General features: G+C 40.9%; 56 protein-coding genes and 3 pseudogenes (1 of these 59 cut by a window edge). 38 read left to right on the plus strand and 21 right to left on the minus strand.

Going from position 1 to position 57,671, the window contains the following annotated elements; genetic code table 11:
- Window positions 1-461: 461 nt before the first annotated feature.
- The 9 genes from QP775_RS04095 (at window position 462) to QP775_RS04135 (ending at window position 11,817) form a co-directional block, all read left to right on the plus strand.
- Window positions 462-2,570, plus strand: coding sequence for a serine hydrolase domain-containing protein (locus QP775_RS04095; protein ID WP_285103824.1), 2,109 nt, complete (start codon window positions 462-464; stop codon window positions 2,568-2,570).
- 171 nt (window positions 2,571-2,741) lie between these two features.
- Complete coding sequence (locus tag QP775_RS04100; protein ID WP_285105697.1) at window positions 2,742-3,425, plus strand: response regulator transcription factor; 684 nt, start codon at window positions 2,742-2,744, stop codon at window positions 3,423-3,425.
- A 12-nt stretch (window positions 3,426-3,437) separates the two neighbouring features.
- Window positions 3,438-4,460, plus strand: coding sequence for a sensor histidine kinase (locus QP775_RS04105; RefSeq protein WP_285103825.1), 1,023 nt, complete (start codon window positions 3,438-3,440; stop codon window positions 4,458-4,460).
- 91 nt (window positions 4,461-4,551) lie between these two features.
- Window positions 4,552-5,337, plus strand: coding sequence for an ABC transporter ATP-binding protein (locus QP775_RS04110; RefSeq protein ID WP_285103827.1), 786 nt, complete (start codon window positions 4,552-4,554; stop codon window positions 5,335-5,337).
- Window positions 5,321-7,237 (plus strand): FtsX-like permease family protein, encoded by a 1,917-nt coding sequence (locus QP775_RS04115; RefSeq protein ID WP_285103829.1) that lies wholly within the window; start codon window positions 5,321-5,323, stop codon window positions 7,235-7,237. The genes QP775_RS04110 and QP775_RS04115 overlap by 17 nt, the downstream gene beginning before the upstream one ends.
- Window positions 7,238-7,608: 371 nt before the next feature.
- Window positions 7,609-8,436 (plus strand): carbohydrate ABC transporter permease, encoded by an 828-nt coding sequence (locus QP775_RS04120; RefSeq protein ID WP_239331360.1) that lies wholly within the window; start codon window positions 7,609-7,611, stop codon window positions 8,434-8,436.
- Between the two features lie 57 nt (window positions 8,437-8,493).
- Window positions 8,494-9,312 carry a carbohydrate ABC transporter permease gene (locus QP775_RS04125; protein ID WP_275444728.1) on the plus strand — a complete coding sequence of 273 codons (819 nt, stop codon included), beginning with the start codon at window positions 8,494-8,496 and terminating at the stop codon, window positions 9,310-9,312.
- A 26-nt stretch (window positions 9,313-9,338) separates the two neighbouring features.
- Entirely contained in the window at window positions 9,339-10,472 is a 1,134-nt protein-coding gene (locus QP775_RS04130; protein WP_285103832.1) for an efflux RND transporter periplasmic adaptor subunit, read from the plus strand.
- Window positions 10,473-10,500: 28 nt separating this feature from the next.
- Entirely contained in the window at window positions 10,501-11,817 is a 1,317-nt protein-coding gene (locus QP775_RS04135) for an ABC transporter substrate-binding protein (RefSeq protein ID WP_285103834.1), read from the plus strand.
- Window positions 11,818-12,037: 220 nt separating this feature from the next.
- Here the strand turns inward: QP775_RS04135 and QP775_RS04140 are convergent, their stop codons facing one another.
- Window positions 12,038-12,841, minus strand: a complete 804-nt coding sequence (locus tag QP775_RS04140; RefSeq protein ID WP_285103835.1) for a hypothetical protein — start codon at window positions 12,839-12,841, stop codon at window positions 12,038-12,040.
- A gap of 160 nt (window positions 12,842-13,001) precedes the next feature.
- On the opposite strand from QP775_RS04140, the gene QP775_RS04145 reads away from it, so the two are divergent.
- The 4 genes from QP775_RS04145 to QP775_RS04160 all read left to right on the plus strand — a co-directional run bounded on the left by QP775_RS04145 (window position 13,002) and on the right by QP775_RS04160 (window position 16,917).
- The gene (locus tag QP775_RS04145; protein ID WP_239331362.1) at window positions 13,002-13,667 is read left to right on the plus strand and encodes a response regulator transcription factor; all 666 of its coding nucleotides are present in this window, start codon (window positions 13,002-13,004) and stop codon (window positions 13,665-13,667) included.
- The gene (locus QP775_RS04150; RefSeq protein ID WP_285103837.1) at window positions 13,660-15,108 is read left to right on the plus strand and encodes a sensor histidine kinase; all 1,449 of its coding nucleotides are present in this window, start codon (window positions 13,660-13,662) and stop codon (window positions 15,106-15,108) included. Before QP775_RS04145 ends, QP775_RS04150 begins: the two co-directional genes overlap by 8 nt.
- Window positions 15,109-15,402: 294 nt before the next feature.
- Window positions 15,403-16,053: a TetR/AcrR family transcriptional regulator gene (locus QP775_RS04155; RefSeq protein WP_285103839.1), complete on the plus strand. Its 651-nt coding sequence runs from the start codon at window positions 15,403-15,405 to the stop codon at window positions 16,051-16,053.
- 24 nt (window positions 16,054-16,077) lie between these two features.
- Window positions 16,078-16,917, plus strand: coding sequence for a CPBP family intramembrane glutamic endopeptidase (locus tag QP775_RS04160; protein ID WP_285103841.1), 840 nt, complete (start codon window positions 16,078-16,080; stop codon window positions 16,915-16,917).
- Between the two features lie 313 nt (window positions 16,918-17,230).
- On the opposite strand, the gene QP775_RS04165 is transcribed toward QP775_RS04160, so the two are convergent.
- The 3 genes from QP775_RS04165 to QP775_RS04175 all read right to left on the minus strand — a co-directional run bounded on the left by QP775_RS04165 (window position 17,231) and on the right by QP775_RS04175 (window position 20,596).
- Complete coding sequence (locus QP775_RS04165) at window positions 17,231-17,617, minus strand: hypothetical protein (protein WP_285103843.1); 387 nt, start codon at window positions 17,615-17,617, stop codon at window positions 17,231-17,233.
- 295 nt (window positions 17,618-17,912) lie between these two features.
- Window positions 17,913-19,448, minus strand: coding sequence for an alpha/beta hydrolase family protein (locus QP775_RS04170; RefSeq protein WP_285103845.1), 1,536 nt, complete (start codon window positions 19,446-19,448; stop codon window positions 17,913-17,915).
- 614 nt (window positions 19,449-20,062) lie between these two features.
- Complete coding sequence (locus QP775_RS04175; RefSeq protein WP_285103847.1) at window positions 20,063-20,596, minus strand: sugar O-acetyltransferase; 534 nt, start codon at window positions 20,594-20,596, stop codon at window positions 20,063-20,065.
- 665 nt (window positions 20,597-21,261) lie between these two features.
- Between QP775_RS04175 and QP775_RS04180 the strand changes: the two genes are divergently transcribed.
- From QP775_RS04180 to QP775_RS04215, 8 genes are all read left to right on the plus strand, one after another.
- Window positions 21,262-21,963, plus strand: a complete 702-nt coding sequence (locus QP775_RS04180; RefSeq protein ID WP_285103849.1) for an SMI1/KNR4 family protein — start codon at window positions 21,262-21,264, stop codon at window positions 21,961-21,963.
- A gap of 864 nt (window positions 21,964-22,827) precedes the next feature.
- The gene (locus QP775_RS04185) at window positions 22,828-23,397 is read left to right on the plus strand and encodes an RNA polymerase sigma factor (RefSeq protein ID WP_285103851.1); all 570 of its coding nucleotides are present in this window, start codon (window positions 22,828-22,830) and stop codon (window positions 23,395-23,397) included.
- Complete coding sequence (locus QP775_RS04190; RefSeq protein ID WP_285103853.1) at window positions 23,394-24,947, plus strand: DUF4179 domain-containing protein; 1,554 nt, start codon at window positions 23,394-23,396, stop codon at window positions 24,945-24,947. Before QP775_RS04185 ends, QP775_RS04190 begins: the two co-directional genes overlap by 4 nt.
- Before the next feature lie 32 nt (window positions 24,948-24,979).
- On the plus strand, window positions 24,980-25,174 hold the full coding sequence (locus QP775_RS04195; RefSeq protein ID WP_285103855.1) for a hypothetical protein: 195 nt from the start codon (window positions 24,980-24,982) through the stop codon (window positions 25,172-25,174).
- A 443-nt stretch (window positions 25,175-25,617) separates the two neighbouring features.
- A complete protein-coding gene (locus QP775_RS04200; protein ID WP_239331090.1) occupies window positions 25,618-26,787 on the plus strand; it encodes a serine hydrolase domain-containing protein in 1,170 nt (389 codons plus the stop codon).
- A gap of 299 nt (window positions 26,788-27,086) precedes the next feature.
- Window positions 27,087-27,431, plus strand: coding sequence for a PadR family transcriptional regulator (locus QP775_RS04205; RefSeq protein ID WP_239331093.1), 345 nt, complete (start codon window positions 27,087-27,089; stop codon window positions 27,429-27,431).
- Window positions 27,424-27,978 (plus strand): DUF1700 domain-containing protein, encoded by a 555-nt coding sequence (locus QP775_RS04210; protein ID WP_285103859.1) that lies wholly within the window; start codon window positions 27,424-27,426, stop codon window positions 27,976-27,978. Before QP775_RS04205 ends, QP775_RS04210 begins: the two co-directional genes overlap by 8 nt.
- A 381-nt stretch (window positions 27,979-28,359) precedes the next feature.
- Window positions 28,360-28,545: a spore coat protein gene (locus QP775_RS04215; RefSeq protein ID WP_343224471.1), complete on the plus strand. Its 186-nt coding sequence runs from the start codon at window positions 28,360-28,362 to the stop codon at window positions 28,543-28,545.
- 274 nt (window positions 28,546-28,819) lie between these two features.
- Here QP775_RS04215 and QP775_RS04220 read toward each other — a convergent pair whose 3' ends face one another.
- Window positions 28,820-29,674, minus strand: a complete 855-nt coding sequence (locus QP775_RS04220) for a P-loop NTPase family protein (RefSeq protein WP_285103861.1) — start codon at window positions 29,672-29,674, stop codon at window positions 28,820-28,822.
- A gap of 372 nt (window positions 29,675-30,046) precedes the next feature.
- On the opposite strand from QP775_RS04220, the gene QP775_RS04225 reads away from it, so the two are divergent.
- From QP775_RS04225 to QP775_RS04230, 3 genes are all read left to right on the plus strand, one after another.
- Window positions 30,047-30,250, plus strand: a complete 204-nt coding sequence (locus QP775_RS04225; protein WP_285103863.1) for a hypothetical protein — start codon at window positions 30,047-30,049, stop codon at window positions 30,248-30,250.
- 46 nt (window positions 30,251-30,296) lie between these two features.
- Entirely contained in the window at window positions 30,297-30,455 is a 159-nt protein-coding gene (locus QP775_RS25720; protein WP_350338957.1) for a hypothetical protein, read from the plus strand.
- Window positions 30,456-30,715: 260 nt separating this feature from the next.
- The gene (locus QP775_RS04230) at window positions 30,716-31,141 is read left to right on the plus strand and encodes a hypothetical protein (RefSeq protein WP_285103865.1); all 426 of its coding nucleotides are present in this window, start codon (window positions 30,716-30,718) and stop codon (window positions 31,139-31,141) included.
- A gap of 111 nt (window positions 31,142-31,252) precedes the next feature.
- Here QP775_RS04230 and QP775_RS04235 read toward each other — a convergent pair.
- Both QP775_RS04235 and QP775_RS25725 read right to left on the minus strand, forming a co-directional pair.
- Window positions 31,253-31,871, minus strand: a pseudogene (locus QP775_RS04235) (TRC40/GET3/ArsA family transport-energizing ATPase); the annotation flags it as partial.
- 18 nt (window positions 31,872-31,889) lie between these two features.
- Window positions 31,890-32,147 carry an arsenic metallochaperone ArsD family protein gene (locus QP775_RS25725; RefSeq protein ID WP_350338963.1) on the minus strand — a complete coding sequence of 86 codons (258 nt, stop codon included), beginning with the start codon at window positions 32,145-32,147 and terminating at the stop codon, window positions 31,890-31,892.
- 164 nt (window positions 32,148-32,311) lie between these two features.
- Here QP775_RS25725 and QP775_RS25730 point away from each other — a divergent pair, with 164 nt between their 5' ends.
- From QP775_RS25730 to QP775_RS04255, 5 genes are all read left to right on the plus strand, one after another.
- Window positions 32,312-32,380, plus strand: coding sequence for an arsenic metallochaperone ArsD family protein (locus QP775_RS25730; protein WP_350338964.1), 69 nt, complete (start codon window positions 32,312-32,314; stop codon window positions 32,378-32,380).
- A gap of 32 nt (window positions 32,381-32,412) precedes the next feature.
- Entirely contained in the window at window positions 32,413-32,733 is a 321-nt protein-coding gene (locus QP775_RS04240; RefSeq protein WP_285103867.1) for an ArsR/SmtB family transcription factor, read from the plus strand.
- A gap of 13 nt (window positions 32,734-32,746) precedes the next feature.
- Window positions 32,747-33,799 carry an ACR3 family arsenite efflux transporter gene (gene arsB, locus QP775_RS04245; protein ID WP_483311986.1) on the plus strand — a complete coding sequence of 351 codons (1,053 nt, stop codon included), beginning with the start codon at window positions 32,747-32,749 and terminating at the stop codon, window positions 33,797-33,799.
- An 18-nt stretch (window positions 33,800-33,817) separates the two neighbouring features.
- Window positions 33,818-34,240 carry an arsenate reductase (thioredoxin) gene (gene arsC / locus QP775_RS04250; RefSeq protein WP_285103871.1) on the plus strand — a complete coding sequence of 141 codons (423 nt, stop codon included), beginning with the start codon at window positions 33,818-33,820 and terminating at the stop codon, window positions 34,238-34,240.
- A gap of 708 nt (window positions 34,241-34,948) precedes the next feature.
- Window positions 34,949-35,083, plus strand: a complete 135-nt coding sequence (locus QP775_RS04255) for a hypothetical protein (RefSeq protein WP_285103873.1) — start codon at window positions 34,949-34,951, stop codon at window positions 35,081-35,083.
- Between the two features lie 246 nt (window positions 35,084-35,329).
- Here QP775_RS04255 and QP775_RS04260 read toward each other — a convergent pair whose 3' ends face one another.
- Window positions 35,330-35,674, minus strand: a complete 345-nt coding sequence (locus QP775_RS04260) for a hypothetical protein (protein WP_239331108.1) — start codon at window positions 35,672-35,674, stop codon at window positions 35,330-35,332.
- A gap of 410 nt (window positions 35,675-36,084) precedes the next feature.
- On the opposite strand from QP775_RS04260, the gene QP775_RS04265 reads away from it, so the two are divergent.
- Complete coding sequence (locus QP775_RS04265; RefSeq protein ID WP_285103876.1) at window positions 36,085-37,743, plus strand: ribonuclease J; 1,659 nt, start codon at window positions 36,085-36,087, stop codon at window positions 37,741-37,743.
- A 326-nt stretch (window positions 37,744-38,069) separates the two neighbouring features.
- Here the strand turns inward: QP775_RS04265 and QP775_RS04270 are convergent, their stop codons facing one another.
- From QP775_RS04270 to QP775_RS04280, 3 genes and pseudogenes are all read right to left on the minus strand, one after another.
- Complete coding sequence (locus QP775_RS04270) at window positions 38,070-38,573, minus strand: DUF3231 family protein (RefSeq protein ID WP_285103878.1); 504 nt, start codon at window positions 38,571-38,573, stop codon at window positions 38,070-38,072.
- A gap of 272 nt (window positions 38,574-38,845) precedes the next feature.
- Window positions 38,846-39,101, minus strand: a pseudogene (locus tag QP775_RS04275) (MBL fold metallo-hydrolase); the annotation flags it as partial.
- A gap of 30 nt (window positions 39,102-39,131) precedes the next feature.
- On the minus strand, window positions 39,132-39,602 hold the full coding sequence (locus QP775_RS04280) for a GNAT family N-acetyltransferase (RefSeq protein ID WP_239331110.1): 471 nt from the start codon (window positions 39,600-39,602) through the stop codon (window positions 39,132-39,134).
- 574 nt (window positions 39,603-40,176) lie between these two features.
- Here QP775_RS04280 and QP775_RS04285 point away from each other — a divergent pair.
- Together QP775_RS04285 and QP775_RS04290 are read left to right on the plus strand one after the other, a co-directional pair.
- Complete coding sequence (locus tag QP775_RS04285) at window positions 40,177-40,716, plus strand: cupin domain-containing protein (protein WP_285103880.1); 540 nt, start codon at window positions 40,177-40,179, stop codon at window positions 40,714-40,716.
- A 527-nt stretch (window positions 40,717-41,243) separates the two neighbouring features.
- Window positions 41,244-42,419, plus strand: a complete 1,176-nt coding sequence (locus tag QP775_RS04290) for a cation:proton antiporter (protein WP_285103882.1) — start codon at window positions 41,244-41,246, stop codon at window positions 42,417-42,419.
- Between the two features lie 591 nt (window positions 42,420-43,010).
- Here the strand turns inward: QP775_RS04290 and QP775_RS25735 are convergent.
- Window positions 43,011-43,151, minus strand: coding sequence for an IS3 family transposase (locus QP775_RS25735; RefSeq protein ID WP_350338965.1), 141 nt, complete (start codon window positions 43,149-43,151; stop codon window positions 43,011-43,013).
- 116 nt (window positions 43,152-43,267) lie between these two features.
- Between QP775_RS25735 and QP775_RS04295 the strand changes: the two genes are divergently transcribed.
- Entirely contained in the window at window positions 43,268-43,462 is a 195-nt protein-coding gene (locus tag QP775_RS04295) for a hypothetical protein (protein ID WP_239331116.1), read from the plus strand.
- A gap of 548 nt (window positions 43,463-44,010) precedes the next feature.
- On the opposite strand, the gene QP775_RS04300 is transcribed toward QP775_RS04295, so the two are convergent.
- The 4 genes and pseudogenes from QP775_RS04300 to QP775_RS04315 form a co-directional block, all read right to left on the minus strand.
- Complete coding sequence (locus QP775_RS04300) at window positions 44,011-44,643, minus strand: type 1 glutamine amidotransferase family protein (protein ID WP_285103885.1); 633 nt, start codon at window positions 44,641-44,643, stop codon at window positions 44,011-44,013.
- 323 nt (window positions 44,644-44,966) lie between these two features.
- Window positions 44,967-46,184: a serine hydrolase domain-containing protein gene (locus QP775_RS04305; RefSeq protein WP_285103887.1), complete on the minus strand. Its 1,218-nt coding sequence runs from the start codon at window positions 46,182-46,184 to the stop codon at window positions 44,967-44,969.
- Window positions 46,185-46,234: 50 nt separating this feature from the next.
- A complete protein-coding gene (locus QP775_RS04310) occupies window positions 46,235-46,672 on the minus strand; it encodes a MarR family winged helix-turn-helix transcriptional regulator (RefSeq protein WP_239331124.1) in 438 nt (145 codons plus the stop codon).
- Between the two features lie 1,122 nt (window positions 46,673-47,794).
- Window positions 47,795-50,290: pseudogene (locus QP775_RS04315) on the minus strand (Tn3 family transposase); the annotation flags it as partial.
- Window positions 50,291-50,622: 332 nt separating this feature from the next.
- Here QP775_RS04315 and QP775_RS04320 point away from each other — a divergent pair.
- Both QP775_RS04320 and QP775_RS04325 read left to right on the plus strand, forming a co-directional pair.
- Entirely contained in the window at window positions 50,623-51,309 is a 687-nt protein-coding gene (locus QP775_RS04320; protein WP_285103891.1) for an ArsR/SmtB family transcription factor, read from the plus strand.
- A gap of 90 nt (window positions 51,310-51,399) precedes the next feature.
- A complete protein-coding gene (locus tag QP775_RS04325) occupies window positions 51,400-52,005 on the plus strand; it encodes a flavin reductase family protein (RefSeq protein WP_285103893.1) in 606 nt (201 codons plus the stop codon).
- A 589-nt stretch (window positions 52,006-52,594) separates the two neighbouring features.
- Here QP775_RS04325 and QP775_RS04330 read toward each other — a convergent pair.
- On the minus strand, window positions 52,595-52,762 hold the full coding sequence (locus QP775_RS04330) for a hypothetical protein (protein WP_239331132.1): 168 nt from the start codon (window positions 52,760-52,762) through the stop codon (window positions 52,595-52,597).
- Window positions 52,763-53,064: 302 nt separating this feature from the next.
- Here QP775_RS04330 and QP775_RS04335 point away from each other — a divergent pair, with 302 nt between their 5' ends.
- Both QP775_RS04335 and QP775_RS04340 read left to right on the plus strand, forming a co-directional pair.
- Window positions 53,065-53,274: a hypothetical protein gene (locus QP775_RS04335; RefSeq protein WP_285103896.1), complete on the plus strand. Its 210-nt coding sequence runs from the start codon at window positions 53,065-53,067 to the stop codon at window positions 53,272-53,274.
- Between the two features lie 14 nt (window positions 53,275-53,288).
- Window positions 53,289-54,023 (plus strand): adenosine deaminase, encoded by a 735-nt coding sequence (locus QP775_RS04340; RefSeq protein WP_285103898.1) that lies wholly within the window; start codon window positions 53,289-53,291, stop codon window positions 54,021-54,023.
- A 151-nt stretch (window positions 54,024-54,174) separates the two neighbouring features.
- Here QP775_RS04340 and QP775_RS04345 read toward each other — a convergent pair whose 3' ends face one another.
- The 4 genes from QP775_RS04345 to QP775_RS04360 all read right to left on the minus strand — a co-directional run bounded on the left by QP775_RS04345 (window position 54,175) and on the right by QP775_RS04360 (window position 56,830).
- A complete protein-coding gene (locus QP775_RS04345; RefSeq protein ID WP_285103900.1) occupies window positions 54,175-54,333 on the minus strand; it encodes a hypothetical protein in 159 nt (52 codons plus the stop codon).
- Between the two features lie 165 nt (window positions 54,334-54,498).
- A complete protein-coding gene (locus QP775_RS04350; RefSeq protein WP_285103902.1) occupies window positions 54,499-54,870 on the minus strand; it encodes a hypothetical protein in 372 nt (123 codons plus the stop codon).
- 276 nt (window positions 54,871-55,146) lie between these two features.
- Window positions 55,147-55,728 (minus strand): TetR/AcrR family transcriptional regulator, encoded by a 582-nt coding sequence (locus QP775_RS04355; RefSeq protein ID WP_285103904.1) that lies wholly within the window; start codon window positions 55,726-55,728, stop codon window positions 55,147-55,149.
- A 91-nt stretch (window positions 55,729-55,819) separates the two neighbouring features.
- A complete protein-coding gene (locus tag QP775_RS04360) occupies window positions 55,820-56,830 on the minus strand; it encodes a fumarylacetoacetate hydrolase family protein (protein ID WP_285103905.1) in 1,011 nt (336 codons plus the stop codon).
- 146 nt (window positions 56,831-56,976) lie between these two features.
- On the opposite strand from QP775_RS04360, the gene QP775_RS04365 reads away from it, so the two are divergent.
- A protein-coding gene (locus tag QP775_RS04365) for an MBL fold metallo-hydrolase (RefSeq protein ID WP_239331145.1) crosses the window boundary here: on the plus strand, window positions 56,977-57,671 show its 5' portion. The gene runs 331 nt beyond the window's last position; the window shows 695 of its 1,026 coding nt (coding positions 1-695); the start codon lies at window positions 56,977-56,979; its stop codon lies off the right edge, out of view.

Raw genomic sequence — 57,671 nt, forward strand, 5'->3', positions numbered from 1 at the left:
AGCGGTTTTTTGGCGAACTGCAGATGCTGGATGCATTGGCAAATAGGAGAGGATTTATAGTTCAGTCGTCCTTGCGTAATCATGAAGATTACTGCCTTCCTTTTCTAGCTGGTGAACATATATTTTATAATGTATAGCTTATTTGCAACGAATAAAGGACTCACTAACAGCAGACTTATTCATATAGAATATCACCAAAACCGTAATTGGGATTGGTGATTTTTTTATTGTCTACTATGATTTCAAGAATATCGAATGTGATAAGAATGTCACATTTCCGATTCTGCTTGTCATCTCAATCGAGCGACGGTGGCTAATGTAAAACAATAAAATAAGGGTGCAAGAACTTCCAGTCAATATAAAATGTTCCGACACATCCCAGTTAACTAGCAGCTACAGCTCTTGCATGATGTTGTTGGTTGCCAGGTCCAAATTTTAGAAAAGTAAGGAGAGGATTTAAGTTGAAGAAGCGTCGAAATCAAATCCCACGCGTACTTAGCATACTGACCACTGTACTGGTGATCAGCCTCGCTGCAGAAACAAGCGTGTACGCTCAGAAGCAGCCACAAGCGAATCGAACTGACACCGTCAAACGGATGGCCTCCATTGTCCATAATGCCCTCCCACAAACAGACTACGTGCCCTTGATGGATTATACGAGTGGGCCAGTTGATGCCAGCGAGGTAGAGGCGTTTTTGGACGCTTTTTTTGCCAAGGATGCCATCAAGCAAAAAGCAGGGACAATTACTGTATCCGTTGTACAAGACGGTAAGGTGCTTGTATCCAAGGGCTATGGTATGACTGACAAAACGTCGAAAACGCCTGTAGACGCAAGTCGATCAACCTTTCGAATCGCTTCTGTCTCCAAAGTGTTCACGGCAGCCGCCATTATGCAGCTCGTTGAACAAGGAAAGATTTCACTTCAAGACAATATTGAAAAGTATCTGGATGGTTACAAAGTCACCAATCCATTCCGTACACCCGTCACGATCGAGAACCTGCTAACGCATACGACCGGATTTGAAGTGCGCGAACCTGCAGATGCCAGCTATTTGACCGATGCTTCTCAGAAGCCGATTTCACTAAAAGAAAGTATCTTCATGCAGTTCCCGCCGGTAGTTCGCAAGCCCGGAACGTCATACATGTATGATAATTTCGCCTCAAGGCTGCAAGGATACATCGTGCAGCAGGTAAGTGGGGAGCCCTTTGGGAGCTATATGCAAAAGCATCTGTTTGAACCGCTTGGCATGACTTCAAGCAGCTTTCGGCTAACGAAAGATCTGGCTGGACGCATGGTAACATCTTACGATATGGCGAATAACGCCATTCCAGCGTATGATTTGTCGCCGAGCGAGTGGCCTGAGGGCAGTATGATATCGACAGCCTCTGATATGGCGTTGTTTATGAGAGCATTCCTTAACGATGGCCAGGCCGTTGATGGTACTGTGATCCTGTCGCCTCCATCTGTGAAGGCGATGTCGGCGTACCACATCGCCATCCACCCGGAGATGCCAGATATGACATACGGCTTTGAGTCGTCTGTAGATCTGTCCAGTACAAACGGCGAAGATGTGATCTCCAAAGGTGGCGATATTCTTGGCTTCAGCTCGTTACTGTGGCTGCTACCTGACCGCAAAACAGGTGTCTTCGTCTCTTACAATACGAATCAAGAAGTACGAAAAGATTTATTTGCCGCCTTTATGGATCATTATTATGCTGATCGTAAACCCTCATTTGGACCGATCGGCTTTCAACCGCATTCCAAAGCCACACTTGCCAAATTCGAGGGCTTGTATTCCGATTTGAGGATTAAATTAATGACCAAAGTTGAAGTTACAGGCGATGGTACGCTCCTGGTAAGTGATCCTTACAGCCATAATAATAAGCTGAAGCAGGTGGATAATCTACTGTTTGTGGATGAGCAGGGGAAGCCGCTCGCGTTCAAAATGGATGCAGACGGTCGCATTGTTTATCTCAAATATGCGAATCAATTCAGCTACGCTGCTAAAATCGCGGAGAACCAGCAAGGTTTCCCGGACGTATCGGCTGATCATCCCTATAACAGTTACATTCATGGCTTGAAATCGCTCGGTTTCTTAACAGATGATCTGTCTAAGCCGTTTCATCCTATGCAGCCCATTACTCGAGGAGCCTTCATTCATGCTTTTAACGCAATATGGAATATTTCTGAGTCCACCAACCCGTCTTCATTTAAGGATATTGAACACTCTCCCTATCGAAAAGATATTCATGCCGCTGCAGAGGCAGGCCTGTTGAATGGGACAAGCGATGACTTGTTCGAACCAGACCGTCCGATTCGCCGAGAGGAAGCAGCCGCTATTGTTTTTCGCATACTGGCGGGATCGGAAATTCGAGAGCCGAATGCTACGGCTGCGTTAGCGCCTGGAACGTCAAAATGGGCTGTCGATGCAGTCAGCTCTGTTTTGAAATGGAAGCTGCATGGCCCGGAGGTGACCGAAACGAATGGCACAATCGACTACGGCTCGCAGCGAGATCTGAACAAACAAGAATTGGCAGCGCTGCTGTTTACGATGCTGCTTCCGAATTAGGGAGGAAACGTTGGTGAGAGGGGCGTAGTTGCCTCTCTTTTTTGTTAGGATTACTGTCGAAATGTTCTTTTTCAAAAATTTAAATTGGAATGATATGATAATAGAAAGCTGCGGATGATTATCATTATAGGATTTAAATGGCGACAATCGCAGGAGGGGATGATGACCGTGATGGATTTAAACATTTTGATTATAGAAGACGATGCTGCTATTTTCCGTTCCTTAAAGGAGAAGTTGGAGCAATGGTCGTTTCACGTCATGGGACCGGAGCGGTATGACGATGTAATGCACACTTTTATTAGCCAGCAGCCACAACTGGTCATCATTGATATCCAACTCCCGATGTACGATGGTTTTCATTGGTGTCGTGAGATTCGGGCGATTTCGAAAGTACCGATTCTATTTCTATCGTCGCGTGATCATCCGTTAGATATGATAATGGCGATGAATATGGGAGCCGACGATTATATCCAGAAGCCGTTTCATATGGATGTGCTATTAGCCCAGATTCAAGCGATTCTTCGCCGGACTTATGCTTATGGGGAGGAAACGATCGATCTGATCGAATGGAACGGCTCCATAATTGATTTGAATCGAGGGCTAATCCGCAAAAATGGACAGGACGTGGTGTTAACGAAGAATGAGTTCTTTATCCTTGTATTGCTGGTTAAGGCTAAGGATACCGTTATATCTCGCGATGATCTAATCCGCAAGCTGTGGGATGATGAACGTTTCGTCAATGACAATACGTTAACTGCAAATATTACTCGGCTGCGCCAAAAGTTAACAGTGTTCCAGTTGGAGGAAGCCATTGTCACGAAGAAAGGGCTTGGCTATATGGCGGCAACGTTATAAGGGGGGAGTGACTTGTTACTCCGTTATTTGGCTGATAGGACGAGCTGGATTTTTTTCTACCTGCTTTCCTTGTTATTCGTGGATTTGCTAATTTGGATCGACCCTGGTATTTCGATCAGAACTGAATCAATACTGTATTTAAACTCGCTGCTCATTTTGTCTATGATCTTATTTGTAGGTTGGCGCTTTGGAAAAGAAATGAAATATGCGCGCGTGCTGTCGAATCTAGCTGAACAGATAGATGAAGACTGGCTTGAGATGATGCCGCCTCCTAGCTTTTATCACGAAGAAGCCACAAATCAGCTTTTACAGACAGCGGGTTACTGGTATTCACGTAAACTTTCAGAAAGCCATGCTGCCCAAGCTATGGAAAAGGATTATATTACCGCCTGGGTACATGAAGTGAAAGCCCCGCTGACCGCCATGAAACTTACAATAGATACCAATAGGGGCAATCCGGAACTACGTAAAGTTGAATCAGAATGGCTGCGGATTCATCTGCTCATTGACCAACAGCTGTACATTTCACGTTTGTCATCGCTAGAGTCGGATTATATGGTGGAACAAATCGGGATTCAGCAGCTTGCGGTCAAGGAAATACGCGAGTTGGCCCCCTGGTGTGTGGAGAAAAATATAGCCATCGAGATTGAAGGAGAGGAGGCTTTGGTTACGACAGACCGCAAATGGTGCCGCTTCATCATTCGGCAAGTGCTGACCAATGCGGTAAAGTACAGCTACGCAGACGGAACAATATTACTCACGACTACAGTCACGCCTGATGGACATGTCCGATTAGCAATCAAGGATGAAGGGCAGGGTATTGCCGCCCATGACTTGCCTCGTATTTTTGATAAAGGATTTACCGGGGAAAACGGAAGATTGCAAAATGCGGCAACCGGACTGGGGCTCTATTTAGCACAGACTGTCGCACTCAAAATCGGGATTGGATTAACGGTGCAATCGGAGACGCACGTAGGAACAAAGATTGGGATGACTTTTTCTACAAATCGTGAGTTCGAACCGGTACGGACATAACAGTCTTAGAATGAGACAATTAAGTCTGCCAATGTGTTTAAATGACTTTTTCTCTTAAATAAATGTTGGAGCAGAGCGGGAGGCTGAGAAGATGATTCAAAGCAATATGAAAAAAACCGTGCTGCATGCGCAACAACTCCGTAAATCCTATGGTATCAGGGGTAATGTTCAGCAGGTGCTCAGAGGCATCGATCTACGTGTCGTAGAAGGGGAATTTGTCGGCATTATGGGACCGTCCGGTTCGGGAAAGTCAACGTTGATTAAGGTGCTGGCAGCAATGGATAAAGCGACGGCTGGAAAAATAGTAGTCGAAGATGTCGACATCTCGACTATGAAAGACGCTGAACGGTCTATTATCCGATGCAATAAGCTCGGATTCATCTTTCAAGATTACAACTTGTTAGATATGCTGACGGTGAAAGAGAACATTCTACTTTCCATATCGCTTAGTAAAATGCGAAAAAAAGAGGTAGAGGCTAAATTTCAGGAGATTGCATCGGATCTTGGCATCCTGGAGATTGCCGATAAATACCCCCATGAAATTTCTGGCGGGCAGCGGCAGCGGACATCTATTGCACGAGCCTTGATTCAGCACCCCGCTCTACTATTCGCGGATGAGCCAACAGGCGCGCTAGATTCGAAAGCAGCCACCTCACTATTGGAGATAATAGAGGCGCTTAATCGGCAGCGCAGCATTACTATAATGATGGTGACTCATGATCCAATCGTATCGAGTTATTGCAGTCGAGTCGTGTTTTTGAAGGATGGTATGCTGTATTCCGAATTATATCGCGGCAGCAAAACGCGGCAAACTTTCTTCAAAGATATTATGAACGTGCAGGCCGTACTCGGGGGTGACCATGTTGACCCTGCGTGAGCTGGTCATCCGCAGTATGCGAAGTAATATGAAACATGACTATCTATATTTTTTCGCGTTTATGATGAGTACTGCCCTATATTTTGTGTTTGCTACTTTGGCCAATGATTCTTTAATTATGGCAGCTATCTTCAAAGATATCCAATTCGCTTTGTTATTTAAAGTGGCTGGGATTTTACTGCTTGCGATTATGATCATATTCATGATCTATGCGAACGGCATCTTCCTGAAGAGGCGCAGCAGGGAAATCGGGTTGTATCAGCTTGTTGGCCTTACCCGCAGGACCGTGGGGCTGCTGCTCATAACGGAAAATGTATTTCTTGGCATAGGAGCGCTCCTTATCGGAATTGCCAGCGGGGCACTCGTGTCACGACTTTTTTTACTCATTCTATTGAAACTGGTTGGTAGTAAAAGTGTACTAACCGTCTCATTCTCCAGCTCAGCTGCCATGCAAACTGCTATTGTGTTTGCTGTTCTCATCGTCCTTACTTTAATACAAACGTTGTACAAAGTTTACTGGACTACGCTTATTGAACTGCTCAAGGTGGATCGTCAGGGCGATCAACCAACACAGCCTAAAGCAGTTTTGTCCACTATCATGGGGCTGCTCGGCATTTTGTTGATCGTAATAGGTTACATGCTCTCCAATGAAACGCTTGGTCCAGAATTTTTTTTGCAATTACTGGCCATTCTCGCCTCAACCATCCTGGGAACTTATCTAGTATTTCGTGTAACGATTGGTTGGCTGTTCTACCTGATTCGTAGGAATAGGAATGGGCAGCTTGGACTGAAAAACAGTTTATCACTGGCACCGATCATGCATCGAATGAAATCAAATGCGATATCTCTAACGTTGATTACGGTTTTGTCCGCAATGACATTGACAATGGTGGCAATCGCGTACTCGATTTACTACTCGGCCGAAAGTGAGGCTCGGGCCATGATGCCATACGATTTTATTTTTGAAAATAATGAGCACGATGCAAATTCATTTCGTGCTGATTTGGAGTTGACAGGCCTTCCATTTGTACACTATCCAATTGAGGCGGTTCGACTGACAGGTAGTTTTGGAACAGGGAAGGAGGATAGACGCAGCTTTTTGCTACTTGCAGCAGAACAGCTGCAGGCAAGTGGTGCCGATATTGTTGTGCCGGAACAAAGTGAGGCCATCTGGTATAGTGGCCTAAGGAAAACAGTAAGCACGGAGCGGGATCCTGTTCATTTTCCGCAGGCAGCTTATTTGGGAGCATACAGGGGGTATGCCCTAATAAAGGTGATCCATGGCATTGATCGTTATATGATGAACTTTAACGTGCAGGGCAGTCAACTGATCGTCTCTGAGGCGACGCTAACAGATATTCGCGAGCAGATGCCTATGCTTACAGAACAGGAGGTTGTTCGTATTGATACTTATCAGATTGCGCTTATGGGTGATCGCGCAGCAGCAGCTGATTTCTATGCGAAATATGTCAAAGCAGACGAGTATAGACCAAGCTTCTACACGTATTATAAGGAGTCGCATCAAAAATTTGGACTAATCCTCTTCACTGCAGGCTTTCTCGGACTTATATTTATGACCGCAACAGGCAGCATCTTGTATTTCAAGCAGATAACAGAGGCGGAGCTGGAGAGGAAGAGCTATACGATTCTGCGGCAGCTCGGATTCGGGGAGTGTGAAATGATGGGCGGCATTATACGTAAACAGCTGTTTGTGTTTGCGATTCCGCTTGTGATTGGGCTTGTACATGCCTACTTCGCCGTAAAAACTGCCACAGCGCTGACACTGTCAGACATCACCATTCCCGCAGCTATTGCCATGGCAATCTACACGCTAATTTACTTCATGTTTGCTGTTCTTACTGTTCGTTATTATCGCCAGATGGTAAGGAAAGCGATGTAGTGATCAGAAATCCACTGTCTTATCTGACCGCCTAACGCATCTTTATTGGGATGATATTTTGCAAATAATACACCAATCAAGAAGGCAGTACGGTCTTGGACAATTTACCTAGTAATAATGTTACATGACATAACGGCACGATCACAGCGAGAGCAGCACGACACATACCCTATTCGAAATATGGTTACCGCAAGCTGAAGCAACTTTAGGAAAATTTAATAATTACCCTATTTCTTTTTAATAAGTTTCACCTATCCTTGTCGTAGCAGGAAGGGGCACACGATTGAAAAAGAAATGGGGTTTTTGCTGTGGATATATTTAGAAAGACCAGTAAAAATAAATGGATTCGAAGTGATTGGGCGGCTGCCTGGATGTTTCTCACACCAAGCTTGATCGGATTCGCCTTGTTTTATCTGATACCATTTGCTACCGGTGTTGGGTACTCCTTGATGGATAGCACGATCGATGGCCAATTCGTTGGCTTGGATAATTATAATACGCTGCTGGAAAGCGATTCCTTTCGCAAAGCAGCGTCCAATACCTTCTTGTTCACTGTTGTGACGGTTCCAGTCATCATTGCGATATCTCTTGGCTTAGCCATGCTCCTAAATCAGAACATTTATTTTCGTAACATGCTACGAACTGCTTATGTAATGCCGCTTGTCGTTCCTGTCGCATCCATTGTTGTCATTTGGCAGATTCTATTTGATTGGAACGGTTCGCTGAATGCAATGCTCCATGTATTTGGGATCGAACGTGTGGATTGGATGAAGACAAGCGCTGCGAGAAATGTTGTGATGGTCGTGTATTTATGGAAGAACGTTGGATATAACATGATTTTATTCTTGGCAGGACTGCAGCAAATACCTAAAGATTATTACGAAACCGCCGACTTGGAAGGCGCGGGGCGTCTCCGGCAGTTCACGAGCATTACGCTTGTTTATCTAACATCTACGATGTTCTTCGTCATCATCATGTCCATTATCAATTCGTTCAAAGTATTCAGGGAAACGTACCTGATTGCAGGAGATTATCCCCATGACAGCATATATATGCTTCAACACTATATGAACAATACGTTTATGTCGCTCGATATTCAGAAGATAACTGCAGCAGCAACCATGATGGTAGGGTGCATCTTGTTCATCGTGCTCCTATTATTTGCGATTGAACGAAGGTTCCGGCAGTTTATGGAGTAGCAGGAGGTGAGACAAGTGCAAAAAACAAATTGGTGGCAAAAAGCAGTACTCACGGGTATGTTATCGCTCATAGCGCTAGTATTGCTGTTCCCAATCGTGATTACGTTCACAAATTCATTAACGACTGCCAAAGAAATCAACATCAATTACGAAGCGATTGGGAAGCTGAACTCAACGGGATTCGTCAATTTGAAGCTGCTGCCAGATTTCGTGTCTTTTGAACAGTATTATAAAGTTTTAGTAGAGAACACTAGATTTCTGATGATGTTCTGGAACTCCGTCTTCATGGTCGTACCAATTATTGCAGGACAGACGCTGATTGCGGCGTTAGCTGCTTATGCATTCTCTAAGCTGCGATTCCCAGGACGGGACAAGTTGTTTCTGGTCTATGTATTGACGATGCTTATGCCGTTCCAAGTGACGCTCGTACCCAACTATATTATGGCGGACCGCTTGGGGCTGTTGAACTCTCCTAGCGCGATTATTCTACCAGGTGTTTTCGCAGCATTCGGCGTGTTCATGCTTAGACAGTTTACGATGAATATTCCGTATGCCTACATCGAAGCTGCCAAAATGGACGGTGCCGGACATCTTCGGATATTTTTGCGGATTATTATCCCGATGATTCAGCCAGGAATCGCGGCGCTTGTCGTTCTATTATTCGTCGATTACTGGAATATGGTGGAGCAACCGTTGATCTTCTTAGACGATCCGTTTAAGCAACCGTTGTCCGTTTTTCTATCGCGAATTAATCAGGAAGAGCAAGGCGTTGCTTTCGCGGCATCTATGCTCTACATGACACCCATGGTGCTGTTATTTCTATATGCGGAGTCTTATTTTATCGAGGGCATTCAACTATCTGGCATCAAAGGTTAGGTGTACTGGTTAGGGAGGGAACGGAATTGGATCGAAAACGAAAGATCTTATGGATATTTATCTTGTTTATGATAACACTTCTGATTTTTACGCTGTATAGCAACACGCTGCAATCACTATCTTTGCCGAAAGTAAGAGCAGAGAAAGCAATTCTAGGCAGTATCGAGCATTCGCTCGAGGCGAGCAGTATATTGCAGCCGCTGGCGGAAGTGAAGCTACTTAATCCCGCAGGCTGGAAAGTTACGGCTATTGCTGTCAAAGAAGGGGATCGTGTGAAGAAAGGGCAGACCTTAATCACCTATGACAGCAAATTAACGGAACGAGAACTAAAAGACGAGGAAGCGCAATTGGCCAAGCTGAAGTTCGATCTGCAGAACAGTCAAGATCAGTTTATTGCATTCGCCACGGATGGGGACGAAGTGAAGGTGCGCAGCGCCCGACGCGATATCGAGATTCGTAGAATTGATATTGGAGTACAGGAGAGGAAGATTCATTCGCTTAAAGAAAAAATCGAGAACAACAAGAAGATTATCGCCCCTTTCGACGGAGTTATCACCCGATTGAATGCCATTGAAGGGATGGCATCGATGAGTGAGCCGGATGTTCAGGTTGCGAACAATCTTCAAGGATATCGATTAGAGTTCATGATCGATTCATCGCTCCTATCCAGCCTGGGGGTCACGTTGAAAGAGAAGGTGCCGATCGAGATTCGTCCCACCCCTGGTCAGGAAATTAGAAATATTGAAGGGACGGTCTATGAGATCGCTGATGCAGCACCGCGGTTGGATACTTCTTCGAATCAAGAGCACAAGACCCCGACAGCGACAGCACAGAAAATTATTCGTGTGCAAGTGATCGATTCAGAACTGAAAGGGGGGGAACAGGCGTTCATCCAACTGAAGAAACGCTCTTCACAAGAGGGGTTACTGATCTCCAATGAGGCGATTCACCAGGATCGAGAGGGCAAATATGTGTACCGGATCGAACAGCAGAAGGGCGCTCTTGGCAATAATTTTATTGTACTTAAGACCAAGATTCGTTCCAGTGAATCCAATGACAAGGAAACGCTGATCCTGTCATTTGATTTTGACATGAATGATCTGATTATTCTTGAGAGCACAGAGCCGTTACAGAACGGCAATCGCATTCGACTGCAATAACGATTGAGAAGAAGAGAGGAATCATAAGATGAAAAAGAAAATCATGATGGGCATGATGTGTATCTTAATCGCTGCAACGACCGCTTGCGGCAGTGGAGATGGATCTAACAAGGATGCTGCTAGTAAAGCAAAGCGACAGAACAAAGACGGGAAGACGATTGTTACCCTAAGTTCACTTTATGTCTATCCTTACTTCGAGGCGCTGGAGAAGAAATTCGAACAGAAATATCCGGATATCGACTTGCAAATTCAAGCTTATTTGGGCATCGAGGAAAAAATGACGGAAACGGCCATTGAGAAGTATCTTAAACAGATGAATTCAACGATGTTAACAGGGGAAGGCGCAGATATCATTGAAATGAGCTATTTGCCAGTCGAGAAATATGTGTCTAAAAAAATGCTTGTCAATATGAACGATAGGTTAGAAGCCGATCAAACGATAAATAAAAGTGACCTGAACATGAATGTGTTGAATGGAATGAAAATAAATGGAGGTTTGTATTCTGTCCCTTCTTCCTTCTTCGTCGGTACGTTTGTCGGGAATGGAGATGCCCTTGCGAAGACAGTCAAGGTGGACGAGAAGAACTGGACTTGGACACAGTTCGAGGAGGTGGCGCGCAAGTTTAAGGCGAGCAGCCGCAAAGATCAATTCGCCCTAACGAGTTACGCGCCAGAACGATTCCTGCAAATCTTGGTTAAGAATAATCTTACTGATTTCATAGATGCTGATAATCGTCAGGCGAAATTCGATACACCGTTATTCATACAGAGTTTGAAACAAATTCAAAAAATGTACGACGAAAAAATCTTATCGGCAAGTGCAGGCAAGCCGAACAACCAATTATTCTATCATACCTATTTATACTCGCCTTTGGATGTAGCTCAAGTGGCATTCAATTTCTATGCGAATCCGAAATTATTGCCTACCCCGCATACGAAAGAAGATGTGCCTGGTACCACCTTCTTAATACCGAATCAACTTGGCATTTCAGCCAATTCACCAGTTAAAGATGAAGCGTGGAAGTTCATCGCATTCCTTATGTCAAAAGAAGCGCAATCCATGAATGATGGAGAAGGCTTCTCGCTTCTCGCATCCGTCAATGAACAGATGCTTCAAGACATCAAGAAGCGTGTTAAGGACGGTGAGATTACAACGAAAATGACGGATCGCCACTACGATGAACTGAAACAGCTCATTCAATCTGCGAGCAGCTTGGCCCAGGCTGATGATAAGTTGCTATCTATGATTGAAGAAGAATCCAAATCGTATTTCAGCGGTCAGAAATCGGCAGAAGAAGTGGCTAAGTTGATTCAGAACCGTACAACGACTTATTTAAATGAGTAGTTAAGCATCAAATAAATGATAATAGTAAATGGGATGGATCTACCGCGACGCGGTAGGTCCATTTTATTTGTAATTACTTATTGAAATCAATGATGCTATTATCTGGAGTTTGGTTCGATGCTAACATAGAAAACCCGTGAGGCTAATGAACAGCAATCTCACGGGTTATATTTATCTCTTGGAAGTCTCTATGTAGCTTGAGAACCAAGATTTTCTTTGATTATTTCTCTACATGGACAGCAAGGGTTTGGACGCCAAGAATTTCATCGAGTTGTTTTTTCATTTGCTCCTTCGTGATTGTACCTGCTTTTGATTGATCAAAAAGGGCTTTTACCTTTTGTTGAGTAGCATCATCAAAGTGAATCGCTTTTGTTTCTTTCTTCATGTTGTGAGCCGGACTGAAATCTACATCCAAATCGATGCCGAGCTCTTGCAGCTGAGCTTTCACCTGCTCTTTGCTAAGTGTTCCTGTTCTCATTTGCTCAAGAATCGCTTTCGCCTTTTCTTTGGCAGCTTCGTCAAGGTTATCGAATATTGACGAAGTCATCTTTACCATAACGCCATGAGCTGTTTTGCTGAAATTCACATCCATGTCAATGCCAAGCTCTTGCAGTTGAGCTTTCACTTGTTCTTTTGTAAGGGTGCCGGCTTGGGCTTGCTCAAGAATCGCTTTTGACTTTTCCTTGGTAGCGTCATCGAGGTTAACAGGGTTCACTTTTCCAACATTGAATTTGATGCCGTCATGAGCCGCTTTGAAAGCAAAGTCTACATTGACACCAAGTTCTTGCAGCTGAAGTTTGGCTTGTTCTTTCGTAAGCGTCCCTTTCTGCAATTGATCGAAAATGGCTTTCGCCTTGCTTTGAGCCGCTTCATCAAGGTTATTTGCTGCCTTTACCTTAACAGTCGCTGTCAGTAGTTGTCCATTCCCGATAGATTGCGCAGGTACCTCGGCAGCGAATGCGGATCCCAAAGAGGTGAGTGTGAGTACAGCACCTAAAGCAGTTGTGGCTAATGTTTTTTTCATAATTGTCAATCTCCTTTGCGAATGTATTGTTGTTTACGATCTCATTGTATGACCCTTATCTGGAGTTATTATGAAGATCATGTAGAGTTTTGGTGAGGATTTTCGGTCTCTTCATATAAACTCCAGATAGCACGGCTATACTAATAATAGAGGTGATATCATAATGAACTATCAGATTCTTGTGATTGAAGATGATCAAGAAATTCGGGAATTAATCAAACAATTTTTGATGACCCAACAATATAATGTTGAAGTTGCATCCGATGGAATAGAAGGTATGAAACAATTCAATAAGCAATCCTTCGATTTAATTCTATTGGATGTCATGATGCCTAATCTTAACGGATTCGAGGTCGCCAAGATGATTCGGAATGAGTCCAATGTTCCCATCATTTTGCTAACTGCTTTAGAAGAAGAACAGGATCAATTAAAAGGTTTCGATCTCGGAATCGACGATTATATTACAAAGCCTTTTTCATTTCATCTATTGATACGGAGAGTCGAAGCCGTGTTAAGAAGAAGCAAGGATCAAGGAACGAATAATAGCCTGGTATTCAAGGAGGTTCAAGTAGATTGCAATGCCTATAAAGTATACGTCAACGAAGTTGAAATCCCATTAACGACCAAAGAATTCGAAATCATACAGTTGCTCGTTCAAAATGAGAAAAAAGTGCTCACCCGAGAAAGCATCGTCGAGAAAGTATGGGGATACGATTATTACGGGGATACGCGAGTCATCGATACGCATATTAAAAATGTGAGAAAGAAGTTAGATATACCTTACATTAAAACCGTAAAGGGGATCGGCTACAAAATTGATGACTAAATGGTTGAACATGCTGAAAATGAAGCGTATTACTTATAAGCTGTTTGTGACTACGTCCCTTATTCTGTTATCCTTTGCCGTCCTGATTTATGTATCGCTGTATTTCTTTCTGCCTACCTTTTATCAGCAGTACAAGACGACTCAGCTTCAGACAGGGATCGAAGAAATCATAACGAAATCGAAGGAACTTGATTTGCAATATGGTGTGCTGCTTCTTGATGCCTTTTCCAAAAAAAATAACGCAATCGTCTATCTTCAAAATAAAGAGGGAGCCATCATTTACTCTCCATTTTTTTCTTCAGTTCGCAAAGGCTATTCACTACCGGCAGAAGTGAGAGTCGAAAGAGCAAAACCAATCCTGAATACAAACTCCTTCGATGTCGCCGTGCCTATTCAGTTTATAGATGCGAATTTAGTGCTTGTCGTGTCTGCTACCTTTCAACCGATTGATGAGGCTTCGCAAGTATTAGTACTTTTTCTCCCTTATTTAAGCATTATCGTTATTGTAATCGGCATAGGCAGTGCTTACTTTTACTCAAGGTTTATCACGAAGCCGCTTCTGTACATTAATCAAGGTGCGCAGAAGATGGCGAACTTGGATTTTTCGGAACAAATCGAGGTACATTCTACGGATGAATTGGGGGAGCTGTCTACCAGTCTAAATGAACTGTCAGTGAATTTGCAGCAAACGATGCAAGAGTTGCACAATGCGAATCGGCAGTTAAAGAGCGATATTGAAAAAGAAAGAGCAGTGGAAACAAAACGAAGGGAATTTTTCGCGATTGCAGCGCATGAATTAAAAACTCCTCTTACCGTGATGAAAGGGTATCTGGAAGGAATGATCTATCATATCGGTCCGTATCGCGATCGCGATCAATATTTGCAGAAAAATCATCAGATTGTCGAGGGAATGGAGCAGTTAGTTCGTGAGATATTAAGCATGTCGAAGTTGGAGCGCGATGCATTCAAGCTGCAGCTGGAAGAAGTGAATCTTTCTCAGCTCGTGGATAAAATAACTGCTGATCTTGAATATTTTGCGGCTCAGCGAGAGATTCAGCTTATGAAGCATATTGCCTCAAACATAATGGTTCACACTGATCGTCTAATGCTGGTGAAAGCATGCAAAAATATCATCCATAATGCGATTATGTATTCTCCACAGGGAGAAAAAGTATGCATTCAGCTAACCCGAGATATGCAGGAAGGCAGCATTCAATTTCAAGTCATCAACACGGGCGTGAACATTAAGGAAGAGGACATGCAGCAGATTTTTGAACCCTTCTATCGAGTTGAAAAATCTAGAAATCGCAACACGGGGGGCAGCGGATTGGGATTATATCTTGTAAAGCAGATTTTTGAAGCTCTTGGCATCTCATACTCTATTAACAATATAGAGCAAGGAGTCGAATTTGAAGCTGCCATTCCGATACCAGAACAATGAACGCTTACAAGAAGCGGGCTTTAAAATGGCTACGCTTATTTAATTAACAGATATAAGATAAGGAGCTTTCGAGTATGTGCTCGAAGCTCCTTTTTCTTGTATTCATACACGCTTATTTGAATCATATCCATATAAACTGAGTTTACTTCAGAAGTAATTGTCGTACCGGAGACGGATATCATATATAACTGTAAAATGAGAGTATTCTCATTTTTATGTTGGCATTAACTGTTGTTAGTAGTAAGATAATAATATAAAAGTGAGAGTTATCTCATTTTTAAAAGGAGTGAAACGATGCCAAAAGTAAATGAAGACTATATTCAAAAAAAGAAGACACAAATATTAGATGCAGCCTTTGTGGTATTCCAACGAAAACCACTATATGAAATGACTATGCTAGATGTTATTAAGGAAGCGGGTATAAGCAAGGGGGGGATATATAGGTATTTTGGTGATATTGATGAAGTGATTATAGCTTTACTTAATAGAGAAACAGCTAGAAACAATTATAAGCATAAAATTGATGAGATACTTGCAAGTACAGAGACCACAGTAAGTATAGTCGAAGCTCTTTTTGATTTTCTGGCAAACTATATTCATAACAGTCCAGCTACACTTGGTAAATTTCAATTTGAACTTACTGTATATTTTGCAAATCATCCTAATAAATCGGAAAAGTTTAAAAACAGTCTTACAGAACAGGAAAATGGTCAATATTTCATAAGCACACTTTTTAACGAGATAACGAAAGGAGTAAATAAGGGAGAGCTTCAGACGATCTTTCCGCTAAATGATATCTTTACTTATATTATCACCACAATTGATGGTGTGGTTCATAAAGTTGTATTGCAAAAATGTTATAGTGTCAATGCAAATCGCATTGATGTCATACAGATTTTTAAGATGATATCAAACTCAGTATTACATATGTTAGGGGTTAAATGATTGAATATCCCAGGGGGACTATGTATGAAAAATAAAGAATTAAAAGAGGTTATGATATTTTTCATAATTACTGTTTTCTTAAGCCTGTTTGTATTTTGGGGGCCACTTGCTTTATGTGAAGTTCCAACTATTGGCTTTAATAGTGGGGCAGTTGGACCGGTTTGGGCCATAATATTGTTCATGATGGGAGGCTTTGTCCCTTCGATAACAGGTATCATTCTTACTGCCGTTTTTGAAGGTAAAAAACAAGTAAAACAATTTATGAAAGAAGCATTTCAAGCTAAAATTGGATTAAAGTGGGTTCTGATAATTATTCTAACAGCAGCATATTTTGCTGTATCTTGGATTGTTATCTATTTAGCTTTGGATGGAAACTTTCATTACGCTAAATTTTTATCTGTACTACCTACTATTCTTCCTTTGTTTATACTAGGCCCATTATCAGAAGAGTATGGTTGGAGAGGCTTCGCTTTAAAGAGATTATTAAAAATTGTTAATCCTAACATAGCGAGTTTAATAATTGGGTTAGTTTGGTCTGTATGGCACTTGCCATTGTTTTATATAGTAGGTACTAATCAGCATGAGCAGCAACTGTTATTTTTTACTTTCATGATATCGGTTACGAGCAGTTGTTTCATTTATACTTACATCTATATCAAAACAAATCAAAATTTGTTTACAGCAGTATTATTTCACTGGGCTTACACCTTTTTTTCAGATGCAGCGCACAGTAGTATTATAAGGAGCGATTTATTTAATGTGCTGGAATTTTTCCCAGCACTTCTAATTGGAGTAGTATTTTCATTTTTGTTGCATCGGATCAAGCCGATATTAAAAACTACCAATGCTAGCAATGCAACATGAGGATAAAGTAAGATCGTAAATATAATGGAGAAGTAAAAAAATGGAACGGATACATATTTTTCTTGCTATGGCTGATTGGAATGACAAAATTACGTGTAACGGTCGTGGCAGTTCGGGTGATTTAAGCTAAAGCATTGAACTAATGGGAAATTATATGATCATGTCTGTTATCCCTATAAACAGGTCTGTTTGATCAAATCAAACAGCGACAGTCACGGACTATTTTAATCCATCACTGTCGCTGTCTTCATTTCTAGCAGGTCAAATTCTTAGCTTTTGTGATAAATTTGGTCGATATGATATCAACCTAAGGTCAATTAATGTGATAAGTAGCCGTGATGTGATTGATTGTATACGAGGAAGGCGCTGCAAATTGAATGTAAAAATAACCGTCCTCAGTTGCCGTGAAAATTCTTCCTACGTTGCTGTTAAAGAAAGTCCCGAGATGGTAGTTGGTATTGTCGTACACGGAATAATACGCATAATTGCCTTGTGCATAAATCGTGAGCTGTTGGCCTTTCTTCAAATAGATTCCTTCCAGCGAGCTTAGTTCATTAGGGTGAAGTGCATAGTGCTTAACGAACTGCTGTGTTTGTCGAACATCAGGCTTGGTAGCATCGATAGGTGCAGTGGAAGCATATGCAGGTGATGCTGTAGCGAGGACAACCAGTACAGACATGGACAAAAGCAATTTCTTCATACTGATTCAACTCCTTTGATATATGTTCAAGTAGTATCTCGAAGTTATGTTAAATATAATTCATTATCAGATTCTTGTAAACATATAATTCCGATTTTTATTGTAGGAAATAGAAATGCAGATGGGGTTGTTTAGAACGTTGGGCGACAGGTTAGGGGACACGACAGATGTTCTGAGGGGTATTGCGGGGTATGTACCCTTTGGACCTTATTATCCTTGGGCGATGTGTGCTTTTAATGAACCTAACCAAAAACCTTCCCGGTCATTTACCGAGAAGGTTCCAGTTAGAATTATGTTATTTAGAAGATGCAGATTTGGTTTTGACGTGCTCTCCAATCTCTACCTTTACATCTTCGATCTTGTTTTTCCCATCGAGCAGCTTACTTGGCTTACCCTTTAGGAAATAGTCAAAGAAATCCAATGTATATGCATTAATACTGCTGTGAGTACGATACACGGTCTGTATTCTAGCAGCATCATTCGGTACAGATGGATAGGTAATTAACGGAGTGTCTGAAAATGTACTATGGTCTGCATGACGGAATGATACGGAATAACTAGAGCGTACTGCCTGCTTATAGCGAGAAATCACATGTTTCAACATCTCGGTCATCTTCTTTTCATCCTTTCCTTGTGCTTGTGCAACCTGCTTAGGATCAGTACTTTCTAAATTTTTCAATCCGTCGTAGCCAGCATTCATCAGCATAAATGGACCTGGTATTCCGCTCTCAGGAATCAATTTGCCAAAGAAGCCGCCGTCCATATTGATGCCAGCTTTTACACGATCATCCTGGAGCATCACTTGAGCAGCTGTAGCACCGCCGAATGAATGACCGAGCATTCCAACTCGACTCAGATCAGCCTGCTTCCAAATATGATAGGTTTTCTTCTCTGCAAGTTGTGCTAGGTGATCTAATACAAATTGAATATCTTTCACCCATACTTTGGTGATTAATCGATCTAAGTAAGAGGTATTGTCGTCATTAGCACCGTTGAATTTGACAACTTTTCCGTTAGGAAATGTGGTTACTAACGAATTATATGTATGCTGAACACTTACAACGATGTAGCCTTGGCTTGCTAGTGGCTCTGCAATAAATCGATACGTATCATTTAGCATCCCGAAGCCGTGTGATAAGATGAGTACCGGATATTTTTGTTCCGATTCAGCAATAGGTGCCTTGATCAAAGAATGAGTAGTAGATGATAGCAAGGGTAAAAATTGAGCAGCAGGTACTTTAGAGTAGCCTTCATATGCTTTTGCCAATGATGTTGGATCCGTTGCATAAGGTTCGCGCTTATAAGAGGCGCTTGATGCGTTAGTAGGATACCAGACTTGAATCATCAGCTCACGATGATCCGACTTGTCTGCCGTAAATGTTTCCGGACGAGCTTTGTCTATCCAATGAAAACGATCTGTTCCCACTTTATATGGGCCTTTAAGGGCAGGGAATATTACAGCTGTCTGCTTAGACGAAGTCGTCGGAGCCTTAGATTGTTGGGTAGCAACTGCTGATTGTTGCTCTTTCTGGGATGGGCTGCTTCCAAATGCGTTTATTACGCTATTCCCGATAAACAATGAACACAGCATAATTGTCACTAAAAATTTACGTTTCCCGATAAGCTTTACTTCCATAATGCAACTCTCCATTTCAACAATAGGTTTGTGTGAGTAAATACTTGCTTCCCATGCATTAGACTCTACTACAGCAAATTCCCCTTCATTGGCGGTAAATGTGCTGGAAGTCGAGATGGCTCTATTCCTAGCAAGTGTCTTATGAAGTAGTCCCGTTTCCCGCGGATAAATACGGTACTTCTGAGTTTCTAACATATATGTCGGATGACAAGAAGATGAGGACATTACCGATTGTACGCTTTATGGCGTTCCTAATATGTTAAATCAATATTCATCGGGGATATAAAAATATTCGGCAGCCTCGAAGCAGTTAATAAGTTCCACCTATCCTTGTCGTAGCAGGGAGGGGAACACGATTGAAAAAGAAATTTCAGAACCGTACAACGACTTATATAAATGAGTAGTTAAGCAAAAAATGAATGTTAATAGTAAATGGGATGGATCTACTGCAACGCGGTAGGTCCTTTTTACTTGTAACTACTTATTGAAATCATTGAATTACTGAGATGAGAAAAAGAAGAGCTTATTGCCATTTATGAAGATAGAGTGGCTGCTTATTCAACATTAAAGGAACGATTATCAGAAAGATTCATCTTGGTTATGGGATTCCTGAGGAACCAGTGGAGAACAAAACGGAGAAAATGAAAAGACGTCCTTTGCGGAGGAGCTACTGCTTTAGCAGTACCTTCTCCAGGGCGTCTTCCTTCATGGTCACGGTCAGTATACCAATCCGCTAGGGATCGGGCTGAGACCACATGTAGGTTGTTGTTATATTTCTGAAAGCGATAGAATCACCGATTGGCACCTCACTAAAGGGCTTTTTTCAAAGAGCGGATGACCTTGCACGGATTGCCGACAGCCAAACTATCTGGCGGAATGTCCTTCGTAACGACACTGCCAGCCCCAATCACGCTGTTCGCTCCGATCGTCACGCCTGGCAGGACTATAGCGCCTGCACAGATCCATACATTATCACCGATATTGACTGGATGTGTGTATTCCAATCCCGCTATCCGTTGCTCTACATCCATAGCATGTTCTTCCGTTATAAGGCAGACGTTGGGTGCAATAAATACGTTGTTACCAATTGTAATTTTCCCGCTGTCCATGAGCTTGCAGTTAGCATTGAGAAAAAAATTATCTCCTACCGTGGTATTATACCCATAAGTACAGAAAAGGGGCTGCTCTACAACGCAATTATCTCCGGTCTTTCCCAGCAGCCCGCGAATGGCGATCTCTCGTGCCTCGCGGTCTAGCGGGTGTATATTGTTATATTCGTATAACTTTTTCACGGTATCAGCACGGTCAGCGACAAGCTCAGGATCGCCAGGTTGGTATAACATCCCAGCATGCGATTTTTCTTTTTCGTTCAAAACATCAACTCCTATATTCATAACAGCAAAGGTATTGTAATATAAGGGATGATAAGATACAACTATAATATTGCGCCATTGGCATCATCAAGATCGTGAGACAGAGATGGCCAGATGTGGCTCCGTTATATGCTTCTACAAACCATGATAGACCATTGTATCTGGTCAATAAGGTTACACCCTCTTTTATTGTTCATCTCCTCTTAGTACCACCCTGAACCTCTTTTTGCAAACGTAGGATAGACTTGGCGCACTTGATAATACTTCGATCTCTCAGCGCATCCCGTAAATCCGAATGGTCTCTTGGGCGTCAAAGTTAGATCGGTGGAATGGTTCGTGAGCACTCGTTCTTCTTGAAACGATGACAGCCAAACACAACCATCACCAGGATGCCAGGGGCAAGCCCGAAAACCGGTAGTCATGCGTCACACCGTCTTATATTCACTCCTGATGGTTTCTCCCGAAGGGTAAGCCGCCGCCGCTACCGCAGACTTGCCCTTACCGCGGTTGATGATGATAGATAGCCATGGTCGCGCTCCTTTCCATGCCAATCTGCACAATGATTTTCTGTGATATTTAATAACGAGTTCGCGTTTGCTATACTGATAGCAAATAGCAGGCTTTGGGAGGATAGTATGAACGAATTAGAGCAAATTGAACAGAAGTACAATTTTACATACCCGAAATTATATAGACAGTTGTATTTAGACGGTATGTTGGATTCGGGCGGAGAATATGGGCAGGATTGGTACGAAAAGTATTATGCTAAATTATCCCATAACCCGCCTATGCTGTTTTTCGGCTTTGACTTTGAGTTGCTAAAATGGAACAGAATCGTTGAAGAAATCGAAGCATTCAAAGACCCCGACGATTATCGTCAGACGAAACCAGAGTTTCAGTTTGTTCCATTTGGTCGACAAAAAAGCGGAGATTTGTATGTGTTCCAATTTGATAAACAAAACGGTGAGGATGTACCTATTACGTTGATTTATCACGATGATATTACCGCTGTTGTTTTGGCGAAAAATTTACAGGATTTTATTTTTAGGGACTTGCTTGAAGATTTAACGAATATGAAGTATTCCAATACAGCAAGTGGCGATTTGAAAGTCAATTCTGCCAACATATTAAGAACACACCGAAAGTATTTGAAGCATAGTCAAGTTGCAAAGTTGGAAGAAATATATGGTAGAGATGTTTTTGAATACATAGAAACGACCTCAACGGGGCGCGAGCTGCCACTGGAAGGGGTAATCTCAAACGATGAATTAAAACAAGTGTTAAAACAGGAGATTAGTTTCGACGCGCTCGACAACGAGTTTGAGTATTGCAATTAATAGACACGCACAAGACGTCAGCACATCTACGGGCTGACGTCTTTTTGTCTCTTCGATTTGGTTTTCTGAATTATCCATACCCCATAGTTCAGATGTTTTGCATTCCCCCCAGATATTGCAAAAATTGACCGCTTCCACACAGCGAAGCGTTCTTCGTTAAATGTTCATTCTCTAAGTAACGGGGAGCAATTCATTAATATTGATTCGAAGAAACCGGAACGTTTTATGATGTCATTTTATTGGGATTCCAACGATACCTTGCTTCAAAGCTATATATAAATGGAAATTTATCGATTTGAGTTCGATACTTAGGGAAAAACAATACCACATGGGACCCGAGTCAATACGCGTGGATAAAGAAACCTATCGATTCGTGAGCAGACCCTATCAGGGCAATTTGCCAGTAGTCGAGGAGCTGCCTAACACACCTTTGAAAACAGTTCAATAATTTACGGAAATTTCTGCCGAGGCGTAATATTAAATCGGTTATTATGGAGTGTTAGTATCTATTGTATTTTACCCTAAACGAGATGCCTAAGTTTAGGTTTCATCATTTAAAAAACCAACAGGAAGTTCACCTCTGAAAAGAGTAGCAGAACATATTTATACGAAGCTCAATATAGAGATAATGTATAAAATGGGACATTGAAGTTACCAGGGAGGGGCCCGATCCTGCATGTTTTTTATGCTTCGAACGATAATGTTCGTGAATCAGTGCCTTCGCACAGAAAGATTCATGTAAGTTCTTTGTTTACCCCGATGCGCTATGAATAATTTTTTTGAAGTTTTTCGAGAAATAATTGAACCGAAATCCGGTTCTTTACGCCTTATCTATATAGAGACAAATGTGAGAGGGGAGACATCATGGAAGTGGAAAACGAACAGCGGCTAATGGATGAGATTAGGCAGGGGAATAAAGACGCTTTCCGGACGTTGGTGAATCCGGTGATTCCGAAGGCTTATCGGACCGCATATATGATGCTGCAATCCAAGCCGTTAGCGGAGGAAGCGGTACAGAACGCACTAATTGAATTGTATTCGACGATCGTGAGCGGCAAAGAAATTAACAAACTTCATGGTTGGTTTAGTCGGTTGCTAGCTAACCGGGCGATTGATATCGCGAGGAAAGAGCAGGGGAATAAAATTACCGTTGATATCGATGGCATGGAGATTCAGGACGCAGCTTCTACACCACTTGAAAATTTGCTCATGAAGGAACAGTCGGAGCGGCTGTTCGAGTCGATCGTTACACTGGAACTACATCAGCGGATCGTAGTCGTGTTGTATTATTTTCATGAACTAAAGATTGAGGAGATCGCCACTCTTCTAGATATAAAAGAAGGTACGGTCAAGTCCCGACTATATCATGCCAGGCTAAAACTCAGCGCTGTGCTTCAACGGGTGCAAGGGCAGGCAAAGGAGCTGACGATATGAGTAGAGAATGTGATACGGATTTGAAAGCAGGCTTAGCGCAAGCGCTAGCAACGATTTCGGTACCCCAATCATTATTTCAATTCGCGGAGGAACTTCCCGGCAAATTTGATCGAGGCGAACTGGAGCTGGATGGAAATCCAAAGATCGAATCGCAACCGATTGGATCTAGACGGTCCAAGCGACAGAAGATTCCTGTCATCTTCAAAGGCACGGCAGCGGCGGTGATCTTAGTGGTAACGTTCTTTGCAGGTGTGACCATGTCTCCTGCTTTTGCTTCGCTCGTCAGAGGTGTGCCTGGCATCGATATCGCTATCGATTGGCTGAAGCATATACGGGAGCAAGACGGTGTCCAGACGGCGATGAACCACGACTACATACCGATCGATCCGGTGACGATGAAGAGAGACGGCACGATCATTACGATCAGCGACATCTATCTGACAGAAGAGGAGCTGCTGTTCAAAAGCTTCATTCAGACTGACTCATTCGATTTAACCGATGAGAGCAGTCCGGTATCGATTTGGATTTCTCCCCTCAATACCTTAGCTGGTCAAGGATCGACGACCTCTTCGTCTGTCATCACGGCAGCCGATGGCAGCGGGAAACCGGTGCTTCATGAAACGTATAAGTACCAGTTGTCCGATGGCGTTGTTAAGCAGTTTTTAGTGCAGGGCACCGAACTTGAGCTAGAGGTTACCAAAAGAACTTTTATCGATGAGGGACGTAGATTAGATATACAGCAAATGGGGATTATGAAAGTGTCGATTCAGCCTGACAAGCTGCTGCACAATAAAGTGTTAGAGCCGAAGCAGTCGCTGCCTATTGGTGATTCTGATCTCAAGGAACTGAGCTTGGAAAAGTTGACAATTCAACCGATGACGATGAATCTGATTTTGAAAGGCCCTGAGGGATGGTATTACGAATTTCCGAGAGATGATGAGACTGCCCCGTATTTGAAGGACGATCAAGGCCGGGAGTATCGGTACGATCCTTCAGGCTCCGGTCTATTGTATTATGAGGGCGGACAACTGCAATTGCCGTTCTCATCGTCCGTTTATTTCGAACCGAATGTCCGTTCATTGACGCTTCATATTGGAAGTCTCCGGGTAGGCGAATTCGAGCCAAGCGAAAAGCTGGATTTGCCTTTAAACGGCGAAAATCCGCGTACGATACATTTTAAAAATAAGGAAATCGTTATCGAGGGGGCGGACTACTTGCCTGAAGGGTATCTGCATTTGAAGATCAAAAAAGACAGTCCCGAACAGAAGAGGCTGGAGGGCGTATCTTTTGGCATTGCTCAGGAGGAGAATCTTACAGAGAAATTCGATAATGAAGGAACCGAAGCTTACGATGCTTACAGGAAAAAACAAAGAGAGGACATGAAGTCCTTCCATGTGAACGGCTTCGGCATCGCCGAGGATAACCGCAAGTCGGAACATCTGAACGTCTATATTCCAGCGCCCAAGCTAGACCAGTATACGCTCACACTGTCCCGAACCGGAGATTCCATTACGGTGAACCGTGACTATACGGTTTCGTTGAAACCTTGATCAGCAAGGCCTAAATCAGAAACACGCCTTCAATGGCGTGTTTTTTTGCTATCACATATTTGAATCAATTTTATAAGAAGAAAGATACTGCAAATAAAATCGCTAAGGTTCAACAAGTTATAAGGAAAAGTAAGGAGGAAGAAGGAAAACCAAGAAATGAAGAGTTAATAACGCAGCACGAAGAAATTGATGCAATAGATAAAGCCAGAGAGTTGCTTTTTAGTTAGGCTAAAGGTGTTTTGTTATTATAAACTTTACACAATCATGCCACATTACTATATCCTCCCTTATAGATTGTCCCATAACCGTACTACACGCAAGGCATATGCGCCTCTATTGCGTAACATCCCACTGTTTCTACTTGCGCTCGGCGGTTGTTGATACTGAATTTCTTTCAAAATATCTCTCATTGAATAAAACTGATATACTATTGATAAATGAGGTACTGTGTTGTACGATGTATATGCAAGAGGAGGTGTGAAAGGCGGAAAAGATATGACGAATATATGAAAAAATAAACCAGTTAACAAAGTATTTTAAGGAAAAGAAATAATTTCAGTGATGTTCAAAAAGAGTACTGTACCTTTCTTAGAACGAAATAGCGTTGGGAAAACAACAGTTAGGAAGATAATTACAAACTTACAATATTAATAGAGAAGAGGAATACCTTTTGAAAATACGTAGTCAAATTACATTTGCAAGTCTGGCCCTTCTAATAACTGGAAGCTTCCTGCTATACACATCGCCAACCTCAATTGTAAAAGCAGAGCCCACTCAAAATGTATCTAGTTCCTTACAAACAACCACTCAACGATCTCATAATTCCGTCAAGCAAGCAATGCAGGATACATTGCAACTTGGATTCCCGGGGATACTTGCTAAAACTTCTGAGGGTGGAAAAACGTGGGGTTATGCCACTGGGGTAGCGAATCTGAGCACAAAGAAACCAATGGAAACAGATTTTCGCTTTCGAATTGGAAGTGTAACGAAGACGTTTACCGCAACGGTTGTACTTCAATTAGCTGGAGAGAACCGCTTGAATCTAGACGACTCCATCGAAAAGTGGTTGCCTGGTGTCATTGAAGGAAACGGATATAATGGTAAACAGATCACCATCCGGCAGATATTGAACCATACAAGTGGTATCGCTGAATACTCAAGATTCAAAGGCGCTGATTTTATGGATACAAAAAAATCGTATACGGCTGAAGAAATAGTGAAGATGGGGATTTCTCTGCCCCCAGACTTTGTCCCAGGAAAGGGCTGGTCTTATTCAAACACAGGATACGTATTACTGGGTATTCTTATTGAAAAATTAACCGGAAACAGCTACGCAGAAGAGATTGAAAATCGAATTATTGAACCGCTTGAATTGTCGAATACATTCCTACCTGGAAATTCAAGCGTTATACCAGGAACCAAGCATGCTCGGGGATATTCCCAACCAGACGAAGCAAGTGAGATAAAAGATGTTACACATTATAATCCAAGTGCAGGTAGCTCAGCTGGAGATATGATTTCTACTGCAGACGACTTAAATAAATTCTTCTCTTCCTTGCTCGGTGGCAAACTACTGAAGGAGCAGCAATTAAAACAAATGCTAACTACAGTTCCTGTAGGAAGAGCAGGAATCGATAGATATGGTCTTGGAATCTTTGAAACACAGCTTCCAAACAGTGTCTCGATATGGGGGCACACAGGTGGTATTCTAGGGTTTTCTACTTATGCTGGAGGTACACTTGGAGGCAAGCATACTTTGGTCGTAAGTCTGAACAGTTTGGGTAGAGATAACAGTCCTAATCCTTTTAATAATATTTTACTTGCTGAATTTAGCAAGTAGACAGAAAGGGGAAGCGGAATATTATGTAATAGTTTTTATAATTAAGAACATACCTTTCTGGTCCTAAAACCCAACTTACTAATATAAGATGAGTGATTATGGGATTAAGACGACAACTTTTTAAACCTTGCCCTTCTCAAAACACGCCTAGAAAGCCCGGGCAATATAAGACGTTTTTGAGCCTCTATTGCGTAACATTGCCTGCTGTTTCTGCTTGCGTTCGACGGTTATTGGTACTGAATTTACTATTGATAAATACAGTACTGTGTTGTACGATATACATGCAGGAGGTACAGTATATGAATGTAGAAGATTGGAAGTCACAAATTAAGCGAGGAACACTCGATTTATGTATTCTATTGCTAATAAAGCAACGACCATATTATGGGTATGAAATTATAAGTAAGTTAGAGCAGTATCCTATTGTTGCTGCAAAAGAAAATACAATTTATCCACTGCTTAGAAGATTATTGAAAGAAGAATATATTTCTTCATCTTGGCAAGAAAGTACAGAGGGCTTGCCACCGAGAAAATATTATACCCTTACAGAAAAAGGAAACGAATACTTAAACGCGATGTCCTTAGAATGGGATAATTTATTAACAGCTATATCAGAAATTAAAGGAGAGTTAAATGATGGATAGAATTATGAATGACTATCTTGTAAAAATTGAAAAGTATTTGAAATCTATGTCCGATTCCGAGCGTATCGACATTGTAAAAGAAATCAAAAGCGTAATGCTTGAATTGCAAAATAATGGTTTTTCTTCTGAGCAAATCATCGAACGGTTAGGAAACCCAAAAGAATTAGCGAAAGCATACTTAGGTGAAGCCATTTCAAAGAACAATAAATTTAGTTGGAGTAAATTCGGAGCAATATTTGCATTTTGTAGCAGCTTTGCAGGCGTCAGCGGTATGTTACTTTTGCCATTCATCAGTACTCTTTCCATTGCTTTAATGATTGGTGGAGTTATTACGCCGCTAGGCGGAATTATTAAATTTGTCGGGTATCTTATGGGATATGATATTGCCGGAATAACAATCGAAATGGGAACATTTACACCAAGCCCAATGCAGTTCTTGCCCATTTCTATTGTGATTGGTGTGTTAATGTTTTGGCTCGGGAAAGTCTTATGGAAGCTTACTATTAAATATATACACGCAATCAGTCAGAAAAAGAAAACAGTGTAATAATATAAAGAACGGGGCGCGGCGGTCATTCATAGACCAACCGTACCCCGTTTTTACTATGCGAGGGCAGCGTCATGTTTACGCGTAAGTGCTTCGACGCGTCGTTTGTATCCATGACAACGCTTCGTAATCGTTGAGTCATCTCGGCTCGGCATAGGGGATATAGGAAATATCGTGCTTCGGGATCGATGGCAATTATCGGATGACGGTATCCTAATTGTTGTTCATGCACTAAGCAAAGCAGAAGGAAGGCACCACCTAATGCAGCTTTAGCAAGATGATATTTACACCTATGTCCTCCCTTATGGATTCGTACTTCATTCTGTCCAGGCAATCAATGACTATAAGGGAATGCTCAATAAGAAAGAAGGTAGGAGCAAAATGAATTACTTGTTTGAGAACCTTGCCGAAATGAACGGGATGACAGATCAAGTTGTAGCAACAGATATGTTAATAACAGCTAAGGCAGGCGTCAAAGATCTAGCAGTTGCGATAACAGAAACAGCATCCCCGGAAGTAAGAAACATATTAAGAAGTCATTTAGATACAGCTATATTATTTACATGACTTGAATAACGAACACGCTGCGAGCGGCTGTAATGGGTAACGCCCAGTCAAATCTGGGCCGTGCGAAATAACAACTAGGAGTGGGAGCAACTACAGCGTATCTACCGACGACACCGGATGCAGTCTACAACTATAATTTCCGAGTCTAATGTAGTGTAGTGTTTAGAAATATGAAAATGAGCCCATCACCGTAATTTGGAAGCTTCTTATTTCTAATTTTACATGCAATGGGCTATTTATGTTCAGTGTAAGGCAGTGTAAGATACAGAGGTTATTAGTTTGTTGATTTAAAGTATTTTAATAAAATTCCCTCTAAAACTTGCTTGACATCGTTTTTATTATAAGAAGAGTTATCAACTTTTATCTTGGTTATATTTAAGCTGTTAAAAATTTCTTCTTCTAGTTTCCTTCTTGCTTTAAGAACCTGTAGCGTTCCTTCTAACCCTTTGTAATTTTGTTTTTTCCCATAACCTTGGTTCGTATAATATTCAATAAATCCCTCTGACCATTCCTGAGGTCTTTCCTTTACAGCTTTTCTGAAAGATTGATCAAGATCGTTCTGTTCTACGTAAATCATCAAGGGATTCAGTCGCTCCACAATTATTGCTAGTTCAATAACGTAACTTATAACGTCTTCCTTCTTCGCACCATGTTTAATCATCCCCATGGTTACAGGGTTTTGTATAAAACAACCATCAAAAACAAAGGTGTCTGCGCCATTCAAAACTTGATCCGCAAACTTCTTCCATCGTTCTGTTATCAGTTTCCTGTTTTGATCAAGCGACAATTCATAAATATCATGTTTGAAAACTGCATGAAGCAATTCATCTGGAAAACATGACCCGTATTTATTTTTTATTTTCCGATATTCTAGGAAGTAATCGTTACCTTGTTTAATCATGAGATTACTCAACAAATCTTTAAACTTTTCATGGGTACTCAATAGTTCATTGCATTCATCTTTCTTAAAGAAAGCGACTCCATCATAATCAGCAGGATGTTCCAAATTTCCTTCTAAAAACAGCTGGGATGTAATGTTCATTTCCGTAAGAATTTCATGAACGAGTTGAGCTGTTGTTGTTTTCCCGAATCCTGGCAATCCCTCAATCAAGACTAACTTCGATCTCATATTAAAGTTCCTCCATTCGCAAATTGGAGGATAAGCAGGTAAGGATCAATAGAGATGCGGTTTCCCACATATAAAAGCGGATACCATCAGGTATCCGCAGCATGGGTTTATGATACACCTTTTCCTGCATACCCTGTAAGATTAAAGAAAAGCATGCCTAATAAAATAGTGTGGTCACTATTACAGGCATCATTTCGATTGTTAATCTTTACAGAGTAATCCACATGATAAGGTTTATGCTCCTTTGTTTGCATCTCTATTGCCTAGATTAACATTAAGCATAGATAAGTTCAATCAGGGACTTTCTAAACAAAACAAAAAGAACGCTCCCGCGCCACACAGCTTACGGTAACGGAAAAGGGATATTCTCTCTTGCGGAGTCAAGCAGCTCCTGCAGCACCCACAGCTCCATCGCCAGCACCTAAAGCTCCTGTGTTCGAGGAACCGACTCCTGTTGCCGCTCAACCCAGTAAGTTGGTGGGGCTTCATCCAAGAGTACTGGGGGTCGCACAAAAGCTATTCCAGGATGGTCACTTCCGTTCAGCTGTTCTAGATACGTATGTAGGCGTTGGATAATGATGTTAGGCGTAAAAGTAGGCTACAACATGATGGGACAGAGCTAATGCAAAAAGCTTTTACTAATAAGGCAACTATTCTTAAGGTAGCTGGTGGTGACTCACCGCAGCTAGGAGCGATGTGGTTATTTTCAGGTTCTGTGATGGGGGTTCGTAATGTTCTTGCCCATGACCATTCGATACATCCATCAGAACAGGAAGGTTAGAGCAGCTATACTTTGCATCAATGTTATTCAGACGATTAGACATCGCGGTGAATGTTGAAGCAGAGCAACTCATGGCGGAAATTTCCCAGATCTCGTTCAAACTTGACGGAAATGAATCCGTTTCGAATAAATTCAAAATAAAGAAGTATCTTTCTCCATCAAAAGAATTTGTTGATGGTCAATTGCACAGGCATTGTTTCGACAAGCTCCTTACATTAATTTAAAGTGGATACTTTAATGACCAAAATGCAGGTATCGACTTGTTATTGGAGCGGGATGCACCGATCTTTGATCACATCACCAATGACGACCATATCGATTTAATCACATACATTTATAAGGCAGCTGGCGGTTCATATCCTTCTAACTCTGCTAAAGATTTAATTAGGGATGGCTTTAGTCCAATTGCAACGAGCCTTAAGCTGTTCCAGGAGCATCTACTTTCTAGCACGGAGGTATTTCATGAGTTATTGGAGAAGATTTGGTATAAGGATGACTTCTTCAAGTCAATCGCTCACTACGCTGACTTAGAATTTCTAGTCGCTTTCCTCAACAAAGTAGTCAATAAGGAAATCGTGTTGAGAAGAAATGATTTAAATACTCTGAGTTATGAGTTGAATATGGTAGGACGAAAAGGTCTTAAAGAACTGACGGACAAAATTGATAAGTTGAATGAGGAATCATAGTATCCGAGTCAAAAAAATGATAGTGAGATCTGTTCCGCAGCTGCCGCGAAAATCGGCAGCTATTATTTTTGTAGTGGATATTCCTTCTAGCAGATAAACAATAAACTGGCGCTCTGGACGAGCGACTAAGATTAGGATGGTTTGCTTCGAATCGGATAATGCTTCTACAGTCTTTGTATACATCTCTTGTTTTGCGCTCATCCCCGAAAGAGGTCCAAGACATGATGCTCCATGTATGTTTGTATCCATAAACCCAGTCCAAGCTTTTGGAAGTTGCGAGAGTCGTAAGGTATGACCTGTTGGAGCTGTATCAAAAACGATATGGTAGAATTCATGTTCGTTAGTAGATAATAACTTGGTGAATTCATCAAAAGCGGCAATTTCAACCGTACAAGCGCCTGAGAGCTGCTCTTCAATCTGTTGTATCGCTTCCTGAGGGAGAGTGTCGCGATAAGGTCCGACGACTTGGTCTCGATAATCGCTTGCAGCTTGTTCAGGGTCTAAGTTAGCTGCTAAGAGTCCAGGTACACCATTTACAGGTGTGGGTTCACTACGGATCGTTGTCTCAAACAAATCATCCAAGTTCGAGGCTGTACTGATTAAAAGGACTTTCTTTCCTTGTTTAGCTAATGTCGATAGCGCTGGAGCTAGCAACAGATGTTTTACCCACGCCACCTTTACCAGTGAAAAAAATATAGCGATGATGTAGATCGGTAGGTACGAATTTCATGGGTAACGCCTCCTTTGCTTAGCAGCAGCCACTGCCTGGTTCACAACAACTTTGTGACTTCGGCTGCACCTTGATGGTTTTAAAGGTTTTTTTACCGATATTCCCTGAGTCAAATGAAACCCCTGTCCAAGCTGTCAACTCTTCGCGCGTTGGGTACCGATTTTCCGTCTTCAGTTCACCATCTACGAGTGTGATTGGGAATGCATCAGGACCATGCTGTTGAAGATAAGAGAGTGCAACCTGATTAATCGTAAATGCTTGAATGTCCTGAGACAGGTTGAAACGTTACATCACATCCCTGCTTGCGTATTGCATCCAGATCTGCAGCAATGCGAATGAGTTCAGGATCAACACTCGGTGTATAAGCTATTGATTATATAAGTGTGTGATTATATAATGATTGATGTAATCAAGTATGCCACACGAAGGAGATGCTTCAAATGAAAATTGAAATCTTTGATCCTGCTTTATGTTGCTCAACAGGTGTCTGTGAGCGATTGATTATATAATGAAAAAAATTGAAGATAAGGGGGAGTATAAGATGTCGATTTCCATTGAAGAAATGGCTGAACAATTCAAGTTACTAGGAGATAAGACTCGCTTAAAGATCGTAACGATATTAAATCAACAAGATATGTGTGTTTGTCAGTTAGTTGAACTGCTTCAAACGACGCAGCCGAATATCAGTCAACACCTTCGAAAATTGAAGGATGCAGGCTTAGTACAAGAAGAACGCAGAGGACAGTGGATTTTTTATTCCTTACAAGTAGCAGAACAACCACATCTCCACGATGCGCTTCAATATTTACCGAAACTTGAGGAAGAGGTCCAACAGAAAATAAACAGCATGTTATGCGAATAGGAGGATGATTTCCATGGGTGAGGGGAAGAGACTTTCTTTTCTAGATCGGTATCTAACGATTTGGATCTTTGGGGCAATGGCTATTGGCTTATGCCTAGGGTATTTAATTCCTAATTTCTCCGAAGTGCTTTCCAGTATGCAAATTGGAACGACATCTATACCACTTGCCATAGGTCTGATTGTGATGATGTATCCGCCGCTTGTAAAAGTGAAGTATGAAAAGCTTGGACGGGTGTTTAAGGATTGGAAGGTACTCCTTCTATCCTTAGTACAGAACTGGATTATCGGTCCCTTTCTGATGTTCTTCCTAGCTATTTTATTTTTAAGCGATATGCCTGAATACATGATTGGTCTAATCATGATTGGGCTTGCAAGATGTATCGCGATGGTCTTGGTGTGGAGTGATCTAGCCAAGGGGGATCCGGAATACACAGCTGGCCTTGTTGCATTCAACTCGATCTTTCAGATCCTGTTTTATTCCGTTTTTACGTATGTGTTTATCACCGTACTACCAGGTTGGTTTGGGGTTGAGGGCGCTGTTGTTGATGTCTCCATGGGACAGATTGCAGAGAGCGTGCTGATTTATTTGGGAATTCCTTTTGCAGCAGGGTTACTGACACGCGTGATTGGGATCAAGCTGAAGGGTCAACAGTGGTACGAACAAGTGTTGATTCGGAAGATAAGTCCACTTGCCCTTATTGCACTATTATTTACGATCGTCTTGATGTTCACGCTTAAAGCAGAATTGATTGTCAAGCTGCCTCTTGATGTAGTGCGTATTGCGATTCCGATGATCATCTACTTTGTCGTGATGTTCCTTGTATCCTTTTTCTTATCGAAAAAGTCAGGAACCTCCTATCCAGTGGCTTCGTCTTTATCTTTTACGGCTGCAAGTAATAACTTCGAACTAGCGATAGCCGTAGCGATTGGCGTATTTGGCTTGGATTCAGGGGTTGCCTTTGCTGCAGTAATTGGGCCGCTTGTTGAAGTACCGGTATTGATCGGGCTTGTAAATGTATCGCTTTGGTTGAAGCGAAAGTATTTTGAGCCTGCACTAAATAAGTAAAACTAGGAGAGATTAAGAATGAGTAAACCATTGATGTATTTTCTATGTACAGGAAACTCTTGCCGAAGCCAGATCGCAGTCGGCTGGTTAAAAACGTTAGGTAGTGATCAATACGAAGTCAAGAGTGCAGGTTTGAAGGCACACGGTCTTAATCCAAGAGCTGTCCAAGTAATGAAGGAAGCTGGAATTGATATATCGAACCATACATCTGATGTGATCGATCCTGAGATCCTCAATCGTGCTGATTATGTCGTAACTCTTTGTGGGCATGCTGATGAGCATTGTCCTATAATCTCGAACCCGAACGTGGTGAAATGGCATTGGGGCTTTGATGATCCTGCAAAAGCGGTTGGAACTGAAGAGGAAATAATGGCTCAATTCCGTGAGGTGCGAGACGCAATAAAAACCAGAATCGAATATTTCCTAGCAGAAGGAAAATAATCAGCGCTTTGAACCGATTAAAAGGATTTATAATCGTATATCTTATTTATAGGTTCGACATTTAAAAAGAATGTCTTTATTCGCCCAGTCACTAGGGATCATTTCTCGGATGACAATAAGTGTTAAAAGAAAATAAACCATTAGACTGGCGATAGTGTTAAACTACGGGAAGTTTACAATAACAGAGGATGGAAACATTATGGAGTTAAAATTCGTCATTCTGGTAAATTTTCTAAGATACTATATTTTGTGAAAATTAACTAGCCCCACAGACTCATAAATCGTAAGACTAATTTAATTGCTAAACAATACGCTCTAATCATTAATGTTATTTTTTCTTGGTGTGATACAAGATCACACTGAATTAATATCAGTCAAAAAAAAAGCAACCATTATGATTGCTTATTTGAACTTGAGGTTGGGGAACAAGGAGGTAATATTAATTATATTCGAAATTTAGCATGAGGTTACAAACCTAATGAAGTGTAGGATGATAAGCCTTCTAGATGCATGTATAATAGCCAGCCTTAAAGGGTGACGATAGGGGTAGGCTTTGACAGAACAATATAAATTTATACGGAAATAAATTTATTATGACGCATCTTTCTGATTCGACTATCCGATGATTTTATCATTGGACCGTTATATTGCGCCCCTCTCAAGTTGTTATAAGACAATATGTAATCAGTATGGTATTTTCATTCCCATATGAAAAGCCAAAGAAAACAATCTGTCACTGTAACACCGAGAGAGGCCGTCGATACAAAGGGGAGTGAGTCAGATCGTGAAATCAACCCGTTTAAGATTATTACCATTTCGCTTCGTAATTATGCACATTTATAAACGTCACAATTTTGTTCTCCCTTTTCACATAGCCGATCTTCTCATTTATAAGTAGCGTCATCTATAATCACCGAAAACAAATTAAGGTCTGGCAATAGAGGTTTCAAGCACTCCAGAACAATAAAAATTTTATGATCCGTTCAACTTATCTTTATAACCATTCTTTTAATAGCTATATATTTTATAAAATAAAAACTACTTCTCATTGTATGTCTAACAATGGGAAGTAGTTTTTTGTCCGTTGGCTCAATACTGTTTTTGATTCAATCCTATACTACTTGATTGCGTCTGAGAAGCGTACCCAAGATTATAGCCTAAGTTGTGAGAATTCGCGTATGAAGATGCAGAGCTCTCAATTTGGTTACATGCTTGTAAAACAGATTGCATTTGTTGAACGGCTGTGTGATGTCCTTGAAGTGCCGTCTGAATAGTTTGTGCTGCTTGTTGTTCACGTTGCACCAATTGCTCTAATACACGAGCATTTTCTTGTTCTTGCTGTAGCAAACGTTGATAATTACCACTAGCTTGCTCTGTTTGTTGTATCAGCTGCTGTATAGTACTTTTAATTTGTTGCGTTGATTGATATGGCATATTCAAAACCTCCTTTCAAATAGAGTGTGTGAACCAATGATGCACCCCTTAATAAAGTGCACCGCAAATTAGAAATTATGCAGATTTTTTTAAAAACAATATCAAAAGCATCACAAAAATCATGTGCGATACACTATGGGCATTAAAAGCAATAGGGGGTACTAGCGACAGCAGCCGAACGTATTTTAATAATGTTCAAAACTAAACAAAAGTGATGACTTGAATGTTTACTGAAAAACGCTTATTAACGTTAGTTAATTGTTAAATGCTCAAGGGAATAAAAATATAAGTACAATATTTTTTATATTTACATTCACTGGGTAACATAATAATGATATTGGGCTATTTGCCTCTCGTGCAGATAAAGGAAAAATAATTTTCAACTTACAGCAGCAGGAGGACTAGAACTAATGAATGAAAAACTATGGATTACAGCATTGGGTGGAGTTAACGAAATAGGCAAGAACATGTATGTATTAAAGTATGGAGAAGATATCGTCGTGATCGATTGTGGTTCCAAATTTCCAGATGAAAGCTTTTTGGGAATAGACTTGATAATACCTGATATTAGCTATTTATTAGCTAACCAAAATCAAGTTCGAGCATTAGTTGTTACTCATGGTCACGAGGATCATATCGGAGGAATTCCTTATTTATTAAAGCAACTGCAAATCCCTTTATATGCTTCACGGCTGACCTTAGGTCTAATTGAGATCAAACTAAGGGAGCATGGTATTCTTAGTGAAACAATAATGAAATGTATAAACGCCGATTCACAAATTGAACTTGGAGCCATCAGTTGTTCCTTTTTTAACACGAATCACAGTATCCCAGATAGTCTCGGTCTCGTATTTGACACACCTGAAGGCACAATCGTTCATACGGGCGACTTTAAATTTGATATGACTCCCGTGAATAAGCAATATCCAGATCTACATAGAATGTCCGATATTGGTAAAAAGGGCGTACTGTTGCTTCTATCTGAAAGTACCAATGCTGAGCGTCCAGGATTTACTCCATCGGAAAGTCTCGTTGGCGCTCATATCGAAGAGGCTTTTAACAGAGCAGATCGTAAAGTGTTTATTTCCACTTTCGCATCGAACGTATATCGACTCCAACAAGTTATTGATGCTGCCGCTCAAACAAACCGTAAATTAACTTTACTTGGTAGGAGTATGCTTAATGTAGTATCCGTGGCGCAAGACTTAGGATACTTAACAATACCAGAGGGGATGCTCATTGATTCAGAAGAGGCCAATAAACTTTCACCCCATAAAATTGCTGTACTTTGTACCGGTAGTCAAGGTGAACCAATGGCAGCCTTAGCCCGTCTTGCAAGAGCAGCACATAGACAAATGAAAGTAGAAGTAGGAGATACGGTAATCATTGCTGCAAATCCTATTCCTGGAAATGAACGCAATGTAGCACGTATCGTAGATAACCTGTATGCACTTGGCGCCCAAATTATATATGGTTCCCGTAGTGAGTTACATGTATCTGGACATGGAAGCCAGGAGGAACTAAAGTTGATGCTTACATTGATGAAGCCAAAATACTTTGTCCCGATTCATGGCGAATTTCGCATGCTGCACCAGCATCGCGAGCTTGCAGAAGCAGTCGGTGTAAGCAGTGGAAATATTTTTATATTAACAAATGGAGATGTTGTAGAATCAACAAATGGAATCGTCCGCCAATCTGGTCGTATTCCCGCCGGACAAATACTCGTAGATGGGCTAGGCATAGGGGATATAGGAAATATCGTGCTTCGGGATCGACGGCAATTATCGGATGACGGTATCCTAATTGTCGTTATTGCACTAAGCAAAGCAGAAGGAAGGCTTCTATCAGGGCCAGATACCATTTCAAGAGGATTTGTATACGTTAGAAATTCAGAAGAGCTTATCGCAGATATCAACAAGCTCGTCATCGATACTGTCGAAAAGATGCGCCATGAAAAAATTAATCATTGGAATGTGATGAAGAAGACAGTTAAAGATACTTTAGGGCAATTTTTATATGCTCGAACACAAAGAAGGCCGATTATTTTGCCTATCATCATCGAAGTATAAGTTAATTTTTGCATTGTAATAGTAATTAAAGATTCTGAAAAGAAACTTTAATTACAAAGTACAATTAATGTTATTGAACCTGATAAATCAGACTCTGCTTCTGCCAAGTCACCTAAGATAATGTCCCCATGGAATCTTTTATGGCCATATGAAAGATAAAGATAAATTTCACTGATTGCCAATCCATTGAGAAAGTTATAAGCTTGCGCAATAAAAAAGCAGATGAGCCTTGACAAATACAAGGTCATCTGCTTTTTTAAGTTGAAGGTGTATGTAATGAACCTTACACAATCCGGACCACATTTCAGGGTGATTTAAGATCATTGTTACTCTTCTCCAGAAATTTTAACTTGAAGTGGCGGTGGAATAAGCCATCCTTTTTCTTTGTTCATCCGCAAAATCTGACCACCTAATGCAGCTTTAGTAAGATGATATTTTGCAAATAATATACCTATATCCTCCCTAATGGATTGTCCCATAACCGTACTACACGCTACTAGACCCAATGATGTTTCAGTGGCTATCTTTGCAGCTAGCTCAGGGTCCGTAAATCTCGCTCCGATAGGAATATCTTCAAGGTTAGCATGTGGTCTTTCAGGTAAAATTGGTGATGGTGCAATTCCGTTTTCTATAAGTATAGAATCACATTCTTTGATTTCTAACTTTGCCTGATCAATGAGAGCATCTAGAATCTTCTTTAGATCCTTATCGCCAGCATGGTTTATATACGCCTGATAACAAGAAACAGCACCCTTAGCTGCCCCCCACAAGCTAAGTACTTCCCCATAATGTAACGGCTCGTTTTTGGGGTCACCACTTAATATACCCATAAAATTATTACTCCCTTACTTAAATTTTTTTGAACCCCTCTAATTAAGCTTCCTCTTTTACTAGTAACTTATTCATGCCCAAAATCATTTTTGACTGTTTAACTCATGACTGATTTCATGAGTAAATTAGCCACCCTAATGAAAAAGCGAACTTCATCTTGTAGAAGTTTACTTTACAGTTGAGTAGAGTGCTAAACCTTCGAAGTGTAACGATATACAGAATAGCACGGGTATTTATAATCAGTTCTTTGATTACGTATATAGTTAGGAAATTATTGTTTTTTGACGTATTTACCGTAATCCGGAATGGCGATACGCAAAGTCCTTCGCTAATTTTTCCAATCCATCAGACAGTTCTTCACCAGCAATTGGTCTTCCGTGGCCAGTTACAGCAACGGCTGGCTTCAAGGCTGATAATACTTTCACAGACTGCCAAGCTGCTTGCCAATCTGTAGTGAAATATCGAGGAGGTCCGTTTAGCTCCTGCTGTTGTGTAAGAACTTTATAGAGCGAGTCTGAATTTATTGAACGTCTTTCGTTAGTTCAAATCCATACCCGCTATAGAAATGACATATATACACCCTTACCCTCTAACATCTTAAATCCGAGTTGCTTGTACAACGTACGAGCAGGGGCATTATCATCATCTGTTTCGAGCTGTAATCGTGCGGCTTTATTAGAAATAGCTAAATCAATTGCATGCTCCATTAGCTTCCTGCCTACGCCCTTCTTTCTATGCTTAGATGATGAATATAAAGCCTCTATACGCAATACTGGGGAGCCTTTGCTTATTGAGAAGCTCCAGGAAAGGATGATGAAACCAATATATTCATGTTCCTGCTTAGCTAAATAACAATAAGCCGAGCTGTCATTAATAAACCTATTTAAGATTTGTTCACATTGTTCTAGCTGATCTGGTGATGGATCTGACTCGTCTACTCCATTGGATGAAGAATTTAAGTAGCCTGCTATCAAGCTTATAACTTTAGGAATATGAGATTTATCAAGAAGTATGATTTCTATATCCAATATAAATCCCTCCCGTCAAAATTAAAATCTTCAATATAATAATTATTCATGAAATTATGTCTGTTTCCTGCCAGTTAGTTTCAATAAGAAGGACGTTCCCGCGCCTTCGCTTGGGCTAAGTCCTCCTCATTATATTCTCTTTCCAATTACTAATCAAAGAACGTACGCGGTTAGCATGTAGTGCTTAAACAGGGGACTTATCTTAACCTAAGCATTAAGAAAATACTTTATTTTCTATTGACACCGCTGTCGTCACTGGAAAGGAGCAGCGTGCAATTGTTTGCAGTTGACAGACCTGCGCCCATGCGGATCTGGGCCGTGCGAAAGAACAACCAGGAGCGTGAGCAGCAGCTGACGTAGCATCTTAAGAGGAGTAGGTTCTGATGCGAAATACATTGTGAGCAAGCTGGTGCGTCACCTAACAAACTGGTAAAAATGTACTAGGATATCGTAAAAGCTTATATCTCCCTTTTTATCATTTAGGCGCTTGCCCATTATTGCATGTTGTGCACTCCTTTATATAGGTATCTGCATATATTAACAGCAAACACTGAATGTGAAGAGGAGAATGAGGATGCATCATCATTTAGGTCATCACTATCACTGGCATAATCCTGTGCCTAGCAACTGGAATAATAACTATCAGGGTCATTATCCTCAATACTGCTATAGGTATAATAACGATAGTAATCCCTACGGCAAAATAATATTAAGAGATTATGGTCAATGTCCACTTGTAGTGAATATTGATCAGGCCGCAAAGCAAAACAATACTTATCGTACCGCTTTATGGACAGGTAAACATTTTCAAGTGACTCTAATGAGCATCAATGTTGGCGAAGATATCGGTTTAGAAGTTCATCCGACAACGGATCAATTCATACGTGTGGAAGAAGGTCAGGGACTTGTTCAAATGGGGGATCGAAAAGACAATTTAGATTTTCAAGTGATGGCTTATGAGGACTATGCAATTATGATACCTGCGGGAAAATGGCACAATATAACGAATACAGGACATATACCTCTTAAAATTTACGTGATCTATGCACCGCCTGAGCATCCATATGGTACAGTTCATGAAACAAAAGCAGTCGCCATGTCTGCAGAAGGATAGTTAAATCTGATTCTAGAATCAACTTTATTTTGCCCCGGTTCGTAAGTCAAGCCGGGTTAATTACATATTACTCAATTTTATTATCTGCCACCACTTATCTAACCGGAAATGGTACGATATAATCACTCCAGAATGATTATCGAGCGTTTACTTCCTGGTTTATAGGCACGTGACCCCATATGGAGGTTTCACACGCAAATCACAACAATAAAACCAAGTGCTGCTAAGAATGATAAAAACAGTTCCGAAAATTCAAATAATGAATTCTCGAGCGTAGCTCCAATTGCAAACAGTGAAATTAATTCATCTCCCTGATAACCGATTCCAAAACTTTATGAAAGGTGAAACCTTTCTAAGTATAGATCGTATTAAAAAAAGGAAACTGCAATGCATTGCCATACTAATAACAAATTGTGCTTTTTAGGAGGAGCCTGTCACCAAGGGATATTTATGTCCTTTTGGTAACGGGCTTTTTTTGTCATCTCATAGTCAGAACATATTATAAATTAGGGAAGGGTGATATCTAGGTGTTAATTCTTCAACTAGCTATTATATTAATTGCGTCCAAGGCAGCTGGGAGTTTAAGTGTAAGGTTAGGTCAACCGTCAGTCTTAGGAAAACTTCTAGTTGGAATTGTACTTGGACCATCCGTTTTAGGCTTAATAAATGAGACAGATTCTTTGGCAGAATTTAGTCAAATAGGTGTCATATTATTAATGTTTATTGCGGGTTTGGAAACAGATGTTAATGAATTTAAACGCACTGGTAAAGCCTCATCGCTAGTAGGGTTTGGCGGAATTATTGTTCCACTTATACTAGGTTATTTTGTAGGAATCACTTTAAGTCTCACTACGATGGAATCATGGTTTTTGGGATTACTTCTTTCTGCTACAAGTGTTAGTATTTCCGTCCAAGCACTTAAGGAAATGAATCAATTAAAAACTCGGGAAGGCACAACTATTTTAGGTGCAGCTGTAATAGATGATGTAGTTGTTATTATCGCATTAGCATTCTTGATGAGTTTTACAGGTTCAGATGTTAGTTTAACTATTGTTATTCTGAAGAAAATACTATTTTTTGCTGGTGCAATACTTATTGGCTGGAAAGTAGTTCCGTGGTTTCTAAATAAATTTTCATTCTTAAAAGTTACAGAAACAGTAATATCCTCAGCTTTAATTATCTGTTTTGTTTTTGCATATATAGCAGAATTCGCTGGTATCGCTGCCATAATAGGAGCTTATATTGCAGGTGTAGCAATTAGTGTAACGGACTTTAAACACGAAGTTTTTCAAAAGGTTGAAACAATTAGTTATTCAATTTTTGTACCTGTATTCTTTACTTCTATTGGTATCACCGCTCAGTTTACAGGGATAACTAAAAACTTAGGTCTTATTGTTCTTTTAACCATCATTGCAGTTCTTACTAAGCTAATTGGTGCATCCGTCGGCGCAAGGATAGCTGGATTCGGTTGGAATAGTTCTTTAGGAATTGGTGCGGCTATGGTATCTCGTGGTGAAGTTGCTTTAATTATTTCAGCAATTGGTCTAGAATCCAAATTACTAAGCCAAGACATGTTTGCTGTAATAGTTGTTGTCATCTTAATTACAACAATCGTAACTCCACCCATGATGAAATATTTTTTTGAAAAGAAATACTATTCAAAGAACGAAGGTTACGAACCTGTTAAACGAGAACAAATTTAGAGTAAATATTCTTTAAAGGCTGAGAGATACATTTTACTTTTTATACGTTCAGTCATATGATATTCGCCACTAGGATCATTTGGTTTCTATAGTTTTCTAACACATATAACATTGTTTCTAAAGCATTTAAGCAGGGTATTATTGAGGAGTGTACAAAGTAAATAAAGTTATTGACTGGAGCTGTTGATGTAGCGTGATTTTTCAATTAGCTAATCGTCAACCTTTGAGGAATAAATATTAGACTTGGCCATCGAGAGCTTTTTCAATTATACTCGAATCAGAAAATAAACAATTAGATAGAGGGCAAGAACTTGTGTTGCATCGATTGTGAAAGCATCAGGGGTGTTAGTTGTAGTGAGTCAATTCCAGTCTACAACATTATCTTCTTAGTCAAAACTCTATTTTCCCTAGTTTAATTGTATTATCGTATATAGAGGGAAGTGGTTCATTATATGAACTACTTCCCTTTATTTTTTGTTCAATATTGATTGGACTGTCAACACTAAATCAGTTTACTTTTTATGGGCTCGTTTCCTGAACCCGATAGGGATTAACTAACTTAGGGGTTCCATGAACAAGATGATGATCGAACTAATTAATGTAATCATCAAGTTCAAGTTTTAGATCTTTTAGATTATTAAAAGTTTCCTGTTTAAGAAGCTCTGTATTTAATTCTTCGAATGTGGCTTCGACAACAGCATTTTCGTAGGGACAACCTTTATACTCAGATATATCCGGCTAATGTTGAAAGTAGCTACATAGAATGACAAGTATCAGCGATGTACGCATGACCTTGATTAACTTTGGATAACATATTCCCACTGGTAAGCAAAACTAAGGGGAAACGTATGTCTTTCAGAGTTCGAAATCCTATAGATGAAGCTCGTAAAGCTGCAGAGCGTGCGGCAAGAGCTGTTGCTGAGGCAGCTGAGCGTGTTGCCAGAGAAACAGCAGAGGCAGCCGCTGAAGCAGAACAAATAGCAAAAGAAGCACAAGCGACCTTAGAGCAAAAACTAAAAGAAGCAGAAGAACCTGCTATTTAGGGCTGGATAATCAGTTGGTGATCACGCATATAAGCTATGCTGAAATAAGTGCTAATTAAGGAAATAATGAGCATTAGATGAATGAATTCGAAGGCAGCGATGTGCGAAGCTAGTTATCTGGTAGCTAATGAAAATATGTAACATCTTATCTTATTTTTTTCTCAAATAATGCACTGATAAAAATGTGTAACATCTTATTAGAACTCAAGTGTAGTAAGGGTTTAACGAACCCTTTAGACATATGTACAAAATACGGGTTTTGTGAAATAGTATTATCAGTAAAAAGGAAGATTATCGTTGTCCGTCTATGTGTCATATTTCGTATTCCTAGCTGATCTATGACTTGTCGTCTTGGGATACCTGCTAGTCTCATTTGAATCGCTTGTATCTTCACTTCCATGGGATAGATCACTCTCGTTCCCAACACAAAAACACCTACAAGGTTGTCTCCATATCTTACGACATGAAATGATTCACTTGAAGGTTTTTTGATTTGTCTCATATTAGGTGGTCAGTCCCTACTAGAGAAATTGAGCTTTTTAGTTATTTCATTTATTTATTGAATTCATTAACTGGAAGAAGTATTCAGGTTTATGAGTCTTATTTAGTTTATACCATGAATGTAATGCATCTGGTGTAAATACGTCTATTTTTTTCAGTACCTCCATTGCAAATTCTAGAGGAGCTATTCCTGATGCAGTAACTAAATTCGTATCAGATACTACAGATCCCAACTCATAGAACTTATCACCTTTATAGTTAGGACATACCATTTTAGTATATTCTAAGTTATTACTTGTATGCTTTCTAGTATCCAAGTATCCCATATTCGCGAGGGCATCAGTTGCACCACAAATTGCAGCAACAATAGTGCCAAGCTTTAAAGCTTGTCCAATTATTTCCAATATAGGTTGATGAATCTCTTCACTCCAAGTAGTCCCTCCTGGTAAAATTAAAAGATCTTTACTCTCAAGAGTACATTCATTAAGGGAAATATCTGGTTTTATGCCCAGTCCTCCCATAGTAGTAATCATTTCTTTATTAGCTCCTACTGTAATTACTTTTAAAGGTGCTAAATCTTTTTTGAAATATCTTCCTGAGTTTAGTTCAGCAATTAAATATCCATATTCCCAGTCCGACATTGTATTAAATACATATAGAAAAGCTTTTTTTGTTTGCATCCAATAACACTCCAATCACAGTTGATATAGCTATTATAATATGACTTCCCTGACAGTTAACGTCAGGGAAGTTATCATACTTGATGAAATTTTATTAATTCCGACAGAACTTCAGGATCTGACCGTTAGCATAGTGAAGACTGCCTATCAAGTTGAAATTCTAAATCCATGGCAATAAAAATACCTCAGATGCATTCATCTTATTCACCTTTTATAGTTGTCTTATTTTATCCTGTATGATCCAGGAAACTTAAATGATCAATGGCGCATTAGTTAGGGCTTACATGGTTGTCAGGGTGAATTAGATTTCCCTTCATAGATGTCTATTGTTTATGAAACGCTATTTCCACACCTTCATCAATAAAGATTCCTTCAGAAATATGGATATAACTCATCGTGTTTCGAATCCAATACAGATTAGGTTCAACTTTAAATAACTGGGTATCATGTTGGTCATGGAAAGATATAATATAGGAGTCTATCCCCTCTTTAATTATGAAGGACGTTTGATATTCATCTGCGAGTTGATAGGTACCTACGATGTTATCAGCGCTATTGAATTTCATGATTCTAGGTTGCTTTGGAGCATCAGGTTCACTACTATCATTGGGTTGGTTTAAAAATTCTAATATTTGCTGCTCGTAAAAAGGGCTTACCTCTTCATTCGTTAATAGAACTGTCACCTCTTCGCTTGTCAAAGAACATAAGCAATGCGACGAATTGCCCGGCCAACCACCAGAGTGACCAATAGAACCATCTTGAATAATAAAACCACAACCATATGAGCTATTTAACGGTGAAGGAGTAAGGGCGCGATTCATCATTTCAAGTGATACTAATTTACCCTGAAGGAACCCTTTTACAAATCGGGCTATATCTTGAGCTGTGGCATAAATGCCCCCGTCACCATAAAAATCGTACTTCTTATTGATATCTTTAAAAATGGGATCTTCTATTACATGGATATATTTCTTATTTATAAAATCAAATAGCTTACTGACAGCAGTTGGCTTAGATTTTGGCTTCGTTGTGGTGTTTATAAGTTGAAGAGGTTGGGCAATCATTCTTTGTAAATAATCCTCATAAGATAGTTGACTTGCCTGTTCGATAATTTTAGCTAGCAAGACATAATTTGTATTTGTATAAAGCCAACCGCTACCTGGTAGGAAATAAGGCTTCTTGTTAAGTAAAATATCTTCAATATTTCCAACTGAAGAATGTTCTATATATTCTGGAATACCGGATGTATGCGTCAATAACTCTTCAATCGTTACATCTTGAAAGGTACTTGTGTCAAACCATTTTGTTAAGTTGTCGTTAAAATGAATCACCTTTTTTTCTATTAATTGAAGTACCATCACAGCTGTGTACATTTTGCTTAAGGAAGCGATGTTAAATAGTGTCTCCCCCGTAATCGGAACTAAATTTTTCATATCTGCAGCGCCTATTGTCACATCTACAATTTCGTTATTGCTCTTTTCTACATAGACTGCACCATTGAACTGGATTTTTTCAAGCGTAGAATAAATAGAGTTGAACATAAGTAAGCCTCCTAAATATATTAGTCATCTAACATTTTGGGATGAAGAACTCAAATGAACTCTTCAGCAGCAATTTCTTTCAATTTATTCGTAATTCTTTCTAATTCATTACGTTCAGCATCAGTTAGTTTAGAAAATAAACGATCGGCCACCGAACGCTCGACATATTCTTGCTTCTCAAAGTACTCCACACCTTTAGTTCCTAGCGTAATAAAAACTTCGCGGCGATTATCAGGATTGATAGTACGATGAATAAACTGGTTCTTCTCCATCTTCGCAATAAGCTGGCTTACTGCACTAGAACTATTGTTCATTTCTATAGCAATCTCACCTACCGTTATTTTGTTGGCTGCGTATACAATATCCAGCAACACGGCTTGCTGAGTGGTGATAGAGCTAGCTAAATATGGTTCATAATATTTAAAAATCAAGCGGTTAATGGCATAGTCCGCTTCATTAATTTGTTTAACTTGTTCATATAAGTTCATGATCTCACCCTCTGGAATATGTTAGATACCTAATATATTAGAGGAGGAGCTACGATAAGTCAAATTTTTGGTGATGGATTGTAGTGTTCTTCATCCGTTAAATGAGTGCAAATAATTTTCGGATTTTTCCGGTACATATCGTGCTTCCCTGATGGGCACATTGAAGAAAAAGTGAGTAAACGATCCAAAAGATTCATGACCAACATGCCGGTGCTAAACACGAATCGTTAGTCGCAGATCTAGGTTAGAGCAAAGATGTTAACAGGTTATTGAAAAATACACTTAAGTTGATATTTTAATCAATTGCCTTGACATATTCGTGGCTACCGAATATTGTGATATTTCCGATGAAGATTGATTTAACATCAGGTACGCCACAAGTCGTACTGTCGGTAATGTCCTCATCTTCTTGTCAAAAGCAAATATCAAGAACTTGGGGACATAAAACAAAAAACCGCGATTTATGAGGTATGTAATGTCTCAACGTTCTTGTCGACCAACATTTGTGCCTCCTCCTTTAGGAGTATTTGCATTGATCTGTTTAATAGTTTTTGGATTTTGAAAATAGTGTGCCTGTTGTCAGCTATATACGTCTTCTGTTGCAACATCATATGGATGTTCCAACGTAGCTAATTCGTAAAAAACAATATCTCTAATTTTGTTACTAAAAACGTCAGGATCATTGATTTTCCAAAGATCCTGGCGTTTCGCTTTTCTATTAAATATGCACCATATTATTAGATATTAGGCTAAAAAATAAGGTTTCTAAAAAACTCCGCCACAAGTTTAAGCCATTATAATTGATAACTAGTGCGAATGATTTGTTGCACGTCTAACAAATAATGCTAATAGCAGACCGATTACGGCCACAATCACAATAGCGCCAAATGTAAATTGTGTACCTGCTGCAACTAGAGTTTCAGGGCTTGCTTTTGAATGCTCTACTGTAAAGCGGTGTTGTCCTATTGTCATGAGTGTAATTGCTAAAGCAGTACCAGCTGCGCCTGCAATCTGCTGAAGTGTATTTATGACAGCGGAACCATGAGAATACAACTGTTTTGGTAAATCATTAAGTGAGTTTGTTGTCGTCGGTATAATCGTTGTTGATACACCTACATGGGGTAGTACCAGCGTAGCTGACACCATTTGATCATATTGCTGACGGATCAGTTCCCAATTAATCGGGCGCGTGAGTACATGCTGAAGGTTCGCATATGCATCAGTCATTCCCGGCTCCGGGCGGTATAACTTTTGTGTGTGAATAGCTTTTAATCGAGGCATAAGTTTGTAACCAAGTAAATGACAAAAGGCAAATGCAACCTCACTCTGTCCATGAGAATCAACATAATTCTTTTCCACTTCCATATCGGTGCAATGGCGCAACAACCCTTCCATCATCGCAGCGACTTCTGATGAAGAACACGATTTTAGCTGCGAGTAGATGCAAGTCGAATTTTTCTCTACATGCCAATAAATCATAACACCGCGGCCGCGGTATCGGATATGCCATTCCGTCATGAGGTTCTGATCCCATGCCCCGAATTTCTTTGAATCGGAGGCGCAAGATGTTGTTCCCTCACCCCATATTTCCTGCATCCGTACTTTGAAGATAGCGTTCACTACTTCGGAAATCGCGTTGCGAAGGTTATCTTTGTGAATGAATTTACGCCGGACATAAAGAAGGTCTTTATAGCTTTCACCATGATCACCGGCACTGACACGCTTTAAACCGGTATTCGTTCCCAAACCGTAAAGAGATAAGATCAACCGCTTTTGTAGCGTATCCCGGTCTAATATCTCTCGATGACCCACCGTCTTGAACATTTCTGTAAACGAAATACGTAGATCGGTTTCCTTCAAAATATCCAGTAAGCTGGTCATTGGCCAACGGCGCGTAATTTCACCTTTTATCCGGATTAAATTAACCGGCTCTTCTTGAGGTTCCAATGGAGAAAGCGAGATCCAGCCTTTACCTTTATCAGTAATTCGTACTTTAGGGTTCTTCGGCATTCCCTCGTTTAATTTTTCAAGGCCTTGAATCATTTCCTGCTTTAGCGTAGTGATAAAAGAATCTGCATCCAGCGGCTGATTTAAAGCTTTGTAGTTTTCCTCCTGGCGTTCCTCGAAGTCTACCGGTAGGTCCTCATCCGGATTCCGATACCGGTTCGCTCCGGATACCCAAATTTCTTTACATCGTAACTTATCCCGAAGCATTTGTAAGGCGCTGATTTCATAGTTGATCCTGTTTACTCGTTCTTGTCCCTTTTCATCTTTTTCGATGATAATTTCTTTGTAGTTATTACGGATCACCCCATTGATCGGAATTTCGTCGGTTAAGGGAAAATAGTGCATTCCCGTTTGAGTGTATTTCTTGATTAGCTCAAGCGCGAGGATAACCGGACGATGAATGTCGTTATTAGAACGAAAATCAAGAATGCTAAGAATTTCAGGAACTATCCGGCGGTAATGGCTGCCATAGGAGGCACGAATGACCGTATGGATTTTTTCGCGGTATGCCGGTCCAGTATGTTTAAATTCTTTGACCAAATCTTTTAGTGTTTGTTCGTTTACAACTGGGTACAGGACATCTTTAATGATTCCCTCCGGATGCTCGATGGCCGTCTGTGCCATGTTAAATAAAATGCCATACTTATTGCTGACTCGTCGTAGATCGTTCAGAATTTCCTTATCGATTTTTCGTTCGGCGCGTACTCCGATACGGTGAATAATTTGAATAAGCAGATCGACCAGGTTATCCGATATTTCCATGCAGCGTAACCAAAAGAAAGTTGACAACAGCGTATATCGAATCGGATCGGGATGTCGGCGCAGCTCGCGTAGATCCTCAGTAGAAACGCGCTGCCGGTACTTTTTCAATACCTTGTGGGGAATGTCTCGAAATAAATCATCCGGAAGCTCCAAATTGCGAATAGTCCGCAATTTGTTAACTTCCTTCAGAACGCTATCCACCCCAGCACGACCAGGATCTGCCTTTAACTCATTAAATGATATTTGGATACTGTTGTCACTGGAGGCTTCTTCTTCGTCAATCTCTAAAAACGAAATGCTATCAATTAGAGAGTCTAACTGAGCTAAAGACGTGGAAGGTAGTTTTAGATATGTCGCTTGAAAGAAGGATTCTTCATATTTGTGAATGGCTGAACGGATTAAACGCTCAATGCGGTCTGGTGTGGGAGGTACGATTTTTAATTCATGGAATCGACGGTAAACGCGTTCCTTTAAATGCTCAAATTCATGATCTTGATGCAGAACATGTTGACATAGCCATTCTGTCATTTCCTGAGCATCTTCTATCGTATCCTCGCGGAACCCGAAGAACTCCCGGATCTGTGTTCTGTGGTAGGTGATCGAACGACCAGTCCAATCGTACTGAGCATATAATTCTGGCTCAGAGAAGATTTGCTTTGCAATGTACGCGATCACCGCTTTGGAAACTTCGTACTTATGAGTTGGGAAACGGGCTTCATTTTGAAAAAACTTGAGTAGCACGGCAAATCCAATCCTGGTTTCCCCGGTCTTGTTCTCGATCAACCTCATCTCGTTCGGTAGGATCGTAAAATGCTCGATTAATTCGTCCAGTTCCCAATTTCGCTTCATGTTATCCCCTCCAAAGTAAAGTTCCTATTACAGTGCGTATCGGAACGTAGTGCTTGAAATAAGTAGATCCAAGCTGTATATTTTGGACAATACGAGTCTTAAATAGATCGAAGTTCCATATACAAAAATAAATTCGGAACTTTAAGTTATTCATGGGGATGAAGCTAAGGGGCAGGTTAGTTGCAATAAAAGGAAATCATTTACGACTTATCAAGATCAGGAAAAGGCATCGTTTTCCACCAAGCTTTTCATGACTTCGACCACCATCGAAGCATAATTGTGGTAAGATATTCAACAGCTGACACACGTTAATACGTTCAGGAGGGGACAAGTTGGAAACAATACCGAATATCGTAGAAGTGGCAGCGCTCGTCGGCGATCCTTCGCGCGTCACGATGTTGCTTGAATTGTTAGGAGGTAAAGCTCTTCCTGCCAGCGAACTGGCGCGTGCCGCGCGTATTACGCCACAAACGGCAAGTTCGCATCTGGCAAAATTGGTCGAGGGGGGCTTGCTCGTCGTGGAAATGAGCGGTCGACACCGCTATTATCGGTTGGCTGGACCCGAAGTCGCATACGCGCTCGAAGCGCTCAATGTCATCGCAACGCAAAAGCCGATTCGGTCACTCAAGGAATACGACCAGTCAAAAGTGTTGCGGTATGCTCGCACTTGCTACGACCATATCGCGGGAGAAGTGGGCGTGGAGCTGACTGATCGGCTACTTGCGTTGGGAATGATCGAACGATCCGGTCGAGACTTTGTAGTTAGCAAACAGGGATATGACCGTTTTAAGCACTTTGGCATCGATGTAGATAGCGTGCAAAAAGGAAGGCGCCATTTTGCTAGGCAATGTCTGGATTGGAGCGAGAGGCGACACCATATCGCGGGTGGTCTTGGTACCGCAATTACCAACAGATTATTTGAACTTGAATGGATTACGCGGATTCCCGGCGGGCGTGCCGTTCGCGTAACGGCCGCGGGTCTGAAGGGCTTGGCTGACGAGTTTGACCTGAAACTTTGACATGCAATTCACCTCAGCAACGTTGCATTCATTATTCGGTGAGAGTCGAATGATTTTCCCGTTATACTACTCGTTGAGGTGAGAGTTTAAATGAATAAAAAAACGAAATTAGCAATTCAGGTCATTCAGCCCAAAATACTGTACTTTGGCACTCCGGTCGTATTACTATCAACATTGAATGAGGATGGGACGACGAACCTCACACCGATGTCATCTGCTTGGGCTCTTGGGAATCGCATCGTTCTCGGGCTTGGCGGAGGCGGGAAGGGATTCGCCAACCTGCTCCGCTGTGGAGAATGCGTTGTCAACCTGCCGGATGCGTCACACTGGGGGCAAGTAGAAAAATTATCCAGGTTGACTGGGGCCAATCCAGTGCCAGATTACAAACGGGAGCTGTACCGATTTGAACACGATAAATTTTCAGCTGGTGGATTCACACCGCTTGCTTCAGATATCGTGAAACCGCAGCGAGTGGAAGAGTGCCCTTTGCAAATCGAGGCAAAAGTCGTCAACCTCCATCACTCAGAGGGATTTGCTATTATCGAGGTAGAGGTACAAAAAGTCCATGCTCATGAAGCGATTTTGCTAAGTGAGCAACATGTCAATCCAACCGCGTGGAACCCGCTGATTTACAGCTTTCGCCACTACTTTGGCCTGGATAAAGAGTTGGGCAAGACCTTTAAGTCAGAAACATGATATGGACACTAGTTTCGATGAAGAAATGAAAAGGCTAATTGAATCATTTGGAAATAAAATATTAGAAAACAGCGTTGACCGCTGAACTAACGGGTACGTTAGTTCAACGAACAGGCTGCAATTGGTACAATTATCACTCATAAAAAGAACTCTCTACAGAAGTGGAGGGTTCTTACATTTTTATCCATATGTTTGCGGGTGGTGTCAGCTACGCTGGTACTACCCCCACTTGTCAAATTGAACATTTGAGTCTCTGCTAAGACCGTAAAGGAAGGAATCAATCTTTTTCATGCTTTCTGTATGTAAATGTAATGTACATTCTTTTTCTACAAAGTATCTATTATGTGAATAAGATTTCAGTTGCTCCTTTTAAGATTTTCTGATCCATATAACTAGAAAACGGCAGCTGAATGGCTGCCGTTACTTTTTATGTACTTGTTTCTAGTTCCCCTTCCTTTCTATGCCCCCGAGTTCCGACGGTTACGAATCCTCTAGGCGTAGCAAAAAAGCCCAAGCGAACGACAAATAGCGCCGTTCTCTTGGGCATTTATGTTGATATATGAAAACACTAAAGAAAAGGAGTAGATTGCTAGTTTCCTCCCATAGAAATGAGGAGCTGCATAACCGTCCCGAAAGGCAACTTTTTCTTGCGGGTAAAATCTTTTTCAGGTTTTTGGACATAGGGTGTTGGTGCGGCTGACATTTCTCTAATAAGGAATGTCAGCTTTTCTTTAAGTGACACCGCATATTCATTCATTGGCATAACCCCCTCGTTTTTCAAGGGGCTACGCCACACATTTCCAACTTCCAGTCAAGTCCTATTTGCGGTTTTTATGCAAAAAAAGAGCGGCTATCTACTCGATAACCTGCTCTTCTTCAATGCCTTAACTTAATGACATTGGTGCTAATCCCCCTTTTTTGGGGTCTCTAATTTGAAAGATCATAACAAGGTGCCATATCCCATTTTTGGTTGACGCTTCCTATTGATAATAATATAATTACCATAATAGGATATTTTATATAGGTGGGTGTTCATGTTAATGGAGGTAAAAAATAGATATGCTAAAAAAAGATAGGAACGTAACAGGTATTGTATTGGCCGTAATTTACTGTTTTGTCCTTTTTGCGATTTTAATTGATGCACCCCCTGGTGAAGCTCCCAGTAATCCGCCCTGGGCATACGCAATGATTCCACTTGGAGCTGTTTTAATCACCCTTCTTTTTGATTATGTGATCAAGTTCGATTTCTTCAAAAAAAAGAAAGAGTAACGGGAGTGTCATAAATGACAAAATTTAAAATAGCTAGCACATTTCTTGCAGGAGTTCTGCTTTCTACATATATTGCAACTCCAGCCTCCGCTCAAGTTCAGGAAAACTTACAATCTTCTTCGCTAGTATCACACATGAATCAAGCTAAAAATATCTCAGGTCTAGTTAAAAGCTCAACCATTAATTCTGTCACTTTTACAGATGGTTCTGCATTAGTTCAATACGACAATTATTATATTGCAACAGATTCAAATGGAGTAGATGAGTTCAAAATCACAAAATTTGATGATAATAAAGTAAAGTATGTAAACTTGCAAACTGGCGAAGTTAATTATGCAATTTCACGTGTTGAATCGATTCAAGAAGACACTGAGTTCTATGCTAATGCAAGGATTTCATATGATGGTTATGAATATAAAGGAAAGGTAGAACATTCGACTGAGATAGATTATGCGACTGCCTCTCTAGTAGCAGGTGTCCTTGTTTCCTTTATAGGTGGACCATCTGGACCTATATTGGGGGTACTTACAACCGTTGCCTCTTATTATATTTCTTTGAATGGAAAAAGAGCTTATTGGATAGAAAAAATATACACTAAATCAGAAAAAATCAGTGATTATGATGCGCGATTATACATTAGAAAAGACTTCCACTATTATAAATATCATGATTATACCGGATTTATTGAAACTGTATCGACGCATCAGATCTGCGGTCCTTATGGTTGTGGTCCAGTCGAATATATATAATAAATAAATTATCGTCTTTTTCAGGCTGTCGAGAAAATCTCGACAGCCTTTTGGCCGCGATTTTGCTTCCGTGGAACATCACAAAAAAACGGGCGAATCGCAATATTTACGAACTCCCGTTTTCTTTGAATCTCTTTGATTTTCTATACCCTCAAAACCCTCGTTCAATATCACGTTCGGCACCAAAGGGAAGTTTTTTCGTGCGGGTAAAATCCTTTTCCGGGTTTTGGACATAAGGTCCCGGTGCGGCTGCCATTTCTCTGATGAGGAATGGCAGCCTTTCTTTTAGCGAATTTTCGTACGCATTCATTGGCGTAACCTCAGGAGCTTCGCCACACATATCCATCTACCTGTTGGTCTTGATTTTTTAGAAGAAAAAGAGTCGGCTATCTTTTCATAACCTGCTCTCATGCTTGATTATGGTGTCCACGCCTTATCTTAATGACATTGCCTTCGAGGGTTCCTTTTTTATGAATTAAGGCTTCTTGTTGTGCAAGAAGTATTGAATGTGTTTGTAAACATCTTCACGAATTTTCACATCAAGATTATGCTCAAAAATGTTAATATCAAGGAATTGACCATTCTCATATTCATATCTGAATATTTTAATCCCAGATCCAATATCCTTGGTGTTTCCCAATGTGTTTATCATTTCTCTGTACGTCATATCCTTTGTTATTTTAGCCAAATGAGACGACGTTATTTTTCTTATCTCATTTGTTAATCCTAGAATTTCATTATTATTTTCATCACGTGACTGTGCGTTATGGTTAGAGCATCCAAGTAATGTCGTCATTAAAGAAAAAAAAACTAAAATAAAAATAAATGTATTTTTCCGAACATGCATTGCAACGTCCCCTTTCTTTTTGGTATCGTATATCGTTTAAAATAAAACAACTCATAGCCCTTCTCTTCTTAGAAACTTCTTTCCCGATAATTGCGCCGCAGGAAAACGTCGATCGTAACATGTGACATTTAAGGTGAGAAGAGGATATCTTCGGAAATGTCCCCGAGTTCTTGTCAAAAGAAAATGACAAGAACTCGGGGACATAAAACAAAGAAACGCGATTTAAGTGGTATGTGATGTCACAACGTTCTTGTCATCCGTCATCTTTTTTGTCCATTATGACTGAGACATAAGTCCTTTTACAAACAATGGGACACTCTGCTTATAGAACTCTTCCTCGGTGACGAGCTGGGACTGATATTGCCCGTGAATCAGCTCGCTCATCTGAAAACCGTAGCACATCGAGAGAAAAGACATGGCCGCAAGACGCTCATCCTGTCTGGCTATAACTTTTTTCTTATTTAAGCGTTCAAAATATTCAACCAGCAAGGAGTGCAGCTTCGCCGGCGGATCGGCCAGCATTCTGTCCAATTCGGGAAGCATTCCTTTGTCGCGGATGCCTATCATAATGATGTCCGCATTTTTATGGAAAAACAAACGGTACTGCAGGCTTACATTCAGCAGATCGACTTCTGGATTATCGGTCGCTTCCTCTTTTAACAGCTTCTCAAATTGCGGGATATCCGAATGTCTTTCAATGATGGCTTCCAATATGCCTTGCTTGCTTCCAAATTGCCGGAAAATCGTAGATTCATTGACTTTAGCTTCCGCTGCAATGGCTTTGGTGCTTACTCCCCGATAGCCATTCTTTTTAATGAGCCGTGTCGCAGTCTCAATGATTCTGTCAGAAGTATTCATTGTATTTCTCCTTTTGCAGATGTTAAACCTATTCTACTACAAGTATTGCCCATGTAGCAGGGTTGGGATAATCATTTTCATAAACGTATATTCAAGGAATATCATTTCTTTTTTCCCAGCGGCTTGGTTCTGTAATCTTGACATGATCAGGCACCAATTGCGTGAGCGTGCCTAATTTTTCGAATGTAATCTGGATTCGGTCAGAGGGCAACAGCCATTGTTCAGTCTCGATTGCGCAGCAATCCGGTATTGTCCCCATTCCTATAATCGTGCCTGGGAGCGGCGTGAAAACTTTGAGAACCTCCTCCATCACTTTTGCAGGGTGTGCAGAATACTCGGATGTGCTTCCTTTCCAATGCAGTCTCTCCCCGATGCGTACATCCACTTCCAGTGACAGTGGGTTGTCGATTTCATCAGGCGTAACTAGAAATGGTCCTATTCCTTTGCTGCGATCAAAATCTTTGCAGCGCGTCGGTCCGGTCATCGCCAGAAAATCCGGCCACTGCACATCGCGAATAGTACTGTCGTTAAAAATAACATAACCTGCAATGCAGTTCCCCTTCCCTGTAACCATGGCCAACTCTGGCTCAATATCCAGGTAAGAAGAGTACGATGGCCAATGAATCGTATCCCCATCGCCAATTAATGCATTATGGTTACACTTGTAATAACTGAAAGTTACTTTATCCGGATCTTTCTGAAATTTTTCAGCAATTTTTTGTTTAAGCTCTTCTCTTTCCGGCCCTGTGTATTCTCTTTGCAGCAGATTTACGCCAGCATTTCTAAGATGTCTTGGCGTCAACCCGAAATCGATAAGCGCAGCCGGATTCGGAACCGGCGAGAGCAGCTTTACCTCTGCAATCGGGCAGATTTCATTTTCATTGAATTGATGCGTCTGTTCGACAGCATATTGCATTAATTCCTTAGCGGCATCATAACTTGCCGGCAAATAATGAAGATAGCTGTCCATGCTTTCAAGACTGTCAACGAATCTTCCCTGCTTTTTCAAGATTGCGGCAAATGACACGACAAAGTTATCGTTAATCACAAGCCCAAACAAACGTTCCTGAGATGCCTTGGTTTTAAAGGTTACTAGCTTCATGTTGCAGCGCCTCCATCCATGTAGTGTCAGTTACTAGCATATTACACAAAGATAATGCATGCAAGTACTTGCTTGCATTTGTAATTTACATTCTCTATACTAAAGACATGCCTCACCCCAAAACATATACACAAAGGAGAATTTTCATGAAGAAGTATGGACGTATTATCCAGAAACCCCGCGTTAAATTTTTTGAAGTCGCAGATGGTGTCTTTGCCGGTATATCGCCGTATCGTGGCATCAGTTGGGCCAATGCCGGGTTCATCAACAAGGGTGAAGGGCTAGTGTATGACACGTTCTTCGATTTGTTCCATGCACGGGAAATGCGGGATGCTTTTAAGGAAGTAAGCAACGGTGCCTCTCCCGCATATGTGGTGAACTCGCACTATAACAGTGACCATGCCTGGGGAAACAAAGTGTTTGAAGATGCTTGTATTATTATGCACAAGGAGGCGTCTAGAGAGCGTCTCACAGAAAATATCGCCTGGATGGACAGTGTCATCAGAAGAGGAAAGGATTCACCGGAATCGACTTCGGGAGAACGGTTTTTTGCGGCGGAATTTGAAGGATTCGACCTGGAAGGCGTAGAATGGGTGCTCCCGAATATTGAGATAAAAGACGATATCAACATCCGTCTTGGCGATACGGAAGTTATGATTTACAACGTAGCTCCTGCCCACTCTGACAGTGACTTGCTGCTGTGGATGCCAAAAGAAAAAGTGCTGTTCGCCGGTGATGTCGTGTTTAACGGTTGTACAGCATACAGCGAAGAGGGAACCCTCAATTGGGTTAAAGTGCTTGATCGCATTATTGATGAAATTAAACCCGAAATCGTTATTCC

This window comes from Paenibacillus sp. UMB4589-SE434 (assembly GCF_030226685.1).
Lineage (GTDB): Bacteria > Bacillota > Bacilli > Paenibacillales > Paenibacillaceae > Paenibacillus_B.

Excerpts from the sequence above, each read along its gene's own strand:
- QP775_RS04195 (WP_285103855.1), top strand. The coding sequence starts at position 24,980 with ATGGCGTGTTTTTTTGCTATCACATATTTGAATCAATTTTATAAGAAG.
- QP775_RS04255 (WP_285103873.1), top strand. The coding sequence starts at position 34,949 with ATGAAAAGCCAAAGAAAACAATCTGTCACTGTAACACCGAGAGAGGCC.
- QP775_RS04310 (WP_239331124.1), bottom strand. The coding sequence starts at position 46,672 with ATGAACTTATATGAACAAGTTAAACAAATTAATGAAGCGGACTATGCC.
- QP775_RS04205 (WP_239331093.1), top strand. The coding sequence starts at position 27,087 with ATGAATGTAGAAGATTGGAAGTCACAAATTAAGCGAGGAACACTCGAT.
- QP775_RS04155 (WP_285103839.1), top strand. The coding sequence starts at position 15,403 with ATGCCAAAAGTAAATGAAGACTATATTCAAAAAAAGAAGACACAAATA.
- QP775_RS04325 (WP_285103893.1), top strand. The coding sequence starts at position 51,400 with ATGAATAAAAAAACGAAATTAGCAATTCAGGTCATTCAGCCCAAAATA.
- QP775_RS04345 (WP_285103900.1), bottom strand. The coding sequence starts at position 54,333 with ATGAATGCGTACGAAAATTCGCTAAAAGAAAGGCTGCCATTCCTCATC.
- QP775_RS04360 (WP_285103905.1), bottom strand. The coding sequence starts at position 56,830 with ATGAAGCTAGTAACCTTTAAAACCAAGGCATCTCAGGAACGTTTGTTT.
- QP775_RS04110 (WP_285103827.1), top strand. The coding sequence starts at position 4,552 with ATGATTCAAAGCAATATGAAAAAAACCGTGCTGCATGCGCAACAACTC.
- QP775_RS04210 (WP_285103859.1), top strand. The coding sequence starts at position 27,424 with ATGGATAGAATTATGAATGACTATCTTGTAAAAATTGAAAAGTATTTG.
- QP775_RS04175 (WP_285103847.1), bottom strand. The coding sequence starts at position 20,596 with ATGTTATACCAACCTGGCGATCCTGAGCTTGTCGCTGACCGTGCTGAT.
- QP775_RS04350 (WP_285103902.1), bottom strand. The coding sequence starts at position 54,870 with ATGCATGTTCGGAAAAATACATTTATTTTTATTTTAGTTTTTTTTTCT.
- QP775_RS04120 (WP_239331360.1), top strand. The coding sequence starts at position 7,609 with ATGTTTCTCACACCAAGCTTGATCGGATTCGCCTTGTTTTATCTGATA.
- QP775_RS04305 (WP_285103887.1), bottom strand. The coding sequence starts at position 46,184 with ATGTTCAACTCTATTTATTCTACGCTTGAAAAAATCCAGTTCAATGGT.
- QP775_RS04115 (WP_285103829.1), top strand. The coding sequence starts at position 5,321 with ATGTTGACCCTGCGTGAGCTGGTCATCCGCAGTATGCGAAGTAATATG.
- QP775_RS04140 (WP_285103835.1), bottom strand. The coding sequence starts at position 12,841 with ATGAAAAAAACATTAGCCACAACTGCTTTAGGTGCTGTACTCACACTC.
- arsB (WP_483311986.1), top strand. The coding sequence starts at position 32,747 with ATGGGTGAGGGGAAGAGACTTTCTTTTCTAGATCGGTATCTAACGATT.
- QP775_RS04150 (WP_285103837.1), top strand. The coding sequence starts at position 13,660 with ATGACTAAATGGTTGAACATGCTGAAAATGAAGCGTATTACTTATAAG.
- QP775_RS04285 (WP_285103880.1), top strand. The coding sequence starts at position 40,177 with ATGCATCATCATTTAGGTCATCACTATCACTGGCATAATCCTGTGCCT.
- QP775_RS04335 (WP_285103896.1), top strand. The coding sequence starts at position 53,065 with ATGCTAAAAAAAGATAGGAACGTAACAGGTATTGTATTGGCCGTAATT.
- QP775_RS04340 (WP_285103898.1), top strand. The coding sequence starts at position 53,289 with ATGACAAAATTTAAAATAGCTAGCACATTTCTTGCAGGAGTTCTGCTT.
- QP775_RS04170 (WP_285103845.1), bottom strand. The coding sequence starts at position 19,448 with ATGTTAGAAACTCAGAAGTACCGTATTTATCCGCGGGAAACGGGACTA.
- QP775_RS04185 (WP_285103851.1), top strand. The coding sequence starts at position 22,828 with ATGGAAGTGGAAAACGAACAGCGGCTAATGGATGAGATTAGGCAGGGG.
- QP775_RS04260 (WP_239331108.1), bottom strand. The coding sequence starts at position 35,674 with ATGCCATATCAATCAACGCAACAAATTAAAAGTACTATACAGCAGCTG.
- QP775_RS04300 (WP_285103885.1), bottom strand. The coding sequence starts at position 44,643 with ATGCAAACAAAAAAAGCTTTTCTATATGTATTTAATACAATGTCGGAC.
- QP775_RS04100 (WP_285105697.1), top strand. The coding sequence starts at position 2,742 with ATGGATTTAAACATTTTGATTATAGAAGACGATGCTGCTATTTTCCGT.
- QP775_RS25720 (WP_350338957.1), top strand. The coding sequence starts at position 30,297 with ATGCAAAAAGCTTTTACTAATAAGGCAACTATTCTTAAGGTAGCTGGT.
- arsC (WP_285103871.1), top strand. The coding sequence starts at position 33,818 with ATGAGTAAACCATTGATGTATTTTCTATGTACAGGAAACTCTTGCCGA.
- QP775_RS04295 (WP_239331116.1), top strand. The coding sequence starts at position 43,268 with ATGTCTTTCAGAGTTCGAAATCCTATAGATGAAGCTCGTAAAGCTGCA.
- QP775_RS04220 (WP_285103861.1), bottom strand. The coding sequence starts at position 29,674 with ATGAGATCGAAGTTAGTCTTGATTGAGGGATTGCCAGGATTCGGGAAA.
- QP775_RS04265 (WP_285103876.1), top strand. The coding sequence starts at position 36,085 with ATGAATGAAAAACTATGGATTACAGCATTGGGTGGAGTTAACGAAATA.
- QP775_RS04240 (WP_285103867.1), top strand. The coding sequence starts at position 32,413 with ATGTCGATTTCCATTGAAGAAATGGCTGAACAATTCAAGTTACTAGGA.
- QP775_RS04355 (WP_285103904.1), bottom strand. The coding sequence starts at position 55,728 with ATGAATACTTCTGACAGAATCATTGAGACTGCGACACGGCTCATTAAA.
- QP775_RS04330 (WP_239331132.1), bottom strand. The coding sequence starts at position 52,762 with ATGAATGAATATGCGGTGTCACTTAAAGAAAAGCTGACATTCCTTATT.
- QP775_RS04190 (WP_285103853.1), top strand. The coding sequence starts at position 23,394 with ATGAGTAGAGAATGTGATACGGATTTGAAAGCAGGCTTAGCGCAAGCG.
- QP775_RS04165 (WP_285103843.1), bottom strand. The coding sequence starts at position 17,617 with ATGAAGAAATTGCTTTTGTCCATGTCTGTACTGGTTGTCCTCGCTACA.
- QP775_RS04160 (WP_285103841.1), top strand. The coding sequence starts at position 16,078 with ATGAAAAATAAAGAATTAAAAGAGGTTATGATATTTTTCATAATTACT.
- QP775_RS04135 (WP_285103834.1), top strand. The coding sequence starts at position 10,501 with ATGAAAAAGAAAATCATGATGGGCATGATGTGTATCTTAATCGCTGCA.
- QP775_RS04270 (WP_285103878.1), bottom strand. The coding sequence starts at position 38,573 with ATGGGTATATTAAGTGGTGACCCCAAAAACGAGCCGTTACATTATGGG.
- QP775_RS04180 (WP_285103849.1), top strand. The coding sequence starts at position 21,262 with ATGAACGAATTAGAGCAAATTGAACAGAAGTACAATTTTACATACCCG.
- QP775_RS04125 (WP_275444728.1), top strand. The coding sequence starts at position 8,494 with ATGTTATCGCTCATAGCGCTAGTATTGCTGTTCCCAATCGTGATTACG.
- QP775_RS04215 (WP_343224471.1), top strand. The coding sequence starts at position 28,360 with ATGAATTACTTGTTTGAGAACCTTGCCGAAATGAACGGGATGACAGAT.